This is a genomic window from Halanaerobium sp. DL-01, from assembly GCF_003338615.1.
In the GTDB taxonomy this organism is placed as follows: Bacteria; Bacillota; Halanaerobiia; order Halanaerobiales; family Halanaerobiaceae; genus QPJE01.
Genome location: NZ_QPJN01000014.1, coordinates 1 through 57,671, shown reverse-complemented (window position 1 = coordinate 57,671; position 57,671 = coordinate 1). Strand labels below are relative to the sequence as shown.

Below are 57,671 nucleotides of genomic sequence, written 5' to 3'. Positions count from 1 at the left end.
CATTTGCTGTGGATTATAATTTTTTTGGTATTCAGATTTACGATTTTAATTCAGCAGTAAATGCAATATATAATGTTAAGAGTAATGGTAGTGGTGGAGTTACTTACGACTTTGATAAAAACTTGGGCAATAATTCTATTTACTGTTTCAGCAGAGTTGATAATAATAAAATAACTTTCAATATTACTAATAAATCCAGCAGTACAGTTGAATTATTATATTTTACCGATTATTTTGAGCTGCTCACTTACAGCAATCAGGTGTATAAAATGGAACCATCTGAAATTATGGAATATCCAGACAAACTGCATCCAGGTAAAACTTTAAGCGTTAGTTTTTCCAATCCTGTCTCAAGTGTTTCAGAAGTTAAATATCTTGCTGCTAACATTGGGCAGGGTAAATTAATGATGTTTATGAAGAGAATAGAGTAATTTAGTTTTCAGTTTTTAACAAATATCATAGTTTGAGACGAGCCGGGTATTTTCCCGGCTCTTTTTAATATAATTCAAGGAAATGAGAAGTTAATCAAGAAATATAATTATTAGCTGATTAAAAAATTTATCAAAAAAATAATTAATTAGGGGTGTTGTGATGAAAGATTCAATGAAAAAATTATATAAAAAATCTATTGAGGTTTTAAATAACAGGGGAGTAACTACCGAAGATATAGCAGAACTGGTGATGAAACTGCAGGCAACATATAATCCAGATATCAACTTAGAAGTCTGCTGTAAAAATGTTGATGCAGTTTTAAAAAAGAGAGAGGTTGCCCATGCAGTTCTGACCGGAGTGGCACTTGATGAACTGGCAGAGAAAAGACAGCTGCCTGAGCCGATTCAGAGTATAATTGATACAGATGAAGGGCTTTATGGAATTGATGAAATTCTGCCTTTATCAATTGTAAATCTGTACGGGACAATAGGCCTGACAAGCTATGGGTTTTTGGATAAAGAAAAGATAGGTATAATTAAGGAACTGGATACTAAAAAGAAAGGTAAGGTCAATACTTTTTTAGATGATCTTGTTGCAGGAATAGCTTCTGCAGCCGCAAGCCGTTATGCCCATGGAGAGGGTAATGATTAGTATGGTTAAAAAAACAACAGCTATCCTGTTTATATTAATATTCCTTTTTTCTGCAGTATCTGCTGCTGAAGAACAGAATATGCAGAAACTGCTGCAGATAGAAAAAGAAGTACAGACTGCAGAAGAAAACCATGATATAGCTAAAATAAATAAACTTAAAGAAGAAGCAGCAGGCTATGTTAATAATATTAAAACTGCGGAAAAGTACAAAAAAATTTTCCCGGATTTACCCAACCATGACAGTGATCTCAATGGAGTGGTGGAAAAATTAGCAGAAACACTGAATAGAAAAGAACTATTTACTATAATGGAAATATTTCCGGATGTTCACAGTATAAGTGATGTTCACAGGAGTATACTGGATCAGAGCAAAAGTTTAAAAGAAATACATGAGTTGATTGATAAACTTCCACAAAATAATTATGTGTTTCATTCGATAAAATCCAGAGCAGTTAAATTTGTAGATGATATAGAAAGTGCAGAATATTTTAAAGAAATATTTCCAGAACTGGACAGCTATGATAAAGAAGTGCGGGAAATTTATAGAAAACTAAAAACCAGGCTAACAAGAGAAGAGTTAATAAAATTCAACCAGATATTTGATAGTCAGAAGTTCAATAGTATTGACAATTTGATACTGGAGAAAAGTCAGAACATAAGTGATGTACTGGATACTGTAGAAAGATATCCGGATCTTAAAACATATTATCCCAGTAAAATAGAAAAAATGGCATATAAATTTGTTGAAGATAGAAATACAGCTCAGCTATTTTTGGATAATTTTTCAGACAGTGACACAAGATATATTGAAGGAGCCGAAAAATATCTTGATGAAGATTATATGAGAGAAGATGAGGCAGATACCAGTGGAAAAACGGATCAGCAGGAAACATCACAAACACAGAATAAATCAGTGGAAGGTTCCGGATCTGCAGATACAAATGATAATACATATAAAACAGGTAAAAAGGATGAACAGAGAACAGATGCAGATAAAAGTTCAGCAAATAATATTTCAGCAGAAAATAAAACAGACGATTATAATAAACTACTTAAGGTTGAAGAAAAAATAAATGCTGGTAAAACAGAAGAAAGTTCTGCCATGAGAGACAGTATCAATTATGTGAACAGTATAAAGTCAGCTAAAAAATTTAAAGATATATTTTATTCTTCACTTAACAACCGCACTGCTTTTGATATAATAAACAACTTAAAAAGTAATTTAAGTCGAGAAGATGTTTATCAGCTGACATTGATTTTTTCTGAATTTCCGGCAGTTCGAGATGCAATATATTCCTATATCGATAAATCCAGAAATCTGGATGAAGTTATAGATGCATCAAAGCAGTTTACAGATCACAAATATCAATCAAAAAGCCAGAAAAAAGGCCTGGAATTTGTCAGTGATCTTTCCACTGCATATAAGTATAAAAAACATTTTTTTGAACATGTGGAAATAGGAAATACTGCTGCAAACAGCAAAATATATGATTTTGTAATAGCCCATCTAAATGATGCAGAAAATATAGATGAAGCTGTAGAAATATCAGGAAAGTTTGATGATATATACAGCCGAGCCAGTATGGAAAAAGCAGCCTCTGATCTGGTAGTTTCTAAGGAAAGTCTGCGCAAATTTGTCAGCTATTATCCGGCAGAAAATGTCTGGATGGAGAGTATATTGAAACAATTATCAGACTCAGAACTGCTGGAGACAGCCAGGAATTTTGAGAAAAAAGATATTGAAGATAAAGCACGCAGTATATATTTCAATCAGAGCGAAACCTATCAGGAGTTTAAAAATGTTATCAATTATTTTCCTGAATATAAAGCTGAAGCCGTAGATATAGTTTTAAACTCAATAGATAATGTTGATGAGGCTGTTGAAATAAAAAACTTTATTCCGGAATTAACAGATCATATTAAAAAAATAGCTTTTGATAAAGTAGATAATCTTTATTCTGCTGAAGTCTTTAAAAACAACTTTGATGCTGACGATAAAAAATCTGCAGTAGTTAAAAAATTAATAAGAAGACTTAATAAAAACGATCTGGCTGAATTAATTGATTTATACGGTATTTCTAAAAATGAGGATAAAATCTATTATTTAAATCAGAACTACCGAAGGACAAAACAGGAATATAATAAAATATCAGCAGAAAATCCGCAGTTTCAGCTGCAGGGAAAAATAGAAGATAGAACAAGAAATGAGCTGTATATATGGGGTAAGGCTATTCCATTAAATGCACCACCTAATGTATATGGAACTCTGCTGGATGACAGCAATATTTATGTTGTTGATTATGATAAAAATAATATAAATGCTAATTTTTATGCAGCCCAGGGAAAATATCTGCTGAAAAAAACTACCGGGAAAGGTAATTTGGGGCAGAATGTACCTGTCTGGATTTATGGTGATATGCCGGAAGAATTAAAAAATATAGAAAATGAACTGATGAAAATTAATGTTGAAATAAATAACCTGGAATTATAGTAAGAAAAATGGCCGCAGAAACAGATTACAGCCTTATATCCCCAGATTAAAGCCAGAGCTATAATAATCATCACTTCAAAAAACAGTGCAATCTGTATCGGTGCATTCCAGAATAGAACAGATAGTATTATCAATACTGCCATTGTAATAACCGGAATTACAGCCTGTTTAAAACTCAACTGTCAAACTTTTATTAAGGTAATTCTGTGTTATAATTAAAAGAGTCAAGATAGAGAGGAGGTAGTAATTTGGATGCTGCAACCATAACAATTATATTTATTGTTCTTTCAGCTATGCTGGCAGTTGTTTTAAGAAAGATAAAAAAAGATAAATGTCTTAAAGATTTTAGAGATGATATGATAACCATAGAATTATTAAACGGTCAGCAGTACAGAGGAGAATTGAAGCTTAAAAGTTCCGGTCTGCAGTTTAATTATCCGGAGTTAATTAAAGGTGAGAATAATTTGAAATTTTTAAGTTTTTTACTTTATAAAAATGAATACCCTGACATTCAAGCAGTAGTAAGATATCATAAAGATTTAACTGAAGAGGGAAAAATACAGAGAAAAGAAGATTTTCAGAGGACTTTTCAGCCTTCACGCTGGCGGAAGTTGAGGCGTTCTATTTTGAATTTCTTGAAAATTATTAAAGATGCTGTTATTGAAATAATTAACATGTTGACAAGTAATTTATCCAAAACAACACCGGTTGGAGCGGCTATCAGTACTAACAACAATCAGGTTAATAAAATGAAAAATGAAGTCTATAATTTGGTTGAAACTTCCTATGAGCCACTGCTTGAAGATTATATAGGAGAAAGGGTAATTTTAGAATTAAAAAGAGAAAATGAATGGGTTAAATATAATGGAGTTTTGAAGGATTATACGGCAGAATTTATTGAATTAATCGATGTTGATTATGCACCTGAATCAAAAGGAAAAATTGATGCTGATTTAATTGTTTTGAGAAAATATGGTATAGTTCGAAACTTGAGTAAATAAAATTGGATTATTCTGTATTGAATACAGACCGGGGATTGAAATACTTGATAAATATCTTTATCCCATTCTGGCTGGTATAGAAATAAGTAAAATAATTTTTTAAAAGATATATCTGTGACATAATGCTGTCCTACCCCCATGTTATAATAGATTACATAAATTGTGGAAAATTAAAGAAAATATGTCTTAAATATATAAGCTATTTGCAGGGAATACATGATATATCCTGAATATGATAAAATATGCTGTAAATATAAATTAATTAAAAAGGGGCTGTCAGAATGCTGGAAAGATTCAGTCTGAAAAATATTCTGGAAAATATGACGATGGGGGTAATTCTGGTTGACAGTGATAGAAATTTAATCTACATGAACCAGCTGGTCACAGAAATAACCGGATATGAAATTGAAGATGTTAATACACTGGAAAAAGGATTTCAAATTATATTTCCTGATCCAGATAAAAGGAAGGAAATTAAAAATATATTTAATGTAAAGTTGAAAGATCGGGGTTATTATAATGCTGTTTTTCCAATTAAAACCAAGTATGGGAAAATTAAATATTTGGAATTTAGAATAAATCTGCTGGAAGACGATTACCTTTTGATAAATTTGGTTAATGTAAGTGAAAGAATAGCTCAGGCCAAAGAGCTTAAAGAAACAAAAGAAAGGCTGGAAATGGCTGTTGAAGCAGCTGATATAGGTATCTGGGACTGGAATATTAAAACAGGTAAGTTTCAGTATAATGAACATGGTGCAGAAATGCTGGGTTTTGAAAAAAATGAGCTGGATGGTGAGTTTTCAACCTGGAAAAACCTTATTTATGAAGAAGATAAGGAATTAATTGAGCAAAAATTAGCAGAATATTTTAATGGTGAAACTGACACATTTATCAGTGAACACCGAATTAAAACAAAATCTGGAGATATTATCTGGATCAGAAATATTGGCAGGATAGTAGAAGTAGATCAGGACGGCAGCCCACTTCGTGCTATTGGTGTACATATAAATATAGATGAATATAAAAAGCGAGAAAAGGAAATTGAATTTCTGTCTTTTCATGATGAACTGACAGGATTATACAACCGACGCTATCTGGAAAACGAGATTGAACGGCTGAGTGAATCCAGGAAATATCCAGTCAGTATTATTGTAGGAGATCTTGACAAACTTAAGAAGGTAAATGATACTTTTGGTCATAAAGCCGGAGATGAATATATTGTAAATTCAGCCCGCATATTGGAGAGTGTAGTAAGGAATGAAGATATTGTAGCCAGAACAGGTGGAGACGAATTTGTTATTTTGCTGCCAGAGACAGATAGATCAACTGCTATAAAAGTCTGTGAAAGGATAAGAAGGAGATTTACAGATTATAATGCCCATGCACCAGAAAATTTTTCCAAAGAATTTTCCATTTCTCTCGGCAGCTGTACGGCAGAAAGCAGTGAAGAAGATTTAGGCATCTGCTATAATATAGCCGATCAGAGGATGTATGTCAATAAGGAAAAAAATGATAGAGGTTAAAATCTGCTAATAAACCCTGTGTAGAAATATGTACCGGGTACAAAAAGGGGTATTTTGTACCCGGTACATATATATAATCGTCTATTTACGATTTACGATAATTATGTTATAATACTTTTCAGGAGGGATAAATCATGCAAAAAAATGAAGCAGAGATTAAAAATAATGTTAAAAAAAATTATACTCGGATTGTTAAAGAGGATAGCGGCTGCTGTTGCAGTTCTTCCTGCTGTGGTGGTCAGCAGAAAGAAGAATCAGAGGTTAAAGATTTGGCGGAGAAAATGGATTACACAGATGAGGAGATTAATTCAATATTTGTAGAAGCAAATTATGGTCTGGGATGTGGAAATCCTGGAGCAATTGCAGATTTAAAAAAAGGTGAGACAGTGCTTGATTTAGGTTGTGGAGCTGGATTTGATGTTTTTTTGGCTGCCAGAAAAGTTGGTGGAGAAGGTAAAGTAATTGGTATTGATATGACAGAGGCTATGATTGAAAAAGCAGAATCAAATGCTGCTGAAAACAATATTGAAAATGTAGAATTTATTCTGGGTGAAATTGAAAATTTACCTATAGAAAACAGCAGTGTAGATGTTATTATTTCAAACTGTGTAATAAATCTGTCACCTAACAAGGAAAAAGTATTCTCTGAAGCAAAAAGAGTTTTAAAACCTGGAGGCAGACTTGCAATTTCTGATATATTGAAAGAAAAAGAATTTCCAGAAGAGATTAAATCAAATCTGGATAATTACAGCAGCTGTGTGACAGGTAGTATTGAAAAAGAAAAATTGATTTCTATTTTGGAAAAATTGGAATTTAAAAATATTGAAATTAAACGCAAAAATCACAGTGATGAAATTGTAGGAGACTGGGTTTCTGGTATAAATATTAATAATTATATCTATTCCGCCTATATTAGAGCCGAAAAATAAATTAAACAGTAAGAGTTAAAGTCTGATGAGCAATTTTGCAAACGGCCATTATAGGAAGAGGGATTTTATTATTATACAGTATTTTGTTCATAACCTTTTAAAAAATATAGTTTAGTGTATTCTTAATTACTGATTTTAAATGAGAAAGCCCTACTTTTGTTAAAAAAGAGGAGAAAATGTTAATGTAATCTAAAATCCTGGAGTGAGTATTATGAAAGATGATGTTAAGAGAGAAGATATAATAGAGGAAGTGGATAAAAATATAAATTTAGATAAACTGGCTGAACTGGGAAGAGGTTTAAGTCATCCTCATCGATTGAGGATAATTGGAATTTTGGCAGAACTGCCTTCGGATAATCAGTGTATGGTCAGCAGTATAGTTGATCAGCTTCCTATTGCTCAGTCTACTGTTTCTCAGCATCTTAAAATTTTAAAAGAAACCGGATGGATAGAAGGAAGAATTGACGGACCCAGAGTATGTTATTGTATCAATGAAGATGTATTTTCTGAATACAAATCAGAGCTGGAACTTCTTTTCAGAAGGGAATGATTGGACTTAATTAAAAAACAATAATTTAAAATGAGTTAAAAATATTTATCTTAAGGGTGAAATTATGGATGGAAATAAGAGATCTAATATCAAAAAAGGTTTAAAAGTTAAAGTTGTGCAGAAAAAAGATCAGAGAAGCGGCAGACTGACAGAAGGTGTGGTTAAAAGGATTCTTACCAATTCTTCAACACATCCACATGGAATTAAGGTTATGCTGGAAAATGGAAAAGTTGGTAGAGTCAAAGAAATAGAATAATATATTGTAATTTATTTCACTTGTACCGGGTACGAAAAAAGCTTTTTTCGTACCCGGTACACACATAACACATATAAAAAAAGCAAGGTTCTGACGAATCTTCTTCGATTTCCTGTCTGCAGTTTGCGTTTTTACTCTTCTTATTCTTTCTTTTTGTTTTTGATTTAGTCCTCCATTACTGTTCTTAATTTCCGCAAAGATAATCGATAAAGAAGCTATTCCTTATAAATTTCTTTTTGGTTACCTTGGACAGCAACTTCTTTGGAATGATGCTTAAATGCTAAATCTCCAACAAAATTACTTAAATAAGAATTTTAAAATACTACTTTTCAGACATTCAATCTTAGGACTTCCTCAGAACCTTGTATGTACATTATAGGTCTATAATATATTATTTGCAATGCCGAAAAAACGCCAAATTAAGTCAATAATCTTAATTATAAAAAATCAGCTCACCAATACGCTTAAAATCATTAAATTTCAGAAAATAAAAATTATTTTAACATTCGGGAAATAATATTTAAAAAACAGTATACTTTTTTTGTACTACAGCAGAAATTACCTTAAAATAAAAACAGAGCGTAAAATTAAAAATAGTTTAACAGCTATTACAAAATGGAGGAGAGACGATGCTTACACTTGAAATACCAAAATTTAAAGATCTGGAAGTTGACACAATAGTTTTTGATTTAAACGGTACTATTGCCTGTGATGGTCATCTTATTACAGGAGTTAGAGCCGAAATTAATAAGCTTGCAGAAGATTTTAAAATCTATGTACTGACTGCTGACACTTTTGGAACTGCCGAAAATCTGCTGGCAGACTTAAATGCGGAACTGGAAGTTATAGACTCCGACAGTGGAAGTGAATACAAATATAATTTTGTGAAAAAGCTTGGCAGCAGCCGGGTTATTGCTGTGGGAAATGGAAACAATGATGCAAAAATGCTGAAAGAAGCAGAGGTGGGTATAGCTGTTATCGGACCAGAAGGAGCTGCTTTTAGTGCTCTGCAGAATGCAGATCTGACTGCAAAAGATATAATTGATGTACTGGATATTATTTCAAAACCGCGCCGACTTAAAGCATCACTGCGCAAATAATACTTATAGTATATATGAGGTAATTTTCCTGATAATTTTTAAAAAACTCCCACCAGAACTTTATTTTAAGTTGCTGGAGAGGCGGTTATAAAAAGTCGGGAAAATTTAGTTACAATATATAATTTAATCTTATATAAGATATTTATTTTGAGATTTATTATACTCCCCTGCATTGGGCTGTTTAAATGTTTTAAAATTTATTTAATAAGCAGAAACAGAGGGGGTATTTTATTTTTTTTGCATGAAATTTAGAAAATAAGTCAATATATGTTATAATAATTTCGTGATGGATAGAATTGTACGGCAGAAACCCGTAAATATTTTGAAAATAAGAATAGTAATGATTATAATAATAAATGAGCAGAAGTATAGAGCAGATAGGAGCAGTTATATGAAATTATTTTCTAAACTTAATACCTCTGACAGCAAAGTTTTTTTGGGGATACTTGTCACAATCAGTATTTTTATATTACTTACCAATACCTTAATAATATTAAATCTTGTGGAGATCAGTGCAGAAGAGGTTAATTTGATCAATATTGCCGGCAGACAGCGGATGCTGTCACAAAAGATGGCAAAAGATGTACTATTATATGTGGATGGAAAAATTAAATTTTCTAAAATTGAAGAGACTATTTCTGAGTTTGAAAAAAATCTGGCTGATATTAAAATAGGAAATAAGCACAGGAATATACCTTTTTTGGAAAATGACAAAATATATGCCCAGCATATTATAATTTCCAGTGAATGGAGCAATTTTAAGAAAAATCTACTTGTACTTAAAGAAGAACCTGTTAATTATCCTGCCTTTGAATATATTGTTCATAATAATGAAATTTTACTTAAAAAAATAGACAGACTGGTAGATTATTATGAAGAAGATGCTGTACATTATGGAATCTTAAAATATCAATTAATGATACTTGTTTTTGGTACGATAATTATACTTGTTACCTGGTTTATGGTCAGGCGAATCATTTATAAATCTGGAATAGATCAGCTGACTAAAATTTTTAATCGTCGGCGAGGAGCACAGCATCTTAGAAGCCTTATTCAGATCAGCTTGGAGAAAAATAAGGATCTGTCACTTATAATTTTTGATATTGATGATTTTAAAAGGATAAATGATACATATGGCCACAATGTTGGAGATGAAGTTTTGAAGGAAATTGTGGAGGTTGTCAAATATTCGATTAGAGATAAAGATATACTGGTCCGCTGGGGAGGGGAAGAATTTCTGATTTTAACTCCTGATATAGATATAGAGACAGCTGTTTCTGTTGCTGAAAGAGTAAGAGAGGCAATCGATGCTCACCAATTTGCGGAAGCAGGACATATAACCTGCAGTTTTGGTGTATCACAGCTTAAAAAAGATGAAGAAGATGAAAACCTGGCTGAATTGATAAAAAGGGCTGATGATGCACTGTATTATGCAAAGAGAAATTCTAAAAATATGGTCAGCAGCAGGAAATAGGAAATATAATTAACCAAAGTAGATAAATATGCATCAGAGCTGTAAAGGTAAACCTTAAGACAAAGATTTAAAAAATGATTTGCAAATAAATAAAAAAAATTTGAAAGGATGGAGGTTTTACTGTTTTTTTGAGGAAGTTTTAAATGTGAGTATAATTGTTTAATTCAATACTTAAATGTGGGGTGTATTAAGATGAATCAAAAGCAGTTTGAATTGATGAGAGATGGTAAAGGTTTTATTGCAGCTTTAGATCAGAGTGGAGGTAGTTCGCCCAAAGCACTGGCAGATTACGGAATTCCAGAAGATCAGTATGATAGTGAAGAAAAGATGTTTGATCTAATTCACGAAATGCGGGCCAGAATTATAAGCAGTTCTTCTTTTAAATCTGATAAGATCCTGGGAGCTATACTGTTTAAGCAGACCATGGAGCGTGATGTAGAAGGGATAAAAACTGCTGATTATCTCTGGGACAAAAAGGGTATTATTCCATTTTTGAAGGTTGATCAGGGTAAAGAAAAGCTCGAAGATGATGTAATGCTGATGAAGCCGATGACAGAGCTTGATGATCTGCTTGAAAGAGCAAAAAAGTATAATATATTTGGAACTAAAATGCGCTCTGTTATCAAAAGAGCCAATCCGGTAGGAATTAAGAAAATAGCTGAACAGCAGTTTGAATACGGCAAAAAAATTATAGATGCTGGTTTTGTTCCGATTCTGGAGCCTGAGGTAGATATTCACAGTAAAGATAAAGAGAAATCGGAAGAAATATTGAAGAAAGAAATTTTAAAATATTTGGATCAGCTGTCTGATGACGAATTTATAATGCTCAAACTTTCAATACCGGATAAGAAAGATTTTTATCGTGATCTGATAGAACATCCAAATGTGCTCAGAGTTGTGGCACTGTCAGGGGGATACAGCCAGAAAGAGGCGGTAGAAAAACTGGCAGAAAACCACGGACTGATTGCAAGCTTTTCCAGAGCACTGCTGCAGAAGCTGCATGTTGATCAGACTGAAGAAGAATTTAATGCAGAATTAGAAGATGCGGTAGAGAAGATATATCAGGCTTCAATAACTTAAGAATATAAAGATTATATAGTACAGGGATTATATAGATTCAACTGTTTATAAAGTATACAGATTGAGCTGTAAAAAGAGTAATGAATTGTTAAAAGGCCCGGTTTATTATCGGGCCTTTAGCTTGTTATGCAGATTAATTTTTAACTTAAAATGGCATATATACAGTCTTCAACCAGATTTATATCGTTTTCAGCTGCATATTCTCTAATTTCGTCACTTCTGGCTCCAGGCTGAAGCCATACATATTTTATATTATTATCTTTGACATTTTCCATAATTTTAATACCTATTTTTGGATTGACCACCATATCTACCACATCTATATTTTCGTTTATCGAATCCAGATCTGGATAGCATTTTATACCATCTATTTCTTCATGATTGGGATTAACAGGATAGACATTGTAATTATGTTTTTGAAGTTCTTTAACTATCATATATCCAAAGCAATTTTTTTTATCTGTTGCCCCGACAACTGCCCAGTTTTTCATCTCCAGTGTTTCCTGTTTTAGACTCATTGTTTCACTCCTTTTGTTATTTTTATATTAATTATCTGCAAATTAATTATTTTTAATAATTTTCCTGTAAATAGTTTTCCTGCAAAAAGTATTAAATATTGATTTTTGACTCATATAATTCCTATCATGACAGTCTTCACAGATTTCTTAAATTGTTATGATATTAAAGATTGATTTTTTGCTGTGCAGTTATGGACGAATTTTTATAAAGTGTTCAATACTGCGGTCATATGTTTTTTCAGCATCTTCCGGGAAATAGCAGGCCGGCAGTTCTTCTCTTTGACGGTGATAATGAACACATTCACAGCAGAGTCCTTTGCGGGAACAGGGATAACTGCAGTTACATATATCCTGATTTCTGTCAAAATTTTTGCATTCAGCCATTATAACCCCTCCTGTTATTTATTTCTCATTATTATTTTATCTAAGTTTAATTAATTTGTCTAATTTAATTTTAAAAAAGAGTTTAACTTAAATTGTATAATCCTTTTTAAAATTACGACGAAATTTCTTTTTTGTAACTCTAAAAATGAGTTGGGAAAAACTCTTTTAATCTAAAAAATAGTCTCTATATATGATATGATAGCATATAAGTGGGAAAATAAAAACAAAAGGTTGTTAATGAGAGGATTATGATTTATTAGAAAAATTATTTAGAAAAAATATTAATCATAAAAAATTAATCAAAAGAGGAAAAGATGGTATTTAATAATTTGCTGGGGGTAATCTTGATGAAGAGGTTAAAACACAACTTTTATCAAAATGATGCTGTTGCAGCAGCCGAAAAGCTTGTAGGAAAACTAATTGTTAGAGAAATAAATGATAAAAAAATAATTGTGAGAATTGTAGAGACAGAGGCTTATGCTGGCCCGGATGATAAGGCATCACATGCATATAACAACAGGAAAACTGAAAGAACAGAAGTGATGTTTAAAAATGGTGGACATGTTTATGTTTTTTTAATTTACGGTATACATCACTGTTTAAATATAGTGACAGGTAAGAGGGGTATTCCTTCTGCAGTATTAATCAGGGCTGTGGAACCAGTGCTGGGTATTGATTTGATTCGAGAAAACAGAGGTGTAAAAAGTAATAAAGAAGAAGATCTGACAAATGGACCGGGAAAGCTGGCCCAGGCTTTAAAAATTGATTTAAGTTTTAACGGATATAATCTTATAACTGGCAGCAAACTGTATATACTTGATAATGAAAGCAATAATTTAAAAATTAAATCATCGGAAAGAATAAATATCGATTATGCAGAAGAATATAAAAATAAAAAATGGCGGTTCTACCTTGCTGACAGCAAATTTTTATCAAAGTAAAACATGGGCAGAACAACATAAAAGCAGAGGAGCAGAAACAACAGCTAAATAATTAAAATAGAGATACTGAGCTTTAATAGAATTATTAATTATATAAAAATATAAGAGAAATAATAGAGAAATAATGCAGAAAATACTTTTTTACTAAGAATAACTCTAACTGGAATAGACTTTCCCCATTTTTTATATACTGCTGCAAAAAGGGGAGATGCAGGAATATTGAAATTTTTAGTCAATGAATCTTAACGAAATGAAGGAAGAAATAGGGTTGAACTGCAGGATGGAGTGAGCTAATCATGAGTCAGGAGGACTCATTGATTAGTGTGCCCTATTTCACACCCGAATTGAGTTTTAGCTAAATCTAAAAATTTCGTTGATGACTAAAGCCCCCTTTTTGCAGCTTGAAAATAAATTTTGGGGAAACTCCTTTAACTGGATATTTGACAAATGAACTGTTATATTTAGAGAATACTTTTTAGTTCGACTTTTTTGAGAGTTTCTTCGACACCATTTTTGTAAATTTGATATATTTTTTTCATTTCTGGTTCTAAAAATATATTTTCTATATTAATATCATAACTGATATATCTTGAGCTGTTAAGCTTATAGAGATTAATCTTATCTATCGGGCCAGAAAGAAAATATCGATCATCCTTTGATTTTACAATATAACCAGTTTTCTGCAGCATTTCTAAGTTTTCTTCTATTATTTCCGGAGAAAAATTTATTTTCTGCATAAATTCCCTCAAGCTCACTCCTACACCTTCTCTGTTATTTTTATAAAAGTTTTTGCTGAGAGTAATAATAATTGCTGCTGGTATAAGGACCTGAAAATCTTCTTTTAAATTTCTATTTTGAGTTAAATAATTGAGATTGGAGCGGTACTGAAAAACATTAGATATTACGGCACCAGTGAGTATTATAAGCCAGACAAGATAAAGCCAGACAAGAAAAAATGGTATCACAGATAAAGATCCATAAATCTGGCGCTGATAACTGTATGCTGTAAAATATTTTGTATATATTTCGTAAAGATTTTTGCTTAGGATAAATAGAATACCACTTACTGTACCTGCAAAAACTGCTGAAGATGCCTCGACCTCTGTGTTTGGTATAATATAGTAGGCGAATATAAAAATGAGGAAGTTTGAACTAAACATTATAAAATTAAAAACCATACTGTTATCTGCTTCCGAATCATTTAACCAAAAGCCTAGATATTTTTCGGAAAAAATAAGGCTGATGCTGAGCAGAAGAGTGAGAATAAAAGTTCCTAGTGTAATAAATGTCCAGAAAGAAATAAATCTCTTAAAAATATCTCTATGCTCTTTGACCATCCAGATTTGATTAAAAGTTATCTCTACTCTGGCCAGCATAAATACAATTAAAAGTATAAGCGAAAAAAAACTTACTGCACCAAGCTGTTCTACATCAGCACTATATATATATTTTTCTAAATAATCAATAACTGACTCACCGGTTCCTGCAGCAAGATTCTCCAGAATAATATTCTGTATTTGTGATGATATTTTATCTATTCTTCCGAAAAAATCAAATAAAGTAAATATGTAAAAAAGAAAAATAAAAAATGGCACGATCGAAAGCAGGGTAATATAGACCATTCCCATTGCTTTTATTAGAATATCATTTTCTTTTAATTTTTGATATACTCTGATTATAAACAATTTCCAGTTTATAGTTAAAATTTCCGAAAAGAAATCCACAATATTTGTAAACATATTAAACCTCCATTAATTTTGTAGAACAGATTATTGTTGATTTACCTATATTTTACACCAAAAATGACTAATATTAAAGGAAGTACAAGTAATAACAGAGGAAATTTAAAAGCGAATATAATTAACTTTAAAACTTCTTTCATGTAAATTTTTGCACCTTTTTTAAAATTGTGCTATAGTAAAATTAATATTTTTAAAATAATAATATTTTTTTATAATTAATTTTTTGTTTTCATATCCAATTTTATTAGTTTATAGAAGTTATACACTAGAAAAACCCTGACAGGCTTGCCCGGATTTATGCCTTTTGAGAGAACGTAAGACCTGACTTAATCTACCATTTGGTATGCTTTGAGTAGGCATTTCTCTATGAGTAAGGAATCCACGTGGGCTTGCCCCATGGAGCATCAAAAGTGAATTATTAATTAAATATATTTTTAAACTTTATAGTTAAGAAACTTTGTAATTAAGAATGCTTTTTTCAGTAATTAATTAAAAACAGGAGGGAGTATTGAGAATGCTGCATAAATTTAGAAAGGTACTTGTTGCAAATAGGGGAGAAATAGCCATCAGAGTTATTAGAGCCTGTAAGGAACTCGGCATCAGGACTGTTGCTGTGTATTCTGAAGAAGATAAAAAAGCACTTTTTAGGACAAAGGCAGACGAATCCTATCTTATTGGAAGAAACAGAGGTCCCATTGATGCCTACCTTAATATCAAAGAAATTATTGATCTGGCTGTAAAAAAAGATGTTGATGCAGTTCATCCAGGCTATGGTTTTCTGGCAGAAAACCCAGAATTTGTAAGAAAATGTCATGAAGCCGGCATAACTTTTATCGGTCCGGATGCTGAAACTATGAAAAAATTGGGAGATAAGATCAAATCAAAGCTGCTGGCAAAAGAGCTTGGTATACCGGTTATTTCCGGCCTAGAAAAATCGATTAAATCTGAAGAGGAAGTAAAAGAATTTGCAGAAAAGGTGAAATATCCAATTATGCTTAAAGCTGCCGCAGGTGGTGGTGGAAGAGGAATGCGAATTGTGAATTCTGATTCCGAATTAATTGATTCTTTTAAATCTGCCAGTCAGGAGGCAAAAAAGGCTTTTGGATCTGAAGAAATTTTTGTAGAAAAATATCTGGAAAATCCCAAACATATAGAAGTACAAATTTTGGCAGATAATTATGGGAATATTGTTCACCTGTATGAACGGGACTGCTCAATTCAGAGGCGGCATCAGAAAATTATTGAATATACTCCGGCCTTTTCTATCAGTCAGGAAAAAAGAGAAGAAATATATAAAGATGCAGTAAAACTGTGTCAGGCCGCTGGATATAAAAATGCAGGTACAGTTGAATTTTTAGTTGATAAAGATAACAACCACTATTTTATAGAAGTAAATCCTAGAATCCAGGTAGAACATACAGTAAGTGAAATGGTTACAGGTATAGATATAGTTCAGTCACAGATTTTAATTGCTCAGGGATATAAGCTCAGCTCTAAGGAGGTTAATATAAAATCACAGGCAGATATAGAAAGGAGGGGTTATTCTATTCAGTGTCGGGTGACGACTGAAGATCCTACCAATAATTTTATTCCTGACTCAGGCCGGCTGGAACACTATAGAACAGGTTCAGGTTTTGGAATCCGCCTTGATGGAGGAAATGGTTATACTGGGGCGGTAATTAACCCCTATTATGACAGCCTGCTTGTTAAAACTATTTCCTGGTCCAGAACATTTGAAGATGCTGTAAGAAAAGCGATAAGATCTGTAGAGGAAATGAAGGTTAAGGGAGTAAAAACAAATGTATCTTTTTTGATAAATGTACTCAATCATCAGGACTTTATAAATGGAAAATGTGATACAGGGTTTATAGAAAATAATCCTGAACTACTTGATATTAATCCAAGTTCAAACAGAGAATATAAGATACTGAAATATCTGGGAGGAAAGATAGTAAATGAAACAAAGGGACACAAACCTAATTTTGATGTACCACATATACCATCTGTAGAAAAGCCAAATAAATTAGAGGGAAGCAGGCAGATACTGCTTGAGTCTGGCCCGGATGGGCTGGTAAAGTGGATTAAAGGTAGTGGCAGACTTCTCCTTACAGATACAACATATAGGGATGCGCATCAGTCTCTAATTGCAACTAGAATGAGAACCATTGATATGGAAAAAATAGCAGAAGCAACCTCAGTACTGGCATCAGATTTATTTTCACTTGAGATGTGGGGTGGAGCAACTTTTGATGTAGCATACAGATTTTTAAAAGAATCCCCCTGGGAAAGGATTGCCAGGCTTAGGGATAAAATACCAAATATACTTTTTCAGATGCTGCTGAGGGGTTCCAATGGGGTTGGCTATAAAAACTATCCAGATAATGTAATAAGAGAACTTGTTAGAGAATCAGCTGCTGCCGGGATCGATGTTTTCCGGATATTTGATTCCTTAAATTGGCTGCCTGGTATGGAAATTGCGGTAGATGAGGTAATTAAAAATGGAAAAATAGCAGAAGTATCTCTCTGCTATACAGGAGATATTCTGGACAAAAACAGAAAAAAATTTAATCTGGACTATTATCTGGATCTGGCCCAAAAAATTGAAGATATGGGTGCACATATACTTGCTGTTAAAGATATGTCAGGACTGCTAAAACCCTATGCTGCATATGAACTAATAAAAGCGCTTAAATCTGAAATATCAATTCCGATACATCTGCACACACATGATACATCCGGTAATGGAACTGCAGCAATACTGATGGCAGCAGAGGCAGGAGTTGATATTGTAGACACTGCATTTAATACTATGGCAGGTCTAACAAGTCAGCCTCCTTTAAACTCAATAGTTGCAGCACTGGAAAATACCGAGAGGGATCCTGAACTTAATAATGATGATATACAGAAGATATCAGATTACTGGGGCAGTGTGAGGCCTGTCTATGAACAGTTTGAATCAGATTTAAAATCAGGAACAGCAGAGATTTACAAATATGAAATACCTGGAGGACAGTATTCAAATTTAAAACCACAGGTAGAAAGCGTCGGTCTGGGTCACAAGTTTAAAGAAGTTAAAGAAATGTTCAGAAAAGTTAACTTTATGCTGGGAGATATACCCAAGGTAACACCTTCTTCCAAAGTGGTGGGAGATCTTGCCATATTTATGGTAAAAAATGATCTTACACCGGAAAATATCTATCAAAAAGCTGCAGATATGGCCTTTCCTGATTCAGTATATGCATACTTTAAAGGCATGCTGGGCCAGCCTCCCGGAGGTTTCCCCGAAAAACTGCAGAAGCTTGTTTTGAAAGGTGAAGAACCTATAACAGTCAGGCCGGGAACGCTGCTGGGTGAATTTGATTTTAAAAAAGCAGAAAAAGAGCTGAAGACTGATTATAACAGAGATTTTGACAGAAAAGATTTGATTAGCTGTGCACTTTACCCAAAGGTTTATCGTGATTATCTAGATTATCTTGATGATTATGGTGATTTGAGCCATATGGGTAGTGATGTATATTTTCATGCACTTGCTGAAGGGGAAAGCAGTGAAATAAAGATTGAAGAAGGTAAAACACTTATTGTTAAACTGCTGGAGATCGGCAAAGTTGATGATGAGGGATACCGCAGGCTGGATTTTGAGGTAAATGGATTTAGAAGAGAAATAAAAGTGCTGGATAGAGCAATTTCATCCCAGAATAAAACAGAAAAAAGAAAAATGGCAGATCCTGATGACAGAATGCAGATTGGCGCAAGCCTTCCCGGTAGTGTTGTAGAAATACTGGTAGAAGAAGGCCAGAAGGTTAAAAAAAATCAGAGCCTTGCCGTGATGGAAGCAATGAAAATGGAGACAAATATAAAAGCTCCGGTGGATGCAAGAGTTAAGCGTATTCATACTGAAGCAGGAGAAGAACTTGAATCAGGTGAACTTATTATAGAACTTGAAAGTTCTGCTGAATAATAAGGAGGATTTCTCGCCATTCTGTCAAGATTTATATACTAAAAATTTCAATATTCCTGCATCTCCTATTTTGTAGCATAATCAAAAATGGAACAACTATTTTATAATAATTTGGAGAAAAAATACACTAATGATATAATAAATACTATCAGATAAAAGAAGTATTATTATAGAAGGGGCTGTTGTAATGAACGATCAGAATATAGTTAGGCTGGAATATGAAGGGAAAGAAATTATATTAATACCTACAGCACATATTTCTAAAAAAAGCGCCGAACAGGTAAAAGAAGTAATAGATGCTGAACAACCTGATAGTGTTTGTGTCGAACTTGACAAACAGCGCTATAACTCCATTAAGGATGAAAACCGCTGGAATGAGATGGATATATTTCAGGTGATTAAGGAGAAAAAATCCCTCCTGCTTTTGGTTAATTTAATAATCAGTTCTTTTCAGAGCCGTATGGCAGAAAAGATGGGGATCAATGCCGGTCAGGAGATGATGCAGGGTATAAAGTCAGCTGAAGAGATTGGAGCTGAACTGGTACTGGCCGATAGAAATATACAGATTACATTTAAGAGAGTATGGCGGGGACTGGGTTTTATAGAAAAGCTCAAGCTGATAATGCAGATAGTTTCTATGATCTTTTTTGATGAAGAAATAACAGAAAAAGAGATGGAGGAGATGAAATCCAGTGATTCGCTAAATATACTGCTTGAGGAGATGGCGTCCTCCTTTCCGGGAATAAAGCATTATCTGCTTGATGAGAGAGATCAGTATCTGGCAAATAAAATAAAAAATGCTCCCGGTGATAAAATTGTGGCTGTTTTAGGGGCTGCACATGTTCCGGGTATACAAAAAGAAATTTATAAAGAACAGGATCTTGATAGGCTGAACAAACTGCCTCCAAAAAAAAATTGGGGAAAAATATTTTCCTGGGGTATACCTCTGCTTATTGGATTTATTATAATCTCTACATTTATTAATAATTTCAGGACCGGGATTGAAGTAACCAAAGCCTGGTTTATCTGGAATGGATCCCTATCCGCTCTTGGTGTGCTGCTGGGGAGAGGTCATATTTTGACTGTATTAACTGCTTTTTTAGTTGCCCCCTTAAGCTCTCTTAATCCAACACTGGCTGCCGGCTGGTTTGCAGGAATTGTTGAGGCATATGTTAGGAAACCTAAGGTGCGTGATTTTCAGGAATTGTCTAAAGGAATAAGTGTTAAAGAAATTTGGGCCAATAAAGTTACAAAAGTTCTGCTTATTGTTGTACTTGCCAACCTGGGCAGTGTAATTGGAACATATATCGGAGGAGCAAGTGTAATAAAAACTTTTTTGGAAAGCTTGAATTTATAAAGGATGATTTAAATGTCAACCAGCAGAGATCTGCAGGCTAAGTTAACAAAAGAAAAAATTTATAAAAATGCTATCAAATTGATTAGAAACAAAGGTTTTGAAAATATATCTGTAAGTGAAATTTGTGATAAATCCGATGTTTCTGTAGGGACTTTTTATTATTATTATAAGACAAAACAGGATATTTTATTCGAAATTTACAAAAAAGCCGATAATTATTTTGAAAATACAGTTTGCGAAAATCTTAAATCAGATAATTATCTTGAAAAGGTGAAGGAATACCTTTTTTATTATATTAAATTTGTCGAAGATGACGGTATTGATATGATAAAACATCTCTATATACCTGACAATAAGCTTTTTGTTAAAGAGGGTAGGGCTATGCAGACAATTTTGGAAGAAATTATAGCAGAAGGACAGCAGAAAAAACAAATATCTGACAGAATGAGTCCTAAAGAAGCTGTCAGATTTTCCTTTGTAGTAATGAGAGGTGTAGTTTTTGACTGGGCACTTAATGACGGCAGCTATAATATTGTGGAATATGCAGAGCCGTTTATAGACAGTGTCTATGATTATCTTTCTGTATAGTTTCTCTGTAAAGTCTTTCCTGAAAGAATTTCTATATATTCTTGCTTGATTTTTGGGAAATTTATCTGAATATTAATTTTTATAGAAAGTAGGATTGGATATATTTTAAACCAAAAAGCAGATGTATTATAAAATTTCATTAGATATATATGGGAAGAGAAGATAAGATTAATAAATATATTTAAACGGCTAAAATACAGTTAAATAATTTTTTGATCTCTAATTAAGAAGCTCTTCGTTTGAACAGAATAACTGCAGAATCTGCTTTATTTAAATGAAGAGTTTTTTGACAGTAGCAGCACATTGTGATATACTGAATATGTTCAATGAATTAATTCAATAACATTAATTTGGAGGTGATCTGCAGAGGTAAAGCAGTGTTGATTTCCGATTTGATTGATAAATAAGGAAGTTTTCGAGTGTTTTTTTATTAGCAAATAAGGCAGTATATTTTTTGTTTATCTTAGTTATATTTTTCACATCTTATAATTTTGTTTAACAAAAGGATTAAAAACTTGATTTATAGGGCAAAAAGGTTAAAAAGATTAAAAATCAGAATTATTAAACTAATTAAAATATCAATCTTATTTAACAGAATAATTAAAAAACGATTTTATTAAGCAGATAAACTAAAGACTAAAATGATTAAAAGCGGTTAAGTTGATCTGATATTTTTAACAGGAAGGAAAAGTAAAATAATGAAAAAATTATCTATTATTTTAATTTCATTAATGCTTGTTTTATCTCTGGCAGGTACTTCTGTTTTTGCAGCAGAGCTAAGCATGGAACCGGGCACTTACAGCGGCAGTGGTGAAGGTATGAATGGTACAATAGAGGTTAGTGTTACTGTTAGTGAAAATGAAATTACTGATATTGAAGTAGTTTTAGAGAATGAAACTGATGGTCTGACAGATGCTGTGTTTGAAAAAATTCCACAGAACATTGTAGCATATCAATCATTAGCTGTAGATGGGGTTTCTGGTGCAACATTTGCCAGTGAAGGTCTGATGGCTGCAGTTGTAAATGCACTGGAAAAAGCAGGTGCAGATATTGATTTTCTAAAAAATAAGGAAATAGAAAAAGAAGCTGCTAAAAAAACAGAAGATAGATCTACTGAGGTGGTTGTTATCGGTGGTGGAAATGCAGGTCTAGCTGCTGCAGTATCCGCGAGTAACAATGGTGCAGAGGTAATTCTGCTAGAAAAAATGCCGATGCTTGGTGGTAATTCAATTAGATCCGGAGGAGCATATAATGCTGTAGATCCAAAAAGACAGAAAAAGCAGGGTATAGAAGATTCTGTGCCGAGACATTTTTACCATACATATACTGGTGGAGATAAAAAAGGTAAGATTAAATTGATTTATACATTAGTTAACAATTCATATAATGGATTAAGGTGGCTGGAAAGTATGGGCATGAAATTTAAAGATGAGGTATTTACTGTGCTTGGTGCACTCTGGCCCAGAAGTCATGCTCCCATTGCACCAGTTGGAACGGGTTATATAAATACTTTGAAAGCTCAGGCAGAGAAAAACGGAGTGGAAATTTTACTTAATACAAAAGCAGAAAAACTTATTAAAGAAGAAGGAAGAGTAGTTGGAGTTAAAGCCAGTACTGAAGACGGTAGTTTTGAACTCAAAGCAAGTAAAGGTGTTGTTCTGGCAGCAGGTGGATTTGCCGCAAATGTAGAAATGAGAAAAAAATATAATCCGGGACTTGACGAAAATACTATGACAACAAATCATCCAGGAGCTACAGGTGATGGAATCATTATGGCCGAAGAAATCGGTGCTGATTTAGTGGGGATGGAATATATCCAGAGTTTGCCGTTAGGTGATCCAGAAACAGGTTCACTTACAGGATGGGCAGGTATGAGTGTTGAAAACTACATTTTTGTTAACAAAGAAGGTAAAAGATTTGTAAGTGAAGCTGAAAGAAGAGATGTAATGACAAATGCACTTATCAATCAAACTGACAGTTTTATGTATGTAGTGTGTGATGCTCACTCCATGCCGGCTGGTTCAAAGAATTCATTTAATGAATCAATTGAAGAACTTGTAGAAAAGGGTAAAACTCTTAAAGCCATGACAATTGAAGGTCTGGCAGAAAAGATGAATGTAGATCCTGATATTTTTGTTGAAACAATCAAGAAGTATAACAAAGCTGTGGAAACTGGAAAAGATGAGTTTGGCAAAACACTGTTTGATAAAAAATTAAACAAAGCACCATTTTATGCAAGCCCAAGAGTACCAACAGCACACCACACAATGGGTGGAGTAAAAATTAATTCTGATACACAGGTAATAGATACAGAAGGAAATATTATTCCTGGTTTATTTGCAGCTGGTGAGGTAACAGGTGGAATACATGGAACAAATAGACTGGGTGGTAATGCACTACCGGATACAATAGTTTTTGGTAGAATTGCTGGAGAAGTGGTTTCTAAGTAAAAAATGATAGCCAAAATTAGAATGTATAACGGCAGAATGAAGTGGAGATAGTAAATGAGCTTTTTAAATATCAAAGCAGAGATATTATTTACTAAAATATTAAAATCTGCTGGGAAAATCTTATACAGATCTCCAGCTGTACGAATATCAAAATAAAATATAGTTACCGAAAGCTGATCATCAATTTAATGGTGGTCAGCTTTTTTGCATAAAAAATTTAGATATATTAAAAAGAAATAATTTAAAAATTTCTAAAAGTAAGTTATTTAGTACTTTTCTATCTGGACTTTCCCCATTTTTTATATACTGCTGCAAAAAGGGGAGATGCAGGAATATTGAAATTTTTAGTCAATGAATCTTAACGAAATGAAGGAAGAAATAGGGTTGAACTGCAGGATGGAGTGAGCTAATCATGAGTCAGTAGGACTCATTGATTAGTGTGCCCTATTTCACACCCGAATTGAGTTTTAGATAAATCTAAAAATTTCGTTGATGACTAAAGCCCCCTTTTTGCAGCTTGAAAATAAATTTTGGGGAAACTCCTATTTTCTATAAATTGACAGGCATTTTATTCTGTGTTATACTTGCTCTGTTTGACAGATGAATTCGTTAATATATAGTTTCAGGAGGTGAAAAAAACAGAAATAATAACTAATTACATACTTGTTCAAAATTAAATAAAAGACCAATTTTTTGTTAAATGTAGTGATATTTTTCACAAAAATATCACAGTAAATAACTAAAATAATTTAAAAGATTTAAAATCAAGGAGGACTATTAAAATGAAGAAAATCGCAGTAATTATAATGTCTCTTATGTTAATCATTGGTGGTATGACTTCAGCAGTGATAGCAGAAGATCTTACTATGGAAGCTGGAATATATAATGGAAAAGCACAGGGAATGAATGGGGAAATTGAAGTAAAAGTTAAAGTAAGTGAAAGCGAAATTGAAAGTATTGAAATTATAAGTGAAGATGAAACTGATGGTATTACAGATTCAGTTTTTGAAGAAATTCCTGCAGAAATCATAGCAAATCAGAGTTTTTCTGTGGATATTATCTCTGGTGCTACTTTTGCCAGTGAAGGTCTCATAGAAGCTGTTAAAAATGCAGTTAAAAAAGCAAAAGGTATAGAAGTAGCTTCTACCGAAAAAACAGAAGAAAGAGAAGAAGCTTTAGAACAGAGTTATGATGTAGTAATTGTAGGTGCTGGTGGTGCAGGTCTGGCCGCTGCAGTAGAAGCCAGAAATGGTGGAGCAGATATTGTACTTTTAGAAAAAATGCCTACAATTGGAGGTAATACAAAAATTTCTGGTGGAGAAATGGCTGCAGCTGAAAACTGGGTACAGAAAGAAAAAGGAATTGAAGACAGTAAAGCAAGACATATTAAAGATACACTTGCTGGTGGAGATTTCAAAAATGATCCCAAACTTGTCACAAAGCTTGCTTATAAAGCAACAGAAGCTGCTGAATGGTTAAGAGATTATGTTAATGTAGTATTTGAAGATCATCTATTCTTATTTGGTGGACATACTGCAAAAAGAAGTCTTATACCTGAAGGTGCTACAGGATATGAACTTATTCAAAAATTTGCGGTAAAAGCTGATGAATTAAATATTCCCATTAAACTTGAAACAAAAGCTGTTGAATTAATAAAAGATGGTAATAGAATAACTGGTGTAAAAGCAGAAAAAAATGGTAAAGAAATAGTTTTTCATGCTAAAAAAGGTGTTATTCTTACAACAGGTGGATTTGGTTCAAATGTTGAAATGAGAAAGCGTTTTAATCCAGAATATGACGAACATTATCTAAGTACTAATGGTGAAGGAATTACAGGTGATGGAATTGTTATGGCTGAAAATGCTGGTGCGGCTCTAGAAGGCATGGAGTATATTCAATCATATCCTATCTGTAATCCAATAACTGGTCAGCTTTCTTATATTGGTGATACACGTTTTGTAAGTACAATACTTGTTAATAAAGAAGGTAATCGCTTTGTTGAAGAATTGGAACGCAGAGATATTGTTTCCAGATCTATTATTGCTCAGACAGGTTCTGCAGCATATCAGATATGGGATCAGAATATAATGAATATTAGTAAAGTAGAAGAAAATCACAAAGCTGAAATGAATTATTTATTAAAAAATAATCTGCTTGTAAAAGTTGATAATATTAAAGAAGGAGCAGAAATTTTCGCTATAAACGCTGAACAGCTCAGTAAAACAGTGGCCCGTTATAATAAATTTGCTGAACAGGGTTATGACGAAGATTTTAATAATAGAGGAGATATGCTGCCAATTGAAAAAGCACCATTTTATATTTTGAAAGCAGTACCTGCTATCCATCATACAATGGGTGGAATTAAGATCAATACTAATGCTCAGGTATTAGATAAAGATGGAAATGTTATTCCTGGCCTATATGCAGCTGGTGAGGTAACTGGTGGAATACATGGTACTAATAGGCTTGGTAGTAATGCAATTACAGATGCAATTGTTTATGGTAGAACTGCCGGTCAGATGATAAGTAAATAAAGTGGATTATTTATAATTATAAATATTAAATAAATAATCGTTTAAATAATTAACACAGGCTGATAACTATTTTATTAGTTATTAGCCTGTTTTTGTCTAAAAAATTAAAAAACTGAGCTTAAGATACAAATATTCTATATAATGCAGAATAAATATTTGACATTATTTTGGAATTTAAACTATAATTAATATAACTATATATTATGATGAATGATATATATCAGCTTTTTCTCTGCAACCTCAAAAAAAGAATATGAGGTTGATATTAATGAAAGTGAAGAAGATTTAAACCGGTTTTTCACCATGGTTTATAATTATATACCTCTACAGCAGAAAACACATGACAATGATGAAGATAATATTAAATTTATTAATGATACAGTAAATTCCTATCTTGAAAGCTTTTTTGATTAAAGATTAAGATAGAGAATAATAATTTCAGGATAAAGAAAAAGCTCATTCTATCTTATAAAAAATTTACAGGGGTGGTTAAAATGACAGATAAGTTAAAAATAGAAGTTTATTCTAAAGGATGGTGTCCATACTGTAAAAAGGCTAAAGCATTTTTAAAATCAAAAAATCTTGATTATATCGAATATAATATCGATAATGAAGAAAAATTTGAAGAAATGAAGACTAGAACTGGCAGAAAAACAGTTCCTCAGATAATAATAAATGGACAGTGCCTAGGTGGATATGATGATCTTATTAAGCTGGAAAAATCTGGTGATCTCGATAATATACTCGGAGTTAAAAGTGAAGATTACAGCCAAAAAAAGTGGGATCTAATAATTATTGGTGCTGGCCCGGCAGGTTTAAATGCAGTTCTTTATGCAGCACGCAAGGGTATTGATCTGCTGCTGATATCCAAAGATATCGGTGGACAGGTTATAGATACCAATGAAATCGATAATTATCTGGGCAAAGCACAGATAAATGGAGATGATTTAATTATGGATTTCTGGGACCATATTCACAATTATGATATTACAGCTGTCATTGGAGAAGAAATACTAAAAATAGAAAGTCAGAATGGTGAACATATTTTAAGAACAGATTCTGAAAAGGAATATATTGCTCGTTCAGTGATAATAGCATCAGGTGCAGAAAAAAGACATCTCGGTATGAAACAGGAGTATGTGCTTAAAGGAAAAGGAGTTCACTACTGCATTAGCTGTGATGGATATCTTTATGCAGGCAAAAGGGCAGCAGTGGTTGGAGGAGGAAATTCAGGACTTGAAGCAGCCCTGGACCTTGCAAAAATGGATGCAGAAGTTATTTTAGTAGAAATTATGGATTATTTAATGGGAGATGAAGTACTTCGGGAGAAAGTTGCCAGTTCAGATAAAATAGATGTTTATACTTCAACCAGTGTTAAAGAAATTATAGGAGAAGATAGTCTTGAGGCAGTTATTCTGGAAAATAAAAATACAGGTGAAGAAAAAAGAATAGAACTTGATGGTCTGTTTATAGAAATTGGTCTTTCTGCAAAAAGTGATTTTGTTCCAGATATAATGGAAAGGAATAAACAGAAGGAAATAATAATAAATGATAAAAACGAGACAAATATTGAAGGATTATTTGCCGCAGGAGATGTAAGCAATATTATAGATAAACAGATAGTAATTTCTGCTGCAGAAGGAGCAAAAGCTGCACTTAGAGTAAACCAGTATTTAAGTTAATTGACTGGTAAAAATAATAAATTGGTAAAATTATAAAATTTATGATATTGTATAGTTAAAACTGAAATGATTGAAAATAAAGTAAAATCTAAAATTTACACTTCAATATTTTAAAAGGTAGGGGATTTTTGGTGCAGCTTTTAGTATTCGGAATTAATCATAAAACAGCTCCTATATCAATTAGAGACCGACTTTCTCAAGAAATATCTAAAATTAAAAAAGAATTAAAACAAGAATTGGATAATAATACTTTTGCAGAATTTTTTATTCTAAATACCTGTAATCGTTTTGAGATTTATCTTTATTCTGAAAAAGAAGCTGAATTCAGAAAATATTTGGAAAAATATATTTTTCGATTGTTCAAAAAAACTTTAAAAGGATATTTTAAATACGCGAGAAATGATTTAAATGATTATCTTTATCATTATCATGATCTGCAGGCAGTTGAACATTTATACCGGGTAGCTTCAGGTCTTGATTCGTTGGTTAAAGGAGAAGATCAGATATTAGCTCAGATTAAAAAACAGTTTCAAGAATATAAAGAAGAAAATTTTACAGATTCCTATTTAAATCAGTTATGTCTAGAAGCCATTAAAGTTGGCAAATTAGTAAGAACTAAGACTAAAATTAATGAACGAGCGGTATCAGTTAGTTATGCAGCTGTAGAGCTGGCTAGAGATATATTTGGGAATCTTGATGGGGAGAAGATTATGATTCTTGGTGCTGGGAAAACAGCAGAGCTTACACTCAAAAACTTACTTAATTATGGTGTAGAAGGAATTCTGGTGGCAAATCGTACTTATGCTAATGGACAAAAACTAGCAGCTGAATATGGGGGAGAAGCTATTCACTGGGAAGAATTTAAAGCTAGAGTGGAAGAAGTTGATATTATAATTGCTTCTACAGCAGCTCCTCATACAGTACTTCATAAAGATGATCTTTTAGATACAGTAGAGAAAAAACATGGACCAATGTTTTTAATTGATATTGCTCTACCAAGAGATATTGATCAAAATGTCGAAGAACTGCCTGGGGTACATTTATATAATATTGACGATTTAAAAAATGTTATTGATAAAAATTTAGATTTAAGAGAAAATGAAGTAGAAAAAGCTGAAGCAATAATAAAAGAAGAAAAATATAATTTTCAGCGCTGGCTGCTTGAGCGGAGCTGTGTTCCACTGATTAAAGAAATGAGAGCTAATGCTTGCTGTATTAAGGAAAAAGAAGTTAAAAGAGCTCTGCATCTGCTGCAAAATTCAGAACTGGAAGCTTCAGAGATTATTCAACAGCTGGGTCATCGCCTTTTAAATAAGCTTTTACATCAACCCACAGTTGGTCTTAAAAAATTAGCGGTAGAAAATGAAAAAACTAAAGAAGTTCAATTAGAGGCTGCAAAAATTATTTTTGCAGTAGGTGGAAAAGATTAATTGTAAATTGAAGGAGGAAAGATGTGAAATTTTACCCAATCAATTTAAATCTGAGAGATAAAAAAGTTTTAATTGTAGGAGCGGGCAGAGTGGCACTGCGTAAATTCAAGAGGCTCCTGCAGGCCGGAGCCCAGATAAAAATAACTTCACCGGAATTTAATCAGGAATTTTTACCCTATTTAAATCAGGAATCAGAAAAATATATTTTTTTAAAAAGAAAATTTAGAGATGAAGATTTAAATGGACGATTTTTAGTTTTTGCTGCCACTAATAATTCAGAATTAAATCGACGGATTGCTTTCCTGGCTAGAAAAAAAAACATTTTAGTCAATACAGCTGATAATGCTGAAATATCTGATTTTACTTTACCAGCAATTGTTAACAGAGGAGAACTACTTTTAACTATTTCTACTGGTTCTAGTCTACCTGCACTTTCTAAAAATATTAGAAAAAAAATGGAATCTGAGTTTGGGATTGAGTATCAACTTCTTTTAGACATTATGTCCGGAAATAGAGGAAATATGGTAGAGAATATAGAAAATAATCAACTCAGAAAAAATATTTTTAGAAAAATTGCTGCTGATGATTTTTTGATTAAAATAAGGGATATTATAGATAATTATGATTCTCAAATTTTAGCAAATGATAATTACAATCTTAAAAAATCAGAATATCTAGCCTTGAAAGAAGAAATAAAAAAAGAAATTACATATTTAATAGCACGAACGAAAAATAATCAAAATTTAGAAAAATAAGTTTTGAGGATTGGAAAAAGCTTAAATTTACAGATATAAAATTTTATAATATGGATATAAATTTTAACTTAAATTGTATAATTAAATTTTACAAATACGTTAAATTGTTATATAGTTATAATATAAATTGTTAAATATTTATTTTTAAAATTAAATAATTTATATAAAAAGGTGCTTCAGCTATTACTGAAGAGAATAGGGAATCAGGTTAAAATCCTGAACGGGCCCGCCACTGTAACTGATCTTTAGATTCTTTTATACCACCTGTAATGTTATTACAGGGAAGGTTAGAATTTAAAATGTAAATCAGGAGTCAGGAGACCTGCCTTTTATATAATCTACAATTGGCCTCGGGAACAGGTTGCAGGTGGATAATCATTAGTTTTTTTACTAAAGCTAATCAGACTATCAATTTATTTAGCTTTAATTATGATTATATACTTTAAATCTCAACCTTTAGGTTGAGATTTTCTTGTTATATATAGCTTTTTAAGGAGTTAAAAAAATGAAGAATAAAACTGGAACTTTAATGATTCAAGGCACTTCTTCTGATGCTGGTAAAAGTCTTTTTGTTACTGCTTTATGCAGGATTTTTGCCAGAAAAGGAATAAAAACTGTACCTTTTAAGGCCTGGAATATGTCTCTTAATTCATACATAACGAAAAATGGCAAAGAAATTGGCATAGCGCAAGCTTTACAGGCGAGAGCTGCTTTTAGAGAAGCCTCTGTAGATATGCAGCCAATTTTAGTTAAAGCGATGGGAGACGGCCAGACCCAAATTGTTATTAATGGTGAAGTGGATAAGAATATTAATTATCAAAAAAACAAAAAAAAATATCTTGAAATTTATGAGAGCACAATTAAGGATTCATTAAAAAGATTGAGAAAAGATAATGAGCTGATAATTATTGAGGGAGCAGGAAGTCCTGCAGAAATTAATAGAACTACACCTGATTTTGCTAATATGTTTACAGCAGAAATTTATAATTCTCCAGTGCTTTTAATCAGCAGTATTGAAAAAGGAGGCTGTCTTGCTTCTTTAGTTGGAACTTTAAAACTCTTATCTCCAGTCCATAAAAAGTTGATAAAAGGATTGATAATCAATAAATTTCGGGGAGATTATAATTTGTTAAAACCTGCAGTTAAGTTTTTAGAGGATTATACAGAAAAAGAAGTTATGTCTGTTTTACCATATCTTAAAAGTCTTAATTTACCAGAAGAAGATTCTGCTTCTTTAAACTTAAATAATTATGGAGAAAATTCTAAAAAATTAAAAATCGCTGTAATAAGATTACCTCACATGTCAAATTTTAGTGATTTTAATAGTTTGAAAATGGAAACTGGTCTAAAACTTGAATATATTAAAAACAACCAAGAATTACTTAATTTTGATTTAATAATTATACCAGGAACTAAAACAACCACTAAAGATCTTGATTTTTTAAAGAAAAGCGGATTGGCAGCCGAAATTAAAAAAGCTAATAAAGCCGGAATTATGATAATTGGTATTTGTGGTGGATTCCAAATGCTCGGACGAAAACTAATTGATAAATATGGAACAGAAGGAGATATAAAAAAAATAAATGGACTTGGATTACTAGATATTAATACAGTATTTTTAAATAAAAAAACTACTCATCAAGTAAAAGTGAAAATCAATTTAACTCAGCAGCTTGAAAATTTGATGTCTAGATTTAACCCTCAAGAGTTTTTTTTAGGGTATGAAATTCATATGGGTCAGACAGAGTATTTAAATGGGACTGAAGAATTATTCAGAATAATAAAGAGATCTAACATAAAAGTAAATTTAAAAGATGGTGCAGTTAATCAGGCTGGAAATTGTTTTGGAAGTTATCTGCATGGATTATTTGATAATGATAATTTTCGCAGTGCACTTTTAAATAAATTAGGAAATAAGCAATCTATGGGGGAAGAACAAAAAAGTTATAACTATCAAAAAGAAATTGAAAATAATCTTGATAGATTAGCAGATATGGTTGAAAAAAATATAGATATTAATAAATTATTAAAATTAAGTAGAGGTGATTAAATGGCAGATTCAGTTATGATTCAGGGTACAGCTTCAGATGCCGGCAAAAGTATTTTAGCAGCTGCTCTATGCAGAGTACTGGCTCAGGATGGATATAAAACAGCTCCCTTTAAATCTCAAAACATGTCTTTGAATTCTTATATTACAAAAGAGGGTCAGGAAATTGCAATTGCCCAGACAGTACAGGCAGAGGCAGCAAAAGTAGAAGCAGAAGTTAATATGAGTCCAATTTTGATGAAGCCTATCGCCGATGATATGTCTCAGATAATCTTAAAGGGAAGAGTATTTAAAAATATGAAGGCTGCTGATTATTTTTCCCAAAAAGAGAAGTTACTTAAAATTATAAGAGAAGCCCTTGCTGAATTAAAAATGGATTATGATCTTTTAGTTTTAGAAGGTGGGGGGAATCCTGCTGAAGTAAATTTAAGAGATAAAGATCTTGTTAATATGAAAGCTGCAGAAATAGCTGATGCACCTGTAATTTTAATTGCAGATATTGATAAAGGTGGAGTTTTTGCTTCAATTGTTGGAACCCTGGATTTGCTTACTGAAAAAGAAAGAAAGAGAGTTAAGGGAATAATAGTCAATAAATTTAGAGGTGATCCTGCTGCTTTTAAATCTGGAGTAGAGCTGATAGAAAAACATTCTGGCAAAAAAGTATTGGGAGTTATGCCATATTTAGAAAAACTTAATTTACCTTCAGAAGATAGTTTAGAGCAAGAAATTTATGGTAATCAGAATTATAAAATTGATATTGTAGTTATTGCTTATCCAGGGATGTCAAACTTTACAGATTTTGATTATTTTAAAACTGCAAAAGATATTCAGCTTAGATATGTAAAAAAGGAAATGGAGCTGGGAGATCCTGATTTAATTATACTGCCTGGTTCTAAAACTACTATTAGTGACTTAGAATTTTTATATGAATCAAAACTTTCTGGAAAAATCATTGAAAAGGCAGCCCAAAATACTGAAATTATCGGTATTTGTGGGGGCTATCAAATGCTAGGTCAAAAAATATCAGATCCGGATAATTTGGAAGGGACCAGGCAAAATATAAAAGGCCTTTCACTACTAAAGATTAGTACTGTTCTGGAATCTCAAAAAATAACGAGACAGGTTAAGGTGGAGAGTTTAAATAAACTAAATTTTTTTAAAAATAGTCAGAAGAAAGTTTTAAGTGGTTATGAAATTCATCAGGGTAAAACTATACTAGCTGCTGATCAGAAATCATTATTTAAGTTAAAAAGACAGAAATTAGGTAAGTCAGAAAAAACTGTTTGTGATGGAACAGTAAATGATAGAGGAAATGTCTGGGGTACATATATTCATGATATTTTCAAAAATGATTGTTTTAGAAAATCATTAATTAATCATCTTTTAACAAAAAAAGGTCTGAGTTTAGATTCAGAACTAGAAAAAAGTGCAGCTGAGATCAGAGAAGACAATTATAACTATCTGGCATCAGAATTTAGAAAACATATTGATCTTGAGTCATTATATAAAATTATTTTTGATAATTAGGTGGTGTAATAGATGCAGGGAATGGTTCATGTTTATACAGGTAAAGGCAAAGGGAAAACAACTGCTGCCTTTGGATTGGCAATTAGGGCAGTAGGAGCAGGGAAAAATGTTTATATAGCTCAGTTTGTTAAAGGTATGAAATATAGTGAATTAAAAAGCTTAAAAAAGATAGAAAGAATTGAGATTAAACAGTATGGATTAAATTGTTTTATCAAAGGGAAAGCAGAAGAGGAAGATATTAATGCAGCTCGCAAAGGCCTAGAAGAAGTAGCCAAGATTTTAAAATCAGGTGAGTATGAGCTAGTAATTTTGGATGAAGCAAATATTGCTGTTTATTATGATCTTTTTTCTGAAGAGCAATTAATTGAAGCTATAGATAATCGTTCAGAAGAAGTGGAAGTTGTAATTACTGGTCGTTATGCGGCAGATAAGATAATAGAATATGCTGATCTGGTAACAGAAATGAAAGAAATTAAACATTATTATCAAAAAGGTGTTAAAGCAAGAATTGGAATTGAAAAATAAATTTTTGAGACATATTTTGAAGCTTTAGCTTCAACTTAGAGAAATTTATTGGGCTTTTTAAAAAATTGAGGAGGAAAGTATGAAAGATAATAATCCAAAAAAGATAGAAGCTAAAAGCATGAGGTTGATCGATCAAGAAATTGGCAAGTTAGACTGCAGTGATGCAGAATTAAAAACAATCAAACGGGTGATTCATGCTTCAGCGGAGCCAAAGCTAGCTTCAGAGGTTAAATTTTCTCAGAATGCAATAGAAATTATGAGTGATTTAATCCGAGAAGGAGCAGATATCATAACTGATGTTACAATGCTTAAAGCTGGTATTAATGAACATAAATTAGCTGAATATGGAGGAGAGGTAAAATGTTTTATTGCTGATCAAGATGTTAGAGATAAAGCAGAAAAGACCTCTTTAACGAGATCAATTATGGCTATGCGGAAAGCTATTGATTTACCAGGTAAGAAAATTTTTGCTATAGGTAATGCACCTACAGCCTTATTTGAGTTAATTAACTTAAGTCAAAAAGGAAAAAAAGTTGATTTCATTGTCGGCACACCTGTTGGTTTTGTGGGAGCAGCTGAATCTAAAGATGATTTAATGCAGACTGAAATACCACATATTTCTTTAAAAGGCCGTAAAGGTGGCAGTGCTATTGCTGCTTCTATTGTTAACTCTGTCTTATATAATTTAGATGATTAATTATGGCTTTTGAACGTTATATAACAAAAGGTGGTAAAAAATATAGACTTGGTTATACTACTGGCACCACAGCTGCTGGGGCAGTAAAAGCTGCGGCACTAATGTTATTAGAACAGAAAACTGTAAACAAAATCATTATTAAGACGCCTGCAGAAATAGAAGTTGAAATGGAGACCCAGGATTGTTTTTACAGTACAGATCTGGCCCGGGCGGCAGTTGTTAAAGATGCTGGTGATGATCCAGATCAGACAGATGGAATAAAAATTACAGTAGAATTAAAAAGAATAAAATTTGATAAAACTTTGAACAAAAGCAAAGTGATACTCAAAGGAGGTAAAGGAGTTGGTAAAGTAACTAAACCTGGACTGCAGCTGGATGTTGGTCAGGCGGCAATCAACCCTGAACCTCGTAAAATGATTAAAAAAGCTGTGCGGGATATTTTTCCAGAAAACAATATTTTTGAAGTGCATATTTCTGCTCCTGCAGGAGTAGAGATTGCTAAAAAAACTTTTAATCCCAAACTGGGAATTAAAGGTGGTATTTCAATTCTTGGGACGACTGGTATTGTAGAACCGATGTCAGAATCAGCCTACAAAGAGTCGCTAGCTGTAGAATTGAGACAGGCAGCTGCCTTAGGATATAAAAAATTAATTTTTGTTTTTGGCAATCATGGCAAAAAGCGGGCTCTGAAGGCAGGCTTTAAAGAAGAACAGATTATTAGAATGAGTAATTTTGTAGGTTTTATGCTGACAGAGCTTAAGGAGCTTAAAATAGATGAGATTGTGATGGTTGGTCATATTGGTAAAATAGTTAAAGTTGCCGGTGGAATTTTTAATACACATAGTAAGTTAGCTGATGGCCGCCGGGAAATAATTGCTGCTCATGCAGCTTTAACGGGAGCAGAACAAAAAATAATTGAAGATATTTTTGCAATTAATACTGCTGAGGAAGCTGCTGAATTTCTTCTTGCTCATAATCTGGAGAGTGTTTTGCAAAATATTAGTGAAGCAGTAGTCAGTAAAGTAGAAGCAAAACTTGAAAATAAAATTAAGTGTAAAGCAGTAATTTTTACTTTAAATCAGGGTATTGTTGCTCTTTCAAAAGAAGCAGAGGAGGATTTTAATTTTGAATAAAGTTTATGTACTGGGAATTGGACCGGGAAATAAAGACTATTTACTAAAAAAAACAGAAAAAATTATAGAAAAAATGGATGTTTTAATCGGAGGCAGTAGAGCTTTAGAGACTTTTGCAGAACAAAAGGCTAAAAAAATTAAAATTACTCTGCCCTTAGTTAAAATTAAAAATTATATTTTGACTAATTATGAGAAGAAAAAAATTGCTGTTTTAGTTTCAGGAGATCCAGGTTTATACAGCTTACTTAATTATTTAAAAAGAGAAATAAATCTTGATATTTTGGAAGTTATTCCTGGGATCAGTTCTTTACAGCTTGCTGCTTCTAGAATTCAAATTAGTTGGAATGATATGAGAATTACCAGTCTCCACGGTAAAGATAATAAAGAGGAGCTGTTTGTTCTCTTAAAAAAAGAAGCTAAGGTTGGGTTTTTTACAGATAGCAAATTTCCTCCGGCAAAGATTGCTGAGTATTTAATAGAAAATAAAATTAAAGATAAAACTATTTGTGTTTTTGAAAATCTTTCTTATGTAGATGAAAATATTACTGTTGGCAGTGCAGAAGAAATTAAAAAGTTTTCATTTTCTAAACTGACAGTGATTATTATTCTGGATAAGAATCAATTAAATTCTAGCCTTAGAGGTGATATTGATGAGTGAATGGGAATATAATACTCCTGGGATTGCTGATGATTGTTTTATCAGAGATGAAGTTCCGATGACTAAAGAAGAAGTAAGAGCGGTACTCTTATCTAAATTAAGACTTAAAAAAAATCAGGTAGTTTATGATATTGGAGCCGGCAGCGGTAGTGTTGCAATTGAGATGGCTTTGGTTTTAAAAAAAGGAAAAGTTTATGCACTAGAAAGAAAAAAGAAGGCCCTTAATTTAATTAAAAAAAATGTTATAAAATTTAATATAAACAACATTGAAATAATCGCGGCGGAAGCTCCTGCAGGAATTGATGCTTTACCTGGGGCAGATAGAATTTTTATCGGCGGCAGTGGAGGCCAACTTACTGCAATTCTTGAGGCGGCTGATCAAAAGCTAAAAGATACAGGTAGAATTGTATTAACTGCAGTTACAATTAATACTTTGACAACTGCTGTCCAGGAACTTGAAAGATTAGATTATCACCTGGATATTGTTAATGTTGCTGTGACTAGGACTAAAGATATTAATAAATACAAAATGTTTAGAGCTTTAAGTCCAGTTTATATCATTAGTGCAGTAAAAAACTAAAAATTCAAGAAAAGTATCTGAATAAATTTAAATGAATGGAGGAACTAATTTGGCTAAAAAATTGTATGGAATCGGGGTTGGCGTAGGAGAATCTGGATTAGTCAATTTAAAAGCAGTAGAAATTTTAAAAGAAGTTGACTATATCTGTACTCCAATGTCTGCTAAAAGTGATTCCAGTAAAGCTCTTGAAATTATTTCTAATTTAATAGAGCTAAAAGGTAGAATTGTTAAATTGAGTTTTAAAATGTCAAAAAGCAGAAAAGAGCTTGAACAATCACGCACAGCTGCTGCTCGAAAGATATATCAGTTATTAAAAAAAGATAAGAAGATTGCTTTTGTAACTATAGGGGATCCTTTATTGTACAGCACTTATTCTTATATGCTAAAAAAGATTAAAGATTGGGATAATTCAATTGAAATTGAAACAATACCCGGGATTAATTCTATTGCAGCTGCTACTTCAAGATATAATCTACCTCTGGCAGAAGAAAAAGAAAATACAGCAATTTTATCTAATATTAAAAACGAAGACCATTTAGAAAGAGTTTTTGATTTATTTGAAACAGTAGTAATTTTAAAGTTGAGCCGCAATTATGAGACAGCATACCGTGTCTTAGAAAAATTAGGTTTAAAGAAAAATGTGCTTATTGCTAGTAAATGCGGTTTTGAAGATGAGTTTTATACTGAAAATATAGAAGTGTTTAAAAATAAAAAAATTGAATATATGACATTAATGATAGTAAAAAGAAAGGGGCTCTAATAGATGAAAGTATATATAATAGGTGCTGGTGCTGGTGATCCAGAATTATTAACTATTAAAGGAAAAAAAGCAATAGAGAATTCAGAAATCATAATTTATGCTGGTTCATTAGTTAATCCAGAAGTTTTAAAGTATAATAAAGCAGCTAAAACATATAATAGTGCTAAATTAAGTTTAGATCAGGTAATTGAGATAATAAAAAAAGCTGCAGCTGAGGATAAGAATGTAGCTAGAGTCCATACAGGAGATCCCTCTATTTATGGAGCAATTAAAGAACAGATTGATAGTTTAGCAGAAAATGAAATTGATTATCAGATTATACCAGGAGTTAGTTCGTTTTTAGCTGCAGCAGCAGCTTTAGAAGCAGAATATACTTTACCAGATGTTTCCCAAACTGTTATTTTAACTAGACAGGCTGGAAGAACTCCAGTTCCAGACAAAGAAAAATTGGCTAGTTTAGCTCAACATCAAGCTTCAATGGCTATCTTTTTAAGTGTACAGATGATAGAAGAAGTAGTAGATAATTTAAGCAAGGAATATCCTTTAACAACTCCAGCTGCTATTGCAGCCAAAGCTTCTTGGCCAGATCAGAAGGTAATTAAAGCTACTTTAGGTGAAATTGCAGCTGAAGTAAAAGCAGCTGGGATTAAAAAGACTGCCTTGATTTTAGTTGGTGATTTTTTAGACAGTGATTATCAAAAATCTAAATTATATGATAAGAATTTTGCCCATGAATATAGAAATGGAAAAAAAGGGGAAAAAGCAGTTTTAGTTGTTAGTTTTGGAACAAGTTATCATGAAACCAGAAAGAAAACTATTGCAGCATGTGAAAAAAGAATAAAAGATCATTTTCCGGAATATGAAGTAAAAAGAGCTTTTACTTCAGGAATGATAATTGAAAAACTTAAGAAAAGAGACAATATTGATATCGATAATCCTAAAGAAGCTCTAAAAAAATTGTATAAGGAAGATTTCCAGGAGGTAATTGTTCAGCCTCTTCATATAATTAATGGTAGCGAATTTCATGATTTGATTAGAACTGTAAAGAAATTTAAAAATAATTTTAGAAGCTTAAAATGGGGTAATGCACTTTTATCTAAAACTGCTGATTATTTTGATGTAGCAAAAATATTAAAAACTGAAGTAGAAAACAATTCAGAAGAAGAGGCTGTTGTACTAATGGGACATGGAAGTTCTTATGCTGCTAATTCAGACTATGCTGCTCTTGATTATGTGCTAAAAGAAAGGGGTATGAAGGATTATTATGTTGGCGCAGTTGAAGGATATCCAGAAATTCAGGTAGTTATTAAACAACTTAAGAAAAAAAACTATAAAAAAGTAAAGTTGGCGCCGCTTATGCTTGTAGCAGGAGCTCATGCACAAAATGATATGATTGGAGAAAATGAAGATAGCTGGAAAAATCTTTTAGAAAATGAAGGTTTTGAGGTAGAATTTCAGCTAAAAGGACTTGGTGAATATGAGGGTATTCAAAATAAATATGCAGAAAAAGTAAAGTCTTTACTGGAAAAGTAGATTACTTAAATTGAGATAAATTAAAAATAAAGGAGAGTAAGCATGAAGAAAAATAAAATTGTTTTAACTACATCACTAATTTTTACTTTACTTTTAATACCTAGAACTGTTTATGCAATGCATATTGCTGAAGGCTTTTTGCCAATGAAATGGGCTGGTTTTTGGACTGTGCTTGCGGTTCCATTTTTAATAATCAGTGTTAAAAAAGTAAATAATATTCTAAAAGATGAAAATCCGGGTATTAAAATGCTTTTAGCTCTTGCTGGTGCATTTATATTTGTCTTATCCTCACTTAAACTTCCGTCGTTAACTGGCAGTTGTTCTCATGCAACTGGCATCGGTTTGGGTGCTATTTTATTTGGTCCCTGGCCTATGGTTCTACTTGGGACAATTGTGCTCATCTTTCAGGCAATTCTTTTAGCTCATGGAGGAATAACAACTCTTGGGGCAAATCTTTTTGCAATGGCAGTAGTCGGATCATTTGTAGCTCATTTTATGTTTAAACTATCAAGAAAAGTTGGTACTCCGGTCTGGTTTTCTGTTTTTTTGGCTGCTTCATTGTCCGATTTCTTTACATATATTACAACTGCTGGACAGCTTGCGGCAGCTTTTCCTGAAAGTTCTGGGTTTATGGCTGCTTTATTTAAATTTTTAAGTGTATTTGCATTTACTCAATTACCTCTAGCTATTGTTGAGGGGCTTCTAACTGTTCTTGTATTTAATATCATTCAAGAATATAGTAAAAATGAACTAGATGAATTATCAATTATTTCAAGGAGGAAGAGACATGAGCTTAGCTAAGAAAAATTTAATAATAATTTTACTTATCCTCATAGTAGTTATTACTCCCTTAATAATAAAAAGAAATTCCGAATTTTTGGGTGCTGATGGAATGGCTGAAGGTGTGATTTCAGAAATAAATCCACAATATACTGCCTGGTTTAGCAATATATGGGAACCTCCAAGTGGAGAAATAGAAAGCTTACTTTTTGCCCTGCAGGCAGCCATTGGTGCAGGATTCTTAGGATATTATATTGGTCTGCAGAGAGGTAAAAATAAATATAATAATGATAGGCAAGATAAAAAATGATAGATATTGATCAATATGCTTATAATAATAATTTCAGCAGTTTTCATCCATTAGAAAAATCTTTTTTTGCTCTATTCACAATATTAATCACTTTAACTGCCAATTCTTTTATGACATCAATAATTGTAATAGCAGTTATAAGTCTCATGCTTATAACTGCTGCAGGTATTCCGTTTAAGTTTTATTTAAAGCTGCTTTTTATACCATTATCTTTTCTTATTATTGCCTCGATAACAGCAGTAGTTAGCTTTTCTCGAGAGTTAAATAACTATTTTTTTTATTTTGAATTAGGTGGATGGTTTTTCGGTTTAGAGTCTAAATCACTAAATACAGCAGTATTATTATTTTTAAAATCATTTGCTTCAATCTGCTGCCTGTATTTTTTAACTCTAACAACCCCAGTATTAGAAATTATTTCTGTCTTAAGAAAGTTCAAACTCCCTGAAATAGTTATAGAATTGATGATGCTTATTTATCGTTTTATTTTTGTTCTTTTAGATACTGCAGATTTAATAAGAACGTCACAGTTATCAAGATTGGGTTATTCTTCAATCAAGAAATCATTTTTTTCTATTGCTAAGTTGATATCTAATCTTTTTATCAGGGCTTATTATCGGGCTCAAGGTCTGCTTACAGCTCTTGTGGCCAGGGGATATGATGGGAAGATAAGAGTACTAGAAAGAAAATATAGTTTTTCTTATAAAAATATAATGATAATCATATTATTTGAAACATTTTTAATTATTATTTCAATATTCGGTGGTGGTAATTTTGTCTAAAAAAGTACTTGAAGCAGAAAATGTAGTTTTTAACTATCCAGATGGAACTAATGCATTAGATGGTTTATCCCTTAGCATTGAAAAGGGTAAAAAAATAGCTATTCTTGGAGCAAATGGTGCCGGAAAGTCAACATTATTTCTTCATTTCAATGGAATTTTAAAGCCTAAAAAAGGGAATATCAAATTTAGAGGGAAAAAAGTATCTTATAAGAAAAAAGAATTGAAAAATTTAAGAAAAAATATTGGTATAGTTTTTCAGGATCCAGATATGCAGCTTTTTTCATCCAGTGTTTTTCAAGAAATTTCATTTGGCCCACTTAATTTGGGTTTATCTGAAACAAAAACAAGGGAACGTGTTGATGAAGCTATGCAGATTATGGAGATTACTAATATAAAAGATAAACCTACTCACTTATTGAGTTATGGTCAGAAAAAAAGAATTTCTATAGCTGATATCCTGGCTATGAAACCTGAAGTTATAATATTTGATGAACCGACTGTCTGGCTTGATCCAAAACACTCAAAAGAGATATTAGGATTTATTAATCAGATTAATAAAAAAGGAACTACTGTAATTTTATCAACTCATGATGTTGATTTAGCTTACCAGTGGGCAGATTATATTTATATTTTTTCTGATGGGAAAATCATTGGAGAAGGAAATTCAGAAAAAATATTTAGAGATAATAAACTTCTTAAAGAATCAGATCTTATAAAACCTTGGATAATTGAGGTATATGAAAAACTTATTCAAAATGGTAAAATATCTTCAACGGTTTCGGTGCCCAAATCTAAAAGTGAACTCTTCGAATTGATTTAAAAAAATTGATTATTTTGTAGAATTTATTTTACAAAAGTATTCCTGCAGAATTCTGCAGAAAGGATGATTGGATGAAGTTAAATGAAAATTTATATATAATTGGTATTGGTCCTGGTAATTTATCTGATATCAGCCGCAGAGCCTATCAGGTTTTAAAAGAGGTAGATGTCATAGTTGGTTATAAAAAATATATTGAATGTATAAAAAAATTAATTTCCGAAGAACAGCAGATATATATTAGTGGAATGAGAAAAGAAAAAGAACGAGTTCAAAAAGCAATTGATTATGCCAAACAAGGTAAAAGATGTGCTTTAATTAGTAGTGGTGATCCTGGTGTTTATGGAATGGCAGGTCTGGCACTAGAATTGATAGAAGATCAAAAAATTAATATAAAAACAGAAATTGTACCAGGTATTACTGCCGCTAATGCTGCAGCCGCTGTACTTGGTGCTCCACTGATGCATGATTATACTGTAATAAGTTTAAGTGATATTTTAACTCCCTGGAATCTGATTAAAAAAAGATTAGAAGCTGCTGCAGAAGCAGATTTTATAATTACTCTTTATAATCCTAGAAGTAGCAGAAGAAAAAAGCAGCTAAAAAAAGCTAGAGAAATTTTTCTAGAATATCGAAGTCCTGAAACACCAGTTGGTATTGTTCGTAGTGTTGGAAGAGATCAAGAAAAAATTATGATCAGTACTCTAAAGAAGATGCCTTTAGAAAAGGTTGATATGCTGACAACAGTGATAATTGGAAATTCTCAGAGTTACATAGCAAATAAACAAATAATTACCCCAAGGGGTTACAATATATGATTTTACTTATTGCTGGAACATCTGATAGTTATCAAATAATCAAAGCTTTAAAAAAACAAAAAAAAAATTTAATAGCTACAGTCACTACAGATTATGGAGAAAAATTAATTAAAGATAAATTTAAAATTAGAGTAATTAAGAAACGATTAGACCAGGATGATATTTATAATTTAATTAAAAAAGAAAAAATTTCATTAGTAGTGGATTCTACTCATCCTTTTGCGGAAGAAATAAGTAAAAAAGCAATAAAAGCAGCTGAAGAATCAGGAATTGAATATCTTCGTTTTGAAAGAAAAGAAGTTGATTTAAGTAAGTATACGTATTATAATGCAAAAATCATAAAAACTTTAAATTATAAAAAGGCAGCAAAAATTGCAAATGATTTTGAAAAAATATTCTTAACAACCGGCTCTAAAAATATAGAGATTTTTCTTAAGGAAATTCCTGATTACGAGAAAAGACTTTTTCTGAGAGTAATGACTTTTCCTCCTTTTATTAAAAATATTATTGAGCTTGGTCTACCACCTGCAAATATTATTGCAGCTAAAGGTCCATTTACTAAAGAATTCAATCAGTCTTTATTTAAAGAATATGGGGCTGATGTAATAATTACTAAAGCAAGTGGAGATAGCAGTGGTTTAAAAAGCAAAATTGAGGCAGCAGTTGAGTTGGGGATAGCTGTTATTGTGATTCAAAGACCTAAGATAAATTATCCTCTTTTTTTTAATGAAGTTGATAATTTGATTAATTATATTAAAGCTAATTATAAAACTGAGGTGTAACTATGCTGAAAGATAAAAAAATAGCTATAATTATTTTGACTCCAGCCGCCAAAAAAATAGCTCTAAAGCTAAAAAAAGTAGTCAGCAGCCTGGATATATATTCGCCAAATAAATTAAAAGATAAGAATAATCAATTTTATTATTTTAATTCATTTAAAACAACAATAAATGATATATTTAATAAATATGATGGCATAGTTTTTATCATGGCCCTGGGGATAGTTGTGCGGATAATTGCTCCGCTGCTGAATAACAAAAAAACTGATCCAGCTGTAATAACAATTGATGACTCAGGCCAGAATGTAATCAGTACTCTTTCCGGTCATCTGGGAGGAGCAAATCTGCTGACAGTAGAAATTGCTGCTGTTTTAGACTCTAATCCTGTAATTACTACCGCCACAGATTGCAGTAATCAGCCTGCATTTGATCTTTTAGCTCAGAAACTTAACTGCAAAATAGAGCCTTTTAAAAGATTGAAAAAGGCAAATGGAGCTCTACTATTTGGTAAAGAAGTTCATATTTATACTGATTATAGAATTCATATTAAAGAAACTAAAAAATTAAAAAAACATAGTTTAAATTATGTTAATAACAAGATTAAAGATGATGTTTTTGAAGTTATTATTTCCAATCAGCAGTATAAATTAAAAGAAAATCAACTGCAGTTAATTCCCAGAAATATTATTATTGGTATTGGCTGTAGAAAAAATATCTCTTTTTTCGCTATTAAAAGTGCATTAAATTCAATTTTGATTGAAAACAATTTATCTCGAGAAAGTATAAAAAAATTAGCAACTATTGATTTAAAAAAGAATGAAAAAGGTATTTTGAAACTGGCAGAAAAAAATGACTGGCCGCTTGAAATAATTACGCGAAAAAAAATCAGAGAAATTGAAGATAGTTTAAAAATAAAAAAATCAGATTTTGTTAAAAAAACAATTGGAGTTGCGGCAGCAGCAGCCCCGGCAGCAATTCTGGCATCAAACAATGGGGAATTAATAGTAGATAAGCAAAAATATCCAGGAATTACTCTAGCAGTTTTTGAGGAGGAAGTAAAAGATGAATAACAAAATTGTTATTGCCGGCAGCCGTAGTGGGGTTGGTAAAACTACCATTTCATTAGGTTTAATGGCAGCGCTTAAAAAGCGAGGATTTAAGGTACAGCCATTTAAAGTTGGACCTGATTATATAGATCCTGGTTTTCATACTTTAATCTGTGGTAGGGATTCTTATAATTTAGACAGCTATTTTTTGGGAGCAGCTGGAGTTAATAAAGTTTTTTCAGAAAAAAGTAAGCAGGCTGATATTTCGATGATAGAAGGAGTAATGGGACTTTTTGATGGTAAAGGTAAAAATTCGACCAGCAGTACAGCTGAAATTGCTAAAATTATCAATGCACCTGTTATTTTAATTATTGATGCTCGCAAGGTAGCACAGAGTGCTGCAGCAGTAGTCTATGGTTATAAAAATTATGATCAAAAATTAAATCTAAAAGGAGTTATAATTAATAATATCAGCAGTCCTCATCATTTTGAATTATTAAAAAAAGCAATTAAAGATAAAATGAGTGATTTAATAGTTTTGGGCTATCTTCCTAAAAATCAAGATCTGGAACTGCCGGAAAGACATCTTGGTTTGGTGCCAGTTTCTGAAAGTAGTGAACTTAAAGCATACAGTCAAAAATTAGTTGAGCTTATGGAAAAATATATTGATATTGAGCAAGTAATAGAAATTTCGCAAGTAGAATCAGAAAATTTACTTAAAAATAATTTGGCTATAAAATCAACTATAAAAAATATAAAAATAGGTCTTGCCTCTGATCAGGCTTTTAACTTTTATTATCAAATAAATTTAGATCTTTTAAAAGCAGCGGGAGCAAAAATTGTCGAGTTCAGCCCCTTAACAGATTCTAGACTCCCTGAAGTAGATGCAGTTTATCTGGGAGGAGGATTTCCCGAAAGTTTTTTGCAAGAACTTGCTGCAAATAGAGAATTCAAAAGCGATTTCAAAGAAAAAGTCAAACAGGGACTTCCAGCTTATGCAGAATGCGGAGGGCTGATGTATTTCTGCCGTCAGGTCAAAGATTTTGAGGGGAAAGAATTTCAAATGCTGGACTTACTTCCAGCCGAGATAGAAATGACTTCTAAATTACAGGAAATGGGATATCGAGAAGTTGAAGCTTCAGCTGATAACTTATTATTTAAAAAAGGAGAAAAAGCAAGAGGGCATGTGTTTCATTATTCCAGAATTTCAAAGATTGACCAAAAAGTTAAAAGAAGTTATAATTATCGAAAAAAAGAAGAGGGTTACAGCAGTCTGGATAATATTTTAGCCTCCTATATACACCTGCACTTTGCTTCTAACCTTCAAATAGTGAAAAATTATTTGGAAAAAGCTTTAATCTATAAAAAAAGTAGAGGTGCTTAGTTTGCAGTTCATATTATTTTTAATTATTGCCTTAATCATAGATTTGATTATTTCTGATCCGAACTGGATTACACATCCTGTTGTAATAATAGGTGGCTTAATAACTTTTTTGGAAAAACATTTACAAAAAGAAAGAGATGGTACTTTAGCTGCTAAATTAAAGGGTGGTTTTTTAGTAATCATAGTTTTATTGGTTAGCTATTTTATTTCAAATTATATTATTCAACAGTCACTGAGGCTAAATAAATATTTTGCTTATTTTATTGAAATAATTCTTCTGAGTTTAATGCTGGCCTTAAAAGGTTTGATCAAAGCTGGTAAAGAAGTTTATTTAGCCCTAAAAATCAATAATTTGGAGCAGGCCAGAAAAAAAGTCGATTTAATTGTGGGTAGAGACTGCAGTCAGAGCAGTCGCCAGGAAGTTATCAGAGCAGTTTTAGAAACTCTGGCTGAAAACACTTCAGATGGAATCCTGGCACCTGCCTTTTATTATCTTTTAGGAGGGCTTCCACTTGCTGTTACATATAAGGCAGTAAATACTATGGATTCGATGCTGGGTTATAAAAATGATAAATATATAAATTTTGGCTATGCAGCAGCTAAAACTGATGATTTTTTTAATTATATTCCCGCCAGGATTACAGCATTTTTAATTATTGCAGCATCTTTTCTACTTGATTTCGATTTTAAGTCAGCTTTTAAAACAGTTTTAAATGATGCAGCAAAACATCCCAGTCCAAATGCTGGTTATCCAGAGGCAGCAGCTGCAGGAGCACTTTCTCTGCGTTTTGGAGGAATCAATTATTATCAGGGAGAGGAGAGTTTTAGGGCCTATATCGGACAGAAAAAGAAAAAATTTGAGGCTAATGATATTTTAAAGCTGAATAAAATAATTTATTATACGGTTGGATTATTTTTAATATTAGCTTTAATTATTTTTGCTTTGATTTAGAAATATCAAGAGCTTAAAAATATAAAATAAATATTTATAAAGTTAAATTTTTAATTTTAATTTGATTTATTAAAATTTAGTTATGAGAGGAGAATGAATAGTGCAGCAAGTTATACTTAGAGTTCCAGGCAGCTGTGGAGAACTTCTTCAGGGCAGTATAGATGATCAGAATTTTTTGATTTCCTGCCCAATAAATTTATATACTGAAGTAAAGGCTCATTTTATTGATTCTGAAAAAAAAATAATTATCACTAAAAACAACTCTAGCACAGAAAATACTTATAAAACAGAAATTGCAGTTAAAAAACTATTAAATCATTATAATTTTAAACAGAAAGCTATAAAAATCAGAATAAATTCTCAATTAATATCAGGAATTGGGATGGCTTCTTCCACAGCAGATATAAGTGCTGCTGCTGCAGCAGTAATGCTTTTATTAAAAAATAAAGTTGATTTTAAGCTTTTGAAAAAAATATGTCTTGATCTAGAACCCACTGACAGTGTTTTTTTGGAAGGGATTAGATTTTTTGATCACTTAAATGGGAAAAAAGATTATTTACTTACTGCTTTTCCTCCTGAAATAGATATACTAATCTTTAAAGAAAAAGGAACTGTGGATTCTCTTAGCTTTAATCAATCAAAACAATTAAATCTTTTAAATAAAGACAAAGAAGAAAAAATAAAAAAATCTTTTAAATTAATAAAAAGTGGTTTTAAAGAAAATGATTATTATTTACTGGGGAGAGGTACTACTTTGAGCAGTCTTGCTCATCAAAAAATTCTTTATAAAAAAGATTTGAATAAATTATTACAGATAATCCAGAAAAATAATAAAATATATGGGATAAATATTGCTCATAGTGGTACCATGATTGGAGTTTTAGCAGCTAAAAATTTAAGAACAGAAAAAATTTTAAACGAAATTAAAGAAAAAACAGAGCTTGAGCATTTAAAAAGAGTTAAAATAATTTCAGGTGGAATAGAAAGGAGGGTTAATAATGGAACACATGCATGGAGGCAGATTAACTGAGATGGCTCAAAAAAATAATTTGGATCCTGATGAGATTATTGACTTTAGTGCTAATATAAATTTTTTAGGACCCCCGTCTTTACTCTTAGAAGCTATTAAAAGTAATATAAATAAAATAGAAAATTATCCTGAAATCAATTCGAAATCTCTTAAAAATGATATCGCAAAAAAACACTTTCTTGATCCTGAGCAGGTAACAGTTGCTAATGGTGCAGCAGAAATGATTTATCAGCTGACAAAGATATTAAAACCCAAAAAAGTGATGGTGATTGATCCTACATTTTCGGAATATGAGCTGGCAGCAGAGTCAGCAGCTGCAGCAGTAGAACATTTTAGCTTAAGTAAAAAAGCTGATTTTAAATTGGATTTAGAGAAGTTGAAAATAAGCTTAAATAAAGATATTGATCTATTGTTTATCTGTAATCCCAATAATCCAACTGCTCATTTATTAAAAACAGCTGAACTTGAAAGCTTAATTCAAAAAGCAGTTAAAGAAGAGATTATTGTTGTAATAGATGAAGCCTTTATAGATTTCTTAACTGATCCCGATAAATATTCAACAATTAAATTATTAGACAGTTATAATAATTTAGTAATACTTAAATCAATGACCAAACTATTTGCTATTCCAGGTTTGCGGCTGGGATATGCTCTAACAAATAAAAGTTTAAGTTTAGAACTGGAAACTAAAAGAGATCCCTGGTCAGTTAATTATTTTTCGCAGCTGGCTGGAGAGATTATTTTTTCCAATCAGCAGGAAATAAAAGATTATGTTAAATTAAGTCAAGAAAAAATTGCTGCCGAAAGAAAATACCTGTATCAAAAACTAAAAAAATTTAAAAAACTAAAAGTTTATCAGCCAACAACTAATTATATTTTTATAGATATTTCAGAAACAAATTATAACTCAGCCGAATTAAAACAGGAACTTTCCAAAGCAGCTATTTTAATTCGTAATTGTGATAGCTATTATAACCTACAGGATAACTATATTAGAGTTGCTGTTAAAAATAGAAAGGCAAATAAGATCTTAATTGAAAAATTAAAAATTATATTAGATTAAAAATTGGGTAGAGATTTTGGACATATTTCGGGAAGAGTCACTCAAATGGCAGCATTAATGTTGAATTTGAGAATCTCTTTTTATAAAATTAAGAAAATAAGGATGATTAAATTGAGTAAAAATTATATTATAGGTACTCGTGATAGCAATCTTGCTTTGAAACAGTGTAATATAGTAAAAGAAAAACTACAAAAAAAATTTCCAGAAATAGGATTTGAATTTAAAGAAATTTCAACAAAGGGAGATCGAGAAAGAGATAAAAAATTTGCTGATATTAATGCAGAAGGTATTTTTGTTAGAGAAATAGAAATGGCCCTGATTTCGAGGGAGGTTGATCTGGCAGTACATAGTTTTAAAGATCTTCCTACTAGGCTGCCCAAAGATTTAGAAATTGCAGCAATTGTTGATCGTGCTAATCGTTATGATGTACTTGCAGGGGCAGAAAAAAAGCTGGATGAATTACCTAAAGGGGCAAGGCTTGGAACTGGAAGTTTACGTCGAAAATCACAGCTTTTAGCTTACCGTTCTGATTTTGAAATTGTTCCTATCAGAGGCAATGTAGAAACAAGACTAAAAAAGATTAAAAGTCAGAATCTAGATGGTATAATTTTAGCTGCAGCCGGTTTGGAACGTCTAGGACTTAAAGCGCAGATTACAGGATATTTACCACCTGAGATTTGTCTTCCTGCTGCCAGACAGGGTGCAGTAGCAGTAGAAATTAGAAAAGAAAGTACTGAACTAAAAAAAATTTTAAAAATGATTGAAGATAAAAATACTGCTCTTGAAGTATGGACAGAGCATGCATTTTTAAAAGAGATGGAAGCTGGATGTCATGCACCACTTGCAGCCGAAGCATTAATTGAAGCTGAAAGCCTAACTTTAACAGCAGCAGTTGGGAAAATAGATGGCAGTAGAATTATAAAAAGAAAAGTCAGCACCAAAAAATTAAATTTAAATTCATTAAAAAAATTAGGAAAGGGTCTGGCACAAGAAATAAAAGCGGCTGGTGCAGCCGAAATTTTAGCTAGACTAAAGAAATAAAAAAGGAGAATAAAAAATGGGAGCAAAGGTTTATTTAACTGGAGCCGGTCCAGGTGATCCGTCTCTTTTAACATTAAAAGCAAAAAGAGCAATTGAAAAGGCAGACGTTATTTTATATGATCGTCTCGCAAATAATCGTTTTTTAGAATATGCCAGCAGTGAGGCAGAAAAAATTTATGTTGGTAAAAAAGCAAAGAATCATCACTATACTCAGTCCGAAATTGAGGCTTTAATGATTGAAAAAGTTAAAGTTGGAAAAACTGTCTGTAGGCTTAAAGGCGGAGATCCGTTTGTTTATGGTCGTGGGGGTGAAGAGGCTTTAAAATTAAAAGAAGCAGGAATTGATTTTGAAATCATTCCTGGTATTAGTTCTTCACTTGCGGTACCTCTTTATGCGGGGATTCCATTGACACAGAGACATCTAGCATCTTCATTTGCTGTGATTACCGGACACGAAGCAGCTGACAAAGAAAAGAGCACAATTGATATTGAAAAAATTGCAGCTGCTGTAGATACTTTGGTAGTTTTAATGGGAGTCGGTAAATTAGCTCAGACTGTCGAAAGAGTTTTAACTGCCGGTAAAAGTCCGGAAACTCCTGTGGCTCTAGTTCGCTGGGGAAGCCGATCCAAGCAGCAGACTATAACTGGCACTTTAGACAACATAGTTCAAAAAGTTGAACAGGCAAATTTTAAGCCGCCAGCAGTAATTGTGATTGGAAGTGTTGTTAATTTACGAGAAAAGCTGGCTTGGTTTGAAAACAAAAAATTGTTGGGTAAAAATATTTTAGTTACTAGACCTAAAAAACAGGCAATTTCTTTTATAGAAATGATTGAAGGAGAGGCTGGTAGCGCTGTTTTTGCTCCAACAATTGAGATTAAAGCAGCTGAAAATATTGGTCCTTTACAGAAAGAGGTTGGTAATTTAGAAAACTATAGTCATCTAATTTTTACTTCGGTTAACGGTGTTAAGTATTTTATGCAAGAACTGGATCGTCAGCAGCTTGATTTAAGAGCTCTGGCTGGAACAAAAATAATGACAATTGGTTCTAAAACTGCTGAAGAATTAAGAGTAAATGGAATTAGAACAGATTTTTTACCTGAAGATTATTCAACTTCAGGAATCTTAGACTATTTAAAAAAACTTCAGAGTAAAGGTGAAATTAATCTGAGGCAAGCTTCATTTTTATTACCTCGAGCAGATATTGCTCCTAAAATACTTGAAGAAGAACTTAGAAATATGGGCGCAAAAGTCAAAAATGTTGAAGCTTACAAAATAGAAGCAGTTGAGATGGAGGTAGAAATTTTGGATCTGCTTAAAAATGATGACCTTGACTTATTAACTTTTACCAGTTCTTCAACAGTAGATAATTTCATTATTGGTTTAGAAAAATTAATTAAGTCTCAAAATGAATTATTAGAAAATGATTCAAAAGAAATTGATCAAAAAAAATTATGGCAGCGGTTAAAAGAAATTCCAGCTGCTTGTATTGGTCCAGTAACAGCCAATCAAGCTAAAAAGTATGGATTGAATGTTAAAATTACAGCAGCAGAATATACTATTGAAGGTTTATTTGACGAAATTTTAAAATATTATTTATAAATGGAGGTTTTTTAAAATGGATTTAAATAGAAGACCGAGGCGTTTACGCAGTTCAAAAAATATTCGGGATTTAGTAAGGGAAACAAATTTATCTGCAGCAGACTTTGTTAAACCATTATTTGTAGTTAATGGTAAAAATATAAGAGAAGAAATTTCTTCAATGCCTGATAACTATCACTTATCTTTAGACCAGTTGCAAAAGGAAGTTGAAAGACTTTTAGATCTAGGAATTAAAGCAATTATACTTTTTGGGCTGCCTAAATACAAAGATGCAGAAGGGTCCAGTGCCTGGCAGCAGAATGGAATAGTACAAAAAGCTGTTCGACAGCTAAAAAAAGAATTTCCAGAACTTTTAGTGATTACTGATCTATGTTTATGTCAGTATACTGATCACGGCCACTGCGGAATTTTAGAAAACGGTAAAATCAAAAATGATGCAACTTTAAGTAGATTGGCTAAAATTGCACTTTCACATGCAGAGGCAGGTGCAGATATGATTGCTCCCTCAGATATGATGGACGGGAGAGTGGCAAAAATAAGGCAGACATTAGATGAAAATGGATTCAAGGAAATAGGAATTATGGCCTATTCTGCTAAATATCATTCATCATTTTATGGACCATTCCGTGATGCTGCTCATTCAGCACCAGAACAGGGTGACCGCAGCAGTTATCAGATGGATGCTGCTAATTCTGATGAAGCTTTAAGAGAAATAGAATTAGATATTAAGGAAGGTGCAGATATTATAATGGTTAAACCTGCTCTTTCTTATTTAGATATTATTCAAAAAGCCAGTGATAACTTTAATCTACCTCTGGCAGCTTATAATGTAAGTGGAGAATATGCGATGGTTAAGGCAGCAGCGGAAAAAGGATGGATTGATGAAAAAAGTGTTGCTTTAGAAATTTTAACTTCTATTAAAAGGGCAGGTGCAGATATTATCATTACATACTGGGCTGATAGTGCTGTTCAGTGGTTAAATGAATAATTAAAACTTTATAAACAGTAAATGTGTTGGTGTGAAAATATTAGCAAAGGAGTGATTTTGATGAGAGATAAAAGAAAAAAATCCAGTCAAGCTTTTAAGAAAGCAAAAAAATTTATTCCAGGTGGAGTTAATAGTCCAGCTCGAGCTTTTTCGGCTGTGGAAATGGATCCAATATTTATCGAAAAAGGAGATGGGGCCTATCTTTATGATATTGATGGTAATAAGTATTTAGATTATGTAAATTCCTGGGGCCCGATGATTTTAGGCTATAATCCACCCCAGGTAATAAAAAAATTAAAAAAACAGCTCCAAAAAGGTACAAGTTTTGGAGCTCCAACTGAAATTGAAACAGAAATTGCGCAATTAATAGTAGATTTTTATCCTGCAGTTGATAAAGTGAGAATGGTTAATTCTGGTACTGAAGCTACGATGAGTGCGATTAGACTGGCCCGAGGATATACTGGCAGGGATAAAATTATTAAACTTGAAGGTTGTTATCATGGGCATGGAGATAGTCTTTTAGTTGATGCAGGTTCTGGGGTTGCAACTCTTGGTATTAAAGGTAGTCCTGGAGTAACTGAGAATACAGCTAAAGAGACAATAGTAGCTCCTTATAATGATCAGGGGGCAGTTGAAAAAGTTTTTGCTGAATATGGATCTGAGATTGCAGCTATTATTTTAGAACCTGTAACTGGTAATATGGGAGTTATTGCTCCTGAAATAGGTTATTTAGAATTTTTAAGAGAAATTACCCGAAAAAATGGGGCACTTTTAATTTTTGATGAGGTTATGACAGGTTTTCGCCTGGCCCAGGGCGGAGCTCAAGAATTATATGAGATTGAGCCTGATTTAAGTACTTTCGGTAAAATAATAGGTGGCGGAATGCCAGTTGGTGCCTATGCTGGCAAAAAAGAAATTATGGATTATGTTGCTCCTGCTGGGCCAGTTTATCAGGCAGGAACCTTATCTGGTAACCCGATGGCTATGCAGGCAGGATTAGCTACTTTAAAAAAATTAAAAAACAAAAGGATATATGATCAACTAGAAGCAAAAGCAGAAAAACTGGAAAAAGGGTTTAAAACGAATATTAAAAAGCTTAATTTCCCTGCTTATTTTAATCGAGTTGGTTCCATGTTTACTTTATTTTTTACTGAGAAAAAAGTAAAAAATTATCAGGATGTTAAAAACTGTGATTTAGATCTTTTTGCAGCTTATTTTAAAGAAATGATTAACCAAGGTATTTATTTACCCCCATCACAATTTGAGGCTAATTTTATTTCCCTTGCCTTAACTGATGAAGATTTAGAAAAAACTATTACTGCTAATTATCAAGCTTTAAAAAAATTGAAGGCTGGTTTATAAGAATTATATAATTAAAAGTATTTTATACTTTTTAGAATAGCTAAAAAAAGAAAGGAAATTCTGCTCTTATATGGTCAATTCAGCTTTTTGTTTTAAGTTGAAGAAAGAATATATTTAATCTATAATTATAATAATAAAAGAATATAGCTGCAAAAAATATTTTCTGAAAATTTCCTTAAGAAAGAGGGGATTGACTTGGATACTAAAAATGTTAAAAAAGCTGTAGATTGGTATAAAAAGAACAGAAAAAACTATAAAGAACTAACAGAGAAAACTGCTTCTATTATCCGAAAAATATTAAAAGATAATGATATACTTTATCAAAGTTTAGAAAGCAGGACAAAAGATATAAAGAGCTTTGAAAGAAAAGCCAGACGGGACAAATATGTTGATCCTCAAAATGAAATTACTGATCTGGCAGGTATACGTATTATTACACTGTTTGAAAAAGATGTTTACAATATTAGTGATCTGATAAAGGAAAACTTTGAAATCGACTATATAAATAGTGAGGATAAATCTGATCTGCTGGATGCTGACAGAATGGGATATAAATCTGTTCACTATGTTGCCGCACTTTCTGAAAAACATTTGAATATAGAAAAATACAGCAGATTTTCTGGAATGGTTTTTGAAATTCAGCTAAGAAGCATACTTCAACATGCCTGGGCGGAAATTGAACATGACAGAAATTATAAGCTGCAGGGAAACCTGCCCAGACATCTGCAGAGAAGATTTTATTCTCTGGCTGGTATGCTGGAGATTGCCGACAGGGAGTTTAATTCTCTTGCAGAAGAAGTGGAAAAATACAAAAAAGTTTTTAGAGCTGAAAAATAATTATGTGATAAATTTATATAGTAAAAATTTCAATATTCATACTTTTGGCAGCATAATTTAAAAAATGGAGAAAGTTTAGTTATATATTTGTTAATGGAGAAAAAATAATATAAAATATAATTAAATTAGATCCAATTAAAATTGTAATTCAAATAGAAAATTATTTAGCTGGAGGAATGATAAAATGAAAATACCGCCATTTAAAGTAGAAGAGTGGATGAATGAGTATGAAATGGAAGCGGAATATAATATAGCAGAGACATGTGTTGAATCTTTAACTGTTGAGGAACTGCTGGAGCTTTCTGGAGAAGCTGAAGAGAAAATTAACAGGATAAAAGAAATGAAACTGACATATGGTCACATAACAGGATCCCCGGAATTCAAAAAAGAAGTAAGCACTCTTTATCAGACTTTAAATGAAGATAATATTCTTGCCACACATGGAGCAATTGGTGCTAATTTTTTAGCAATTTATTCTCTTGTGGAAAGTACTGATAATGTTGTTTCAGTTTTTCCTACTTATCAGCAGCTTTATTCTATACCTGCCTCATTTGGAGCAGAAGTAAGAAGGCTTAATCTTAAGTATAAAGATGGATTTATGCCTGATCTAAATGAAATTAAAAGTCTGGTTGATGAAAATACAAAGTTAATTGCTATTAACAATCCCAATAATCCTTCCGGGGCTCTGATGAGAGAAGATGTTTTAAAAGAAGTGGTCGAGATAGCTCGCTCAGTTGATGCATATCTGCTGAGTGATGAGGTTTACCGCGGTCTGTACCAGGAAGATATTGAAGTATCGTCTGCAGCTGACCTTTACGAAAAAGCAGTCAGCATCGGGAGCATGTCCAAAGTTTTTTCTCTGGCCGGACTGAGAATGGGCTGGATTGCAGCCGGGAAAGACGTAATTGAACTCTGTCAGCAGCATCGGGACTATACAGAGATCAGTATTGGTATGATAGATGATTATCTTTCTGTAATAGCACTTAAAAACAGAGATAAAATATTTGCTAGAAATACTGAAAAGATCAGAACACAGCTTGAACTGCTGGATAGCTGGGTAAAAAATGAGGAGCTGATAGATTACGTAAAACCACAGGCAGGAACAACAGCTTTTCTAAAATATAATTTAGATATCGGTTCAGAAGAGCTGTGCCGCAGATTATTTGCTGAAAAGGGTGTGCTGGCAGTACCTGGCAGTGCATTTGGAAGAGATGGTTTTTTTAGAGTTGGTTTTGCAGGAAATAAAGATGAACTTGTTAAGGGACTGCAGCTGTTAAAAGAACTGCTGTATGAACTTGCTTAAAAATTTTTGGACTAATGTCTCAATCTGGTTATCAATACAGAAGTAGTTGGGTGAAATTTTTGGAATTCAGCAAATAAATAATATAAATGGTGTGATAAAAATGGTTAAAAAGATAAGTGAGAAGTATTTGAATACTGTAATAGTTGTTTTCTGTTATTTAATTAAAGATGATAAGGTACTGCTTATAAAGAGAAACAATCCACCTGCACAGTATGAATATACTGTAGTGGGTGGAAAAAAAGAAAAAAACGAGAATCTGATAGATGCTTGTAAGCGAGAAGTAGAAGAAGAAACCAATCTTTTAGTTGATAACCTGAAGTTGATGGGAATAATAAACAATTTTATTGATGGACTTGAAGAAGAGTATCTGACATTTTATTTTAAGACTGAAAACTTTACTGGTGAAATAAAATCCAGTCTTGAAGGAAATGTACAGTGGTGTAATATTGAAGAAAGTTTTAAAAAAGAAGGGATAAGTAGATATTATGAGGAAATATCCCCTTTTGTTTTTGCAGGCGAGTTTTTTCTTGGTGATATATTTGTAGATCAGGAAGGAAAAATTAAAGAAGTTAAAATAAAAGCGGATTATTAAAAATAAAAACAGGAAATTTGATTTCTGTGTCTAATTTTATAGAATAGAGAATTGCTATGGATATGGAGGTGAGTTGAATTGTTCAGGAATGCTGGTTTTAATATTCTGCTGTCAGTATTACTAATTGTTGTGATAGCTGTTTCAGTGACGACTTTTAGTCCAGCTGCTTCGGCTGACAAATTATTGGGCCAACTGCTTAAAACCTTTGGCATCGGATTTGTAGTAAGTGAATTTGCAGAACCTATTGATAATTTTATCAATACTCTAACTTTTAACAATGGTGTTCAGGTTGAAACCGCAACAAAGGTGGTGCCGATTGTTACAGTAGGTTCTGGCACTTTTGCAGGAGCAGTACAGGTGTCAGGACCGGCCGCAGAGATTAATAAGGTTCAGGCAGTTGCCCAGCTTGAAGGTGATTTTAGAGATGGTACATTTCGCATTAGAGCACTTGTACCTGTTAATACAAAAAATCCAATTGATATAAAAAATATTGATCGAATCGAAGGAGTGGGTGTAACTGCATTGATCGATGTTGATGTTTAAGCATATAAAATATACCGCTTTCTTATTAAAGTAAGATAGCGGTTTTTTACATGAAAAACTAAAATCATAAAGGGGATAAATATGAATGAAGGACAGTAAAGTATCTAAAATTCCTTATGGACATGTTGGTATAATTGTTCATAAGAGCTGTAAAGATTTGGGGGAAAAGATTGACGGACATCTTGCTGATCGGAGAAAATGGGAATTTAATCAGAGTAACAGCAAATATTTTCTCGAAGCATTAAAAGACAGCTATGTGATTGACAGTGATAGAAGTTATAGTCTGCTAGCAAACCTCGTGGGCTTGCCCCGAGAAAATAGCAGACGGTTTTGAATTTCAATTATTATGTTTAGCTAATAA

At 32.3% G+C, this 57,671-nt stretch carries 52 protein-coding genes, 2 pseudogenes and 1 riboswitch (1 of these 55 running past the window's edge); of the genes and pseudogenes, 51 read left to right on the top strand and 3 right to left on the bottom strand.

Features of this window, described 5'->3' with window-relative positions; translation table 11 throughout:
* From DER71_RS06510 to DER71_RS06460, 11 genes are all read left to right on the top strand, one after another.
* On the top strand, nucleotides 1-431 hold the 3' portion of the coding sequence (locus DER71_RS06510) for a hypothetical protein (RefSeq protein ID WP_114474442.1). The gene continues 118 nt to the left of window position 1, outside the view; the window shows 431 of its 549 coding nt (coding positions 119-549); its start codon lies off the left edge, out of view; the stop codon is at nucleotides 429-431.
* A gap of 160 nt (nucleotides 432-591) precedes the next feature.
* Nucleotides 592-1,083, top strand: a complete 492-nt coding sequence (locus tag DER71_RS06505) for a phosphatidylglycerophosphatase A (protein WP_233487383.1) — start codon at nucleotides 592-594, stop codon at nucleotides 1,081-1,083.
* The gene (locus DER71_RS06500; RefSeq protein ID WP_114474441.1) at nucleotides 1,076-3,574 is read left to right on the top strand and encodes a hypothetical protein; all 2,499 of its coding nucleotides are present in this window, start codon (nucleotides 1,076-1,078) and stop codon (nucleotides 3,572-3,574) included. Before DER71_RS06505 ends, DER71_RS06500 begins: the two co-directional genes overlap by 8 nt.
* Nucleotides 3,575-3,822: 248 nt before the next feature.
* On the top strand, nucleotides 3,823-4,575 hold the full coding sequence (locus DER71_RS06495) for a hypothetical protein (RefSeq protein WP_114474440.1): 753 nt from the start codon (nucleotides 3,823-3,825) through the stop codon (nucleotides 4,573-4,575).
* Between the two features lie 281 nt (nucleotides 4,576-4,856).
* Nucleotides 4,857-6,098, top strand: a complete 1,242-nt coding sequence (locus DER71_RS06490) for a sensor domain-containing diguanylate cyclase (RefSeq protein ID WP_114474439.1) — start codon at nucleotides 4,857-4,859, stop codon at nucleotides 6,096-6,098.
* Nucleotides 6,099-6,232: 134 nt separating this feature from the next.
* The gene (gene arsM, locus DER71_RS06485) at nucleotides 6,233-7,027 is read left to right on the top strand and encodes an arsenite methyltransferase (RefSeq protein ID WP_114474438.1); all 795 of its coding nucleotides are present in this window, start codon (nucleotides 6,233-6,235) and stop codon (nucleotides 7,025-7,027) included.
* A 211-nt stretch (nucleotides 7,028-7,238) separates the two neighbouring features.
* The gene (locus DER71_RS06480; RefSeq protein WP_114458708.1) at nucleotides 7,239-7,577 is read left to right on the top strand and encodes a helix-turn-helix transcriptional regulator; all 339 of its coding nucleotides are present in this window, start codon (nucleotides 7,239-7,241) and stop codon (nucleotides 7,575-7,577) included.
* Nucleotides 7,578-7,641: 64 nt separating this feature from the next.
* Entirely contained in the window at nucleotides 7,642-7,833 is a 192-nt protein-coding gene (locus DER71_RS06475; protein ID WP_114458709.1) for a YwbE family protein, read from the top strand.
* Nucleotides 7,834-8,462: 629 nt separating this feature from the next.
* A complete protein-coding gene (locus DER71_RS06470; RefSeq protein WP_114458710.1) occupies nucleotides 8,463-8,933 on the top strand; it encodes an HAD family hydrolase in 471 nt (156 codons plus the stop codon).
* A 391-nt stretch (nucleotides 8,934-9,324) separates the two neighbouring features.
* Nucleotides 9,325-10,407 (top strand): diguanylate cyclase, encoded by a 1,083-nt coding sequence (locus DER71_RS06465; RefSeq protein WP_158531761.1) that lies wholly within the window; start codon nucleotides 9,325-9,327, stop codon nucleotides 10,405-10,407.
* A 192-nt stretch (nucleotides 10,408-10,599) separates the two neighbouring features.
* Nucleotides 10,600-11,487: a fructose bisphosphate aldolase gene (locus tag DER71_RS06460; RefSeq protein WP_114458712.1), complete on the top strand. Its 888-nt coding sequence runs from the start codon at nucleotides 10,600-10,602 to the stop codon at nucleotides 11,485-11,487.
* 140 nt (nucleotides 11,488-11,627) lie between these two features.
* Here DER71_RS06460 and DER71_RS06455 read toward each other — a convergent pair whose 3' ends face one another.
* Together DER71_RS06455 and DER71_RS06450 are read right to left on the bottom strand one after the other, a co-directional pair.
* Nucleotides 11,628-12,005 carry a CoA-binding protein gene (locus DER71_RS06455; protein ID WP_114458713.1) on the bottom strand — a complete coding sequence of 126 codons (378 nt, stop codon included), beginning with the start codon at nucleotides 12,003-12,005 and terminating at the stop codon, nucleotides 11,628-11,630.
* A gap of 189 nt (nucleotides 12,006-12,194) precedes the next feature.
* Entirely contained in the window at nucleotides 12,195-12,389 is a 195-nt protein-coding gene (locus DER71_RS06450) for a DUF6485 family protein (protein ID WP_114458714.1), read from the bottom strand.
* Between the two features lie 347 nt (nucleotides 12,390-12,736).
* Here DER71_RS06450 and DER71_RS06445 point away from each other — a divergent pair, with 347 nt between their 5' ends.
* Nucleotides 12,737-13,330, top strand: a complete 594-nt coding sequence (locus DER71_RS06445; RefSeq protein ID WP_114458715.1) for a DNA-3-methyladenine glycosylase — start codon at nucleotides 12,737-12,739, stop codon at nucleotides 13,328-13,330.
* Between the two features lie 461 nt (nucleotides 13,331-13,791).
* Here the strand turns inward: DER71_RS06445 and DER71_RS06440 are convergent, their stop codons facing one another.
* Nucleotides 13,792-15,069: a YihY family inner membrane protein gene (locus DER71_RS06440; RefSeq protein WP_114458716.1), complete on the bottom strand. Its 1,278-nt coding sequence runs from the start codon at nucleotides 15,067-15,069 to the stop codon at nucleotides 13,792-13,794.
* A gap of 517 nt (nucleotides 15,070-15,586) precedes the next feature.
* Here DER71_RS06440 and DER71_RS06435 point away from each other — a divergent pair.
* From DER71_RS06435 to DER71_RS06250, 39 genes and pseudogenes are all read left to right on the top strand, one after another.
* On the top strand, nucleotides 15,587-19,030 hold the full coding sequence (locus DER71_RS06435; protein ID WP_114458717.1) for a pyruvate carboxylase: 3,444 nt from the start codon (nucleotides 15,587-15,589) through the stop codon (nucleotides 19,028-19,030).
* Nucleotides 19,031-19,217: 187 nt separating this feature from the next.
* Complete coding sequence (locus DER71_RS06430) at nucleotides 19,218-20,387, top strand: TraB/GumN family protein (protein WP_114458718.1); 1,170 nt, start codon at nucleotides 19,218-19,220, stop codon at nucleotides 20,385-20,387.
* 12 nt (nucleotides 20,388-20,399) lie between these two features.
* On the top strand, nucleotides 20,400-20,975 hold the full coding sequence (locus tag DER71_RS06425; protein WP_114474437.1) for a TetR/AcrR family transcriptional regulator: 576 nt from the start codon (nucleotides 20,400-20,402) through the stop codon (nucleotides 20,973-20,975).
* A gap of 698 nt (nucleotides 20,976-21,673) precedes the next feature.
* Nucleotides 21,674-23,425: a flavocytochrome c gene (locus DER71_RS06420; RefSeq protein WP_114474436.1), complete on the top strand. Its 1,752-nt coding sequence runs from the start codon at nucleotides 21,674-21,676 to the stop codon at nucleotides 23,423-23,425.
* 782 nt (nucleotides 23,426-24,207) lie between these two features.
* On the top strand, nucleotides 24,208-25,959 hold the full coding sequence (locus DER71_RS06415; RefSeq protein ID WP_114457178.1) for a flavocytochrome c: 1,752 nt from the start codon (nucleotides 24,208-24,210) through the stop codon (nucleotides 25,957-25,959).
* A gap of 210 nt (nucleotides 25,960-26,169) precedes the next feature.
* Entirely contained in the window at nucleotides 26,170-26,373 is a 204-nt protein-coding gene (locus DER71_RS11935; RefSeq protein ID WP_114457179.1) for a hypothetical protein, read from the top strand.
* An 80-nt stretch (nucleotides 26,374-26,453) separates the two neighbouring features.
* Entirely contained in the window at nucleotides 26,454-27,641 is a 1,188-nt protein-coding gene (locus tag DER71_RS06405) for an FAD-dependent oxidoreductase (protein WP_114457180.1), read from the top strand.
* Nucleotides 27,642-27,772: 131 nt separating this feature from the next.
* Nucleotides 27,773-29,071, top strand: a complete 1,299-nt coding sequence (hemA, locus tag DER71_RS06400) for a glutamyl-tRNA reductase (protein ID WP_158531795.1) — start codon at nucleotides 27,773-27,775, stop codon at nucleotides 29,069-29,071.
* 23 nt (nucleotides 29,072-29,094) lie between these two features.
* Nucleotides 29,095-29,826 (top strand): bifunctional precorrin-2 dehydrogenase/sirohydrochlorin ferrochelatase, encoded by a 732-nt coding sequence (locus DER71_RS06395; RefSeq protein ID WP_114474434.1) that lies wholly within the window; start codon nucleotides 29,095-29,097, stop codon nucleotides 29,824-29,826.
* 152 nt (nucleotides 29,827-29,978) lie between these two features.
* Nucleotides 29,979-30,171: riboswitch (cobalamin riboswitch) on the top strand.
* A gap of 160 nt (nucleotides 30,172-30,331) precedes the next feature.
* Complete coding sequence (locus DER71_RS06390) at nucleotides 30,332-31,876, top strand: cobyric acid synthase (RefSeq protein WP_114474433.1); 1,545 nt, start codon at nucleotides 30,332-30,334, stop codon at nucleotides 31,874-31,876.
* The gene (locus tag DER71_RS06385) at nucleotides 31,877-33,400 is read left to right on the top strand and encodes a cobyric acid synthase (protein ID WP_114474432.1); all 1,524 of its coding nucleotides are present in this window, start codon (nucleotides 31,877-31,879) and stop codon (nucleotides 33,398-33,400) included. It begins immediately after the preceding gene.
* A gap of 12 nt (nucleotides 33,401-33,412) precedes the next feature.
* Nucleotides 33,413-33,925: a cob(I)yrinic acid a,c-diamide adenosyltransferase gene (gene cobO, locus DER71_RS06380; RefSeq protein ID WP_114457185.1), complete on the top strand. Its 513-nt coding sequence runs from the start codon at nucleotides 33,413-33,415 to the stop codon at nucleotides 33,923-33,925.
* A gap of 79 nt (nucleotides 33,926-34,004) precedes the next feature.
* On the top strand, nucleotides 34,005-34,622 hold the full coding sequence (locus tag DER71_RS06375) for a precorrin-8X methylmutase (RefSeq protein WP_114474431.1): 618 nt from the start codon (nucleotides 34,005-34,007) through the stop codon (nucleotides 34,620-34,622).
* 2 nt (nucleotides 34,623-34,624) lie between these two features.
* Entirely contained in the window at nucleotides 34,625-35,755 is a 1,131-nt protein-coding gene (gene cbiD / locus DER71_RS06370) for a cobalt-precorrin-5B (C(1))-methyltransferase CbiD (RefSeq protein WP_114457187.1), read from the top strand.
* A complete protein-coding gene (cbiE, locus tag DER71_RS06365) occupies nucleotides 35,748-36,413 on the top strand; it encodes a precorrin-6y C5,15-methyltransferase (decarboxylating) subunit CbiE (protein ID WP_114457188.1) in 666 nt (221 codons plus the stop codon). Before cbiD ends, cbiE begins: the two co-directional genes overlap by 8 nt.
* Nucleotides 36,406-36,993: a precorrin-6Y C5,15-methyltransferase (decarboxylating) subunit CbiT gene (gene cbiT, locus DER71_RS06360; protein WP_114457189.1), complete on the top strand. Its 588-nt coding sequence runs from the start codon at nucleotides 36,406-36,408 to the stop codon at nucleotides 36,991-36,993. Before cbiE ends, cbiT begins: the two co-directional genes overlap by 8 nt.
* 49 nt (nucleotides 36,994-37,042) lie before the next feature.
* A complete protein-coding gene (gene cobI / locus DER71_RS06355; RefSeq protein WP_114457190.1) occupies nucleotides 37,043-37,753 on the top strand; it encodes a precorrin-2 C(20)-methyltransferase in 711 nt (236 codons plus the stop codon).
* A 3-nt stretch (nucleotides 37,754-37,756) separates the two neighbouring features.
* A pseudogene (cobM, locus tag DER71_RS12495) lies at nucleotides 37,757-38,506 on the top strand (precorrin-4 C(11)-methyltransferase); the annotation flags it as partial.
* 18 nt (nucleotides 38,507-38,524) lie between these two features.
* Nucleotides 38,525-39,286, top strand: a pseudogene (locus tag DER71_RS12490) (sirohydrochlorin cobaltochelatase); the annotation flags it as partial.
* 42 nt (nucleotides 39,287-39,328) lie between these two features.
* The gene (locus tag DER71_RS06345) at nucleotides 39,329-40,087 is read left to right on the top strand and encodes an energy-coupling factor ABC transporter permease (RefSeq protein WP_114457192.1); all 759 of its coding nucleotides are present in this window, start codon (nucleotides 39,329-39,331) and stop codon (nucleotides 40,085-40,087) included.
* Nucleotides 40,074-40,376, top strand: coding sequence for an energy-coupling factor ABC transporter substrate-binding protein (locus DER71_RS06340; RefSeq protein WP_114474430.1), 303 nt, complete (start codon nucleotides 40,074-40,076; stop codon nucleotides 40,374-40,376). The genes DER71_RS06345 and DER71_RS06340 overlap by 14 nt, the downstream gene beginning before the upstream one ends.
* Nucleotides 40,373-41,155: a cobalt ECF transporter T component CbiQ gene (cbiQ, locus tag DER71_RS06335; protein ID WP_114457194.1), complete on the top strand. Its 783-nt coding sequence runs from the start codon at nucleotides 40,373-40,375 to the stop codon at nucleotides 41,153-41,155. Before DER71_RS06340 ends, cbiQ begins: the two co-directional genes overlap by 4 nt.
* Nucleotides 41,148-41,975, top strand: coding sequence for an energy-coupling factor ABC transporter ATP-binding protein (locus tag DER71_RS06330; protein WP_199505529.1), 828 nt, complete (start codon nucleotides 41,148-41,150; stop codon nucleotides 41,973-41,975). The genes cbiQ and DER71_RS06330 overlap by 8 nt, the downstream gene beginning before the upstream one ends.
* Before the next feature lie 71 nt (nucleotides 41,976-42,046).
* On the top strand, nucleotides 42,047-42,790 hold the full coding sequence (gene cobJ, locus DER71_RS06325; protein WP_114474429.1) for a precorrin-3B C(17)-methyltransferase: 744 nt from the start codon (nucleotides 42,047-42,049) through the stop codon (nucleotides 42,788-42,790).
* Entirely contained in the window at nucleotides 42,787-43,572 is a 786-nt protein-coding gene (cobK, locus tag DER71_RS06320) for a precorrin-6A reductase (protein WP_114474428.1), read from the top strand. Before cobJ ends, cobK begins: the two co-directional genes overlap by 4 nt.
* Before the next feature lie 2 nt (nucleotides 43,573-43,574).
* Nucleotides 43,575-44,639 carry a cobalt-precorrin 5A hydrolase gene (gene cbiG, locus DER71_RS06315; protein WP_114474427.1) on the top strand — a complete coding sequence of 355 codons (1,065 nt, stop codon included), beginning with the start codon at nucleotides 43,575-43,577 and terminating at the stop codon, nucleotides 44,637-44,639.
* Nucleotides 44,632-45,999: a cobyrinate a,c-diamide synthase gene (locus DER71_RS06310; protein ID WP_114474426.1), complete on the top strand. Its 1,368-nt coding sequence runs from the start codon at nucleotides 44,632-44,634 to the stop codon at nucleotides 45,997-45,999. The genes cbiG and DER71_RS06310 overlap by 8 nt, the downstream gene beginning before the upstream one ends.
* Entirely contained in the window at nucleotides 45,992-46,951 is a 960-nt protein-coding gene (gene cbiB, locus DER71_RS06305; RefSeq protein ID WP_233487381.1) for an adenosylcobinamide-phosphate synthase CbiB, read from the top strand. The genes DER71_RS06310 and cbiB overlap by 8 nt, the downstream gene beginning before the upstream one ends.
* A 100-nt stretch (nucleotides 46,952-47,051) precedes the next feature.
* Nucleotides 47,052-47,981, top strand: a complete 930-nt coding sequence (locus tag DER71_RS06300) for a GHMP kinase (protein ID WP_114474424.1) — start codon at nucleotides 47,052-47,054, stop codon at nucleotides 47,979-47,981.
* The gene (gene cobD / locus DER71_RS06295; protein WP_114474423.1) at nucleotides 47,950-49,044 is read left to right on the top strand and encodes a threonine-phosphate decarboxylase CobD; all 1,095 of its coding nucleotides are present in this window, start codon (nucleotides 47,950-47,952) and stop codon (nucleotides 49,042-49,044) included. The genes DER71_RS06300 and cobD overlap by 32 nt, the downstream gene beginning before the upstream one ends.
* Before the next feature lie 45 nt (nucleotides 49,045-49,089).
* On the top strand, nucleotides 49,090-50,085 hold the full coding sequence (hemC, locus tag DER71_RS06290) for a hydroxymethylbilane synthase (RefSeq protein ID WP_114474422.1): 996 nt from the start codon (nucleotides 49,090-49,092) through the stop codon (nucleotides 50,083-50,085).
* A 16-nt stretch (nucleotides 50,086-50,101) separates the two neighbouring features.
* Nucleotides 50,102-51,685, top strand: coding sequence for a uroporphyrinogen-III C-methyltransferase (cobA, locus tag DER71_RS06285; RefSeq protein ID WP_114474421.1), 1,584 nt, complete (start codon nucleotides 50,102-50,104; stop codon nucleotides 51,683-51,685).
* Nucleotides 51,686-51,701: 16 nt separating this feature from the next.
* Nucleotides 51,702-52,673, top strand: coding sequence for a porphobilinogen synthase (gene hemB, locus DER71_RS06280; RefSeq protein ID WP_114457204.1), 972 nt, complete (start codon nucleotides 51,702-51,704; stop codon nucleotides 52,671-52,673).
* 60 nt (nucleotides 52,674-52,733) lie between these two features.
* A complete protein-coding gene (gene hemL, locus DER71_RS06275; protein WP_114474420.1) occupies nucleotides 52,734-54,035 on the top strand; it encodes a glutamate-1-semialdehyde 2,1-aminomutase in 1,302 nt (433 codons plus the stop codon).
* Nucleotides 54,036-54,230: 195 nt separating this feature from the next.
* A complete protein-coding gene (locus DER71_RS06270) occupies nucleotides 54,231-54,872 on the top strand; it encodes a GTP pyrophosphokinase family protein (protein ID WP_114457206.1) in 642 nt (213 codons plus the stop codon).
* A 184-nt stretch (nucleotides 54,873-55,056) separates the two neighbouring features.
* Nucleotides 55,057-56,175 carry an aminotransferase gene (locus DER71_RS06265; protein WP_114457207.1) on the top strand — a complete coding sequence of 373 codons (1,119 nt, stop codon included), beginning with the start codon at nucleotides 55,057-55,059 and terminating at the stop codon, nucleotides 56,173-56,175.
* Between the two features lie 100 nt (nucleotides 56,176-56,275).
* A complete protein-coding gene (locus DER71_RS06260; RefSeq protein ID WP_147267743.1) occupies nucleotides 56,276-56,767 on the top strand; it encodes an NUDIX domain-containing protein in 492 nt (163 codons plus the stop codon).
* A 78-nt stretch (nucleotides 56,768-56,845) separates the two neighbouring features.
* Entirely contained in the window at nucleotides 56,846-57,310 is a 465-nt protein-coding gene (locus DER71_RS06255; RefSeq protein WP_114457209.1) for a hypothetical protein, read from the top strand.
* 85 nt (nucleotides 57,311-57,395) lie between these two features.
* Nucleotides 57,396-57,644, top strand: a complete 249-nt coding sequence (locus DER71_RS06250; protein ID WP_114474419.1) for a hypothetical protein — start codon at nucleotides 57,396-57,398, stop codon at nucleotides 57,642-57,644.
* Nucleotides 57,645-57,671 lie beyond the last annotated feature (27 nt).

Coding starts and splice junctions, on each gene's coding strand:
- DER71_RS06505 (WP_233487383.1), top strand. CDS start 592: ATGAAAGATTCAATGAAAAAATTATATAAAAAATCTATTGAGGTTTTA.
- DER71_RS06500 (WP_114474441.1), top strand. CDS start 1,076: ATGATTAGTATGGTTAAAAAAACAACAGCTATCCTGTTTATATTAATA.
- DER71_RS06490 (WP_114474439.1), top strand. CDS start 4,857: ATGCTGGAAAGATTCAGTCTGAAAAATATTCTGGAAAATATGACGATG.
- arsM (WP_114474438.1), top strand. CDS start 6,233: ATGCAAAAAAATGAAGCAGAGATTAAAAATAATGTTAAAAAAAATTAT.
- DER71_RS06480 (WP_114458708.1), top strand. CDS start 7,239: ATGAAAGATGATGTTAAGAGAGAAGATATAATAGAGGAAGTGGATAAA.
- DER71_RS06475 (WP_114458709.1), top strand. CDS start 7,642: ATGGATGGAAATAAGAGATCTAATATCAAAAAAGGTTTAAAAGTTAAA.
- DER71_RS06470 (WP_114458710.1), top strand. CDS start 8,463: ATGCTTACACTTGAAATACCAAAATTTAAAGATCTGGAAGTTGACACA.
- DER71_RS06465 (WP_158531761.1), top strand. CDS start 9,325: ATGAAATTATTTTCTAAACTTAATACCTCTGACAGCAAAGTTTTTTTG.
- DER71_RS06460 (WP_114458712.1), top strand. CDS start 10,600: ATGAATCAAAAGCAGTTTGAATTGATGAGAGATGGTAAAGGTTTTATT.
- DER71_RS06455 (WP_114458713.1), bottom strand. CDS start 12,005: ATGAGTCTAAAACAGGAAACACTGGAGATGAAAAACTGGGCAGTTGTC.
- DER71_RS06450 (WP_114458714.1), bottom strand. CDS start 12,389: ATGGCTGAATGCAAAAATTTTGACAGAAATCAGGATATATGTAACTGC.
- DER71_RS06445 (WP_114458715.1), top strand. CDS start 12,737: ATGAAGAGGTTAAAACACAACTTTTATCAAAATGATGCTGTTGCAGCA.
- DER71_RS06440 (WP_114458716.1), bottom strand. CDS start 15,069: ATGTTTACAAATATTGTGGATTTCTTTTCGGAAATTTTAACTATAAAC.
- DER71_RS06435 (WP_114458717.1), top strand. CDS start 15,587: ATGCTGCATAAATTTAGAAAGGTACTTGTTGCAAATAGGGGAGAAATA.
- DER71_RS06430 (WP_114458718.1), top strand. CDS start 19,218: ATGAACGATCAGAATATAGTTAGGCTGGAATATGAAGGGAAAGAAATT.
- DER71_RS06425 (WP_114474437.1), top strand. CDS start 20,400: ATGTCAACCAGCAGAGATCTGCAGGCTAAGTTAACAAAAGAAAAAATT.
- DER71_RS06420 (WP_114474436.1), top strand. CDS start 21,674: ATGAAAAAATTATCTATTATTTTAATTTCATTAATGCTTGTTTTATCT.
- DER71_RS06415 (WP_114457178.1), top strand. CDS start 24,208: ATGAAGAAAATCGCAGTAATTATAATGTCTCTTATGTTAATCATTGGT.
- DER71_RS11935 (WP_114457179.1), top strand. CDS start 26,170: ATGATATATATCAGCTTTTTCTCTGCAACCTCAAAAAAAGAATATGAG.
- DER71_RS06405 (WP_114457180.1), top strand. CDS start 26,454: ATGACAGATAAGTTAAAAATAGAAGTTTATTCTAAAGGATGGTGTCCA.
- DER71_RS06390 (WP_114474433.1), top strand. CDS start 30,332: ATGAAGAATAAAACTGGAACTTTAATGATTCAAGGCACTTCTTCTGAT.
- DER71_RS06385 (WP_114474432.1), top strand. CDS start 31,877: ATGGCAGATTCAGTTATGATTCAGGGTACAGCTTCAGATGCCGGCAAA.
- cobO (WP_114457185.1), top strand. CDS start 33,413: ATGCAGGGAATGGTTCATGTTTATACAGGTAAAGGCAAAGGGAAAACA.
- DER71_RS06375 (WP_114474431.1), top strand. CDS start 34,005: ATGAAAGATAATAATCCAAAAAAGATAGAAGCTAAAAGCATGAGGTTG.
- cbiD (WP_114457187.1), top strand. CDS start 34,625: ATGGCTTTTGAACGTTATATAACAAAAGGTGGTAAAAAATATAGACTT.
- cbiT (WP_114457189.1), top strand. CDS start 36,406: ATGAGTGAATGGGAATATAATACTCCTGGGATTGCTGATGATTGTTTT.
- DER71_RS06345 (WP_114457192.1), top strand. CDS start 39,329: ATGAAGAAAAATAAAATTGTTTTAACTACATCACTAATTTTTACTTTA.
- DER71_RS06340 (WP_114474430.1), top strand. CDS start 40,074: ATGAGCTTAGCTAAGAAAAATTTAATAATAATTTTACTTATCCTCATA.
- cbiQ (WP_114457194.1), top strand. CDS start 40,373: ATGATAGATATTGATCAATATGCTTATAATAATAATTTCAGCAGTTTT.
- cobJ (WP_114474429.1), top strand. CDS start 42,047: ATGAAGTTAAATGAAAATTTATATATAATTGGTATTGGTCCTGGTAAT.
- cobK (WP_114474428.1), top strand. CDS start 42,787: ATGATTTTACTTATTGCTGGAACATCTGATAGTTATCAAATAATCAAA.
- cbiG (WP_114474427.1), top strand. CDS start 43,575: ATGCTGAAAGATAAAAAAATAGCTATAATTATTTTGACTCCAGCCGCC.
- DER71_RS06310 (WP_114474426.1), top strand. CDS start 44,632: ATGAATAACAAAATTGTTATTGCCGGCAGCCGTAGTGGGGTTGGTAAA.
- cobD (WP_114474423.1), top strand. CDS start 47,950: ATGGAACACATGCATGGAGGCAGATTAACTGAGATGGCTCAAAAAAAT.
- hemC (WP_114474422.1), top strand. CDS start 49,090: ATGGCAGCATTAATGTTGAATTTGAGAATCTCTTTTTATAAAATTAAG.
- cobA (WP_114474421.1), top strand. CDS start 50,102: ATGGGAGCAAAGGTTTATTTAACTGGAGCCGGTCCAGGTGATCCGTCT.
- hemB (WP_114457204.1), top strand. CDS start 51,702: ATGGATTTAAATAGAAGACCGAGGCGTTTACGCAGTTCAAAAAATATT.
- hemL (WP_114474420.1), top strand. CDS start 52,734: ATGAGAGATAAAAGAAAAAAATCCAGTCAAGCTTTTAAGAAAGCAAAA.
- DER71_RS06265 (WP_114457207.1), top strand. CDS start 55,057: ATGAAAATACCGCCATTTAAAGTAGAAGAGTGGATGAATGAGTATGAA.
- DER71_RS06260 (WP_147267743.1), top strand. CDS start 56,276: ATGGTTAAAAAGATAAGTGAGAAGTATTTGAATACTGTAATAGTTGTT.
- DER71_RS06250 (WP_114474419.1), top strand. CDS start 57,396: ATGAAGGACAGTAAAGTATCTAAAATTCCTTATGGACATGTTGGTATA.